The sequence below is a fragment of the Streptomyces sp. NPDC048650 genome (genome assembly GCF_043199095.1).
In the GTDB taxonomy this organism is placed as follows: domain Bacteria; phylum Actinomycetota; class Actinomycetes; order Streptomycetales; family Streptomycetaceae; genus Streptomyces.
Window position 1 is genome coordinate 1 of the sequence record NZ_JBICVM010000003.1, and the last position, 57,671, is coordinate 57,671.

General features: G+C 73.0%; 43 protein-coding genes, 1 other RNA gene and 1 pseudogene (1 of these 45 running past the window's edge). 28 read left to right on the plus strand and 17 right to left on the minus strand.

Annotated features, from left to right (window positions below):
• Together ACGFML_RS09335 and ACGFML_RS09340 are read right to left on the minus strand one after the other, a co-directional pair.
• Positions 1–262: pseudogene (locus ACGFML_RS09335) on the minus strand (ABC transporter ATP-binding protein); the annotation flags it as partial.
• Complete coding sequence (locus tag ACGFML_RS09340; protein ID WP_393541697.1) at positions 255–1,202, minus strand: ABC transporter permease; 948 nt, start codon at positions 1,200–1,202, stop codon at positions 255–257. The gene ACGFML_RS09340 and the pseudogene ACGFML_RS09335, both read right to left, overlap by 8 nt.
• A gap of 140 nt (positions 1,203–1,342) precedes the next feature.
• Here ACGFML_RS09340 and ACGFML_RS09345 point away from each other — a divergent pair, with 140 nt between their 5' ends.
• The gene (locus ACGFML_RS09345; RefSeq protein WP_393541699.1) at positions 1,343–1,966 is read left to right on the plus strand and encodes a TetR/AcrR family transcriptional regulator; all 624 of its coding nucleotides are present in this window, start codon (positions 1,343–1,345) and stop codon (positions 1,964–1,966) included.
• A 107-nt stretch (positions 1,967–2,073) separates the two neighbouring features.
• On the opposite strand, the gene ACGFML_RS09350 is transcribed toward ACGFML_RS09345, so the two are convergent.
• Positions 2,074–4,425, minus strand: coding sequence for a CDP-glycerol glycerophosphotransferase family protein (locus ACGFML_RS09350; protein ID WP_393541701.1), 2,352 nt, complete (start codon positions 4,423–4,425; stop codon positions 2,074–2,076).
• A 543-nt stretch (positions 4,426–4,968) separates the two neighbouring features.
• Between ACGFML_RS09350 and ACGFML_RS09355 the strand changes: the two genes are divergently transcribed.
• A complete protein-coding gene (locus ACGFML_RS09355; RefSeq protein ID WP_393541703.1) occupies positions 4,969–6,855 on the plus strand; it encodes a glycosyltransferase family 2 protein in 1,887 nt (628 codons plus the stop codon).
• Between the two features lie 84 nt (positions 6,856–6,939).
• On the opposite strand, the gene galE is transcribed toward ACGFML_RS09355, so the two are convergent.
• The 3 genes from galE to ACGFML_RS09370 form a co-directional block, all read right to left on the minus strand.
• Positions 6,940–7,911 carry a UDP-glucose 4-epimerase GalE gene (gene galE / locus ACGFML_RS09360; protein WP_393541705.1) on the minus strand — a complete coding sequence of 324 codons (972 nt, stop codon included), beginning with the start codon at positions 7,909–7,911 and terminating at the stop codon, positions 6,940–6,942.
• 37 nt (positions 7,912–7,948) lie between these two features.
• The gene (locus ACGFML_RS09365; protein ID WP_393541707.1) at positions 7,949–9,601 is read right to left on the minus strand and encodes a glycosyltransferase; all 1,653 of its coding nucleotides are present in this window, start codon (positions 9,599–9,601) and stop codon (positions 7,949–7,951) included.
• Positions 9,602–9,866: 265 nt separating this feature from the next.
• Complete coding sequence (locus tag ACGFML_RS09370) at positions 9,867–13,397, minus strand: CDP-glycerol glycerophosphotransferase family protein (protein WP_393541709.1); 3,531 nt, start codon at positions 13,395–13,397, stop codon at positions 9,867–9,869.
• Between the two features lie 222 nt (positions 13,398–13,619).
• Here ACGFML_RS09370 and ACGFML_RS09375 point away from each other — a divergent pair, with 222 nt between their 5' ends.
• Entirely contained in the window at positions 13,620–14,300 is a 681-nt protein-coding gene (locus ACGFML_RS09375; RefSeq protein ID WP_393541710.1) for a class I SAM-dependent methyltransferase, read from the plus strand.
• A 48-nt stretch (positions 14,301–14,348) separates the two neighbouring features.
• On the opposite strand, the gene ACGFML_RS09380 is transcribed toward ACGFML_RS09375, so the two are convergent.
• The 5 genes from ACGFML_RS09380 to ACGFML_RS09400 all read right to left on the minus strand — a co-directional run bounded on the left by ACGFML_RS09380 (position 14,349) and on the right by ACGFML_RS09400 (position 22,866).
• A complete protein-coding gene (locus tag ACGFML_RS09380) occupies positions 14,349–15,305 on the minus strand; it encodes a class I SAM-dependent methyltransferase (RefSeq protein ID WP_393541712.1) in 957 nt (318 codons plus the stop codon).
• A 424-nt stretch (positions 15,306–15,729) separates the two neighbouring features.
• Positions 15,730–16,632, minus strand: coding sequence for a carbohydrate ABC transporter permease (locus tag ACGFML_RS09385; protein WP_393541714.1), 903 nt, complete (start codon positions 16,630–16,632; stop codon positions 15,730–15,732).
• Positions 16,629–17,960 carry a carbohydrate ABC transporter permease gene (locus ACGFML_RS09390; protein WP_393541716.1) on the minus strand — a complete coding sequence of 444 codons (1,332 nt, stop codon included), beginning with the start codon at positions 17,958–17,960 and terminating at the stop codon, positions 16,629–16,631. The genes ACGFML_RS09385 and ACGFML_RS09390 overlap by 4 nt, the downstream gene beginning before the upstream one ends.
• 37 nt (positions 17,961–17,997) lie before the next feature.
• Positions 17,998–19,362: an ABC transporter substrate-binding protein gene (locus tag ACGFML_RS09395; RefSeq protein WP_393541718.1), complete on the minus strand. Its 1,365-nt coding sequence runs from the start codon at positions 19,360–19,362 to the stop codon at positions 17,998–18,000.
• Positions 19,363–19,656: 294 nt separating this feature from the next.
• Positions 19,657–22,866 carry an FtsK/SpoIIIE domain-containing protein gene (locus ACGFML_RS09400; protein ID WP_393542708.1) on the minus strand — a complete coding sequence of 1,070 codons (3,210 nt, stop codon included), beginning with the start codon at positions 22,864–22,866 and terminating at the stop codon, positions 19,657–19,659.
• A gap of 480 nt (positions 22,867–23,346) precedes the next feature.
• On the opposite strand from ACGFML_RS09400, the gene ACGFML_RS09405 reads away from it, so the two are divergent.
• From ACGFML_RS09405 to ACGFML_RS09420, 4 genes are all read left to right on the plus strand, one after another.
• Positions 23,347–24,987, plus strand: coding sequence for a serine/threonine-protein kinase (locus ACGFML_RS09405; protein ID WP_393541720.1), 1,641 nt, complete (start codon positions 23,347–23,349; stop codon positions 24,985–24,987).
• A gap of 174 nt (positions 24,988–25,161) precedes the next feature.
• The gene (locus ACGFML_RS09410) at positions 25,162–26,469 is read left to right on the plus strand and encodes a serine/threonine-protein kinase (protein WP_393541722.1); all 1,308 of its coding nucleotides are present in this window, start codon (positions 25,162–25,164) and stop codon (positions 26,467–26,469) included.
• Between the two features lie 92 nt (positions 26,470–26,561).
• Positions 26,562–27,668 carry a peptide chain release factor 2 gene (gene prfB, locus ACGFML_RS09415; RefSeq protein ID WP_393541724.1) on the plus strand — a complete coding sequence of 369 codons (1,107 nt, stop codon included), beginning with the start codon at positions 26,562–26,564 and terminating at the stop codon, positions 27,666–27,668.
• Positions 27,669–27,986: 318 nt separating this feature from the next.
• Complete coding sequence (locus ACGFML_RS09420; protein WP_393541726.1) at positions 27,987–28,832, plus strand: hypothetical protein; 846 nt, start codon at positions 27,987–27,989, stop codon at positions 28,830–28,832.
• Positions 28,833–29,033: 201 nt separating this feature from the next.
• Here ACGFML_RS09420 and ACGFML_RS09425 read toward each other — a convergent pair whose 3' ends face one another.
• Positions 29,034–29,225 (minus strand): hypothetical protein, encoded by a 192-nt coding sequence (locus ACGFML_RS09425; protein ID WP_393541727.1) that lies wholly within the window; start codon positions 29,223–29,225, stop codon positions 29,034–29,036.
• Between the two features lie 272 nt (positions 29,226–29,497).
• On the opposite strand from ACGFML_RS09425, the gene ftsE reads away from it, so the two are divergent.
• The 5 genes from ftsE to ssrA all read left to right on the plus strand — a co-directional run bounded on the left by ftsE (position 29,498) and on the right by ssrA (position 33,464).
• Positions 29,498–30,187 (plus strand): cell division ATP-binding protein FtsE, encoded by a 690-nt coding sequence (gene ftsE / locus ACGFML_RS09430; RefSeq protein WP_030069385.1) that lies wholly within the window; start codon positions 29,498–29,500, stop codon positions 30,185–30,187.
• Between the two features lie 9 nt (positions 30,188–30,196).
• Positions 30,197–31,111, plus strand: a complete 915-nt coding sequence (ftsX, locus tag ACGFML_RS09435) for a permease-like cell division protein FtsX (protein WP_393541729.1) — start codon at positions 30,197–30,199, stop codon at positions 31,109–31,111.
• 68 nt (positions 31,112–31,179) lie between these two features.
• Positions 31,180–32,379, plus strand: a complete 1,200-nt coding sequence (locus ACGFML_RS09440; protein ID WP_393541731.1) for a S41 family peptidase — start codon at positions 31,180–31,182, stop codon at positions 32,377–32,379.
• A gap of 18 nt (positions 32,380–32,397) precedes the next feature.
• The gene (gene smpB, locus ACGFML_RS09445; protein ID WP_393541733.1) at positions 32,398–32,904 is read left to right on the plus strand and encodes an SsrA-binding protein SmpB; all 507 of its coding nucleotides are present in this window, start codon (positions 32,398–32,400) and stop codon (positions 32,902–32,904) included.
• A 190-nt stretch (positions 32,905–33,094) separates the two neighbouring features.
• Positions 33,095–33,464, plus strand: a transfer-messenger RNA (tmRNA) gene (gene ssrA, locus ACGFML_RS09450).
• 114 nt (positions 33,465–33,578) lie between these two features.
• Here the strand turns inward: ssrA and ACGFML_RS09455 are convergent.
• Entirely contained in the window at positions 33,579–34,913 is a 1,335-nt protein-coding gene (locus ACGFML_RS09455) for an MFS transporter (protein WP_393541735.1), read from the minus strand.
• Positions 34,914–35,017: 104 nt separating this feature from the next.
• On the opposite strand from ACGFML_RS09455, the gene ACGFML_RS09460 reads away from it, so the two are divergent.
• The 4 genes from ACGFML_RS09460 (at position 35,018) to ACGFML_RS09475 (ending at position 39,707) form a co-directional block, all read left to right on the plus strand.
• Positions 35,018–36,007 carry a LysR family transcriptional regulator gene (locus ACGFML_RS09460; protein WP_393541736.1) on the plus strand — a complete coding sequence of 330 codons (990 nt, stop codon included), beginning with the start codon at positions 35,018–35,020 and terminating at the stop codon, positions 36,005–36,007.
• Between the two features lie 175 nt (positions 36,008–36,182).
• On the plus strand, positions 36,183–36,719 hold the full coding sequence (locus ACGFML_RS09465; protein ID WP_393541738.1) for a DUF4232 domain-containing protein: 537 nt from the start codon (positions 36,183–36,185) through the stop codon (positions 36,717–36,719).
• A 197-nt stretch (positions 36,720–36,916) separates the two neighbouring features.
• A complete protein-coding gene (locus ACGFML_RS09470) occupies positions 36,917–38,335 on the plus strand; it encodes a nitrate/nitrite transporter (protein ID WP_393541740.1) in 1,419 nt (472 codons plus the stop codon).
• Between the two features lie 205 nt (positions 38,336–38,540).
• Entirely contained in the window at positions 38,541–39,707 is a 1,167-nt protein-coding gene (locus tag ACGFML_RS09475; protein ID WP_393541741.1) for a uroporphyrinogen-III synthase, read from the plus strand.
• Between the two features lie 36 nt (positions 39,708–39,743).
• Here ACGFML_RS09475 and ACGFML_RS09480 read toward each other — a convergent pair whose 3' ends face one another.
• Positions 39,744–40,520, minus strand: a complete 777-nt coding sequence (locus ACGFML_RS09480) for a class I SAM-dependent methyltransferase (RefSeq protein ID WP_393541743.1) — start codon at positions 40,518–40,520, stop codon at positions 39,744–39,746.
• A gap of 305 nt (positions 40,521–40,825) precedes the next feature.
• Here ACGFML_RS09480 and ACGFML_RS09485 point away from each other — a divergent pair, with 305 nt between their 5' ends.
• From ACGFML_RS09485 to ACGFML_RS09510, 6 genes are all read left to right on the plus strand, one after another.
• The gene (locus tag ACGFML_RS09485; protein WP_393541745.1) at positions 40,826–41,413 is read left to right on the plus strand and encodes a CGNR zinc finger domain-containing protein; all 588 of its coding nucleotides are present in this window, start codon (positions 40,826–40,828) and stop codon (positions 41,411–41,413) included.
• Positions 41,414–41,585: 172 nt separating this feature from the next.
• Complete coding sequence (locus ACGFML_RS09490) at positions 41,586–42,125, plus strand: sigma-70 family RNA polymerase sigma factor (protein WP_393541747.1); 540 nt, start codon at positions 41,586–41,588, stop codon at positions 42,123–42,125.
• Entirely contained in the window at positions 42,122–42,868 is a 747-nt protein-coding gene (locus ACGFML_RS09495; RefSeq protein WP_393541749.1) for a zf-HC2 domain-containing protein, read from the plus strand. Before ACGFML_RS09490 ends, ACGFML_RS09495 begins: the two co-directional genes overlap by 4 nt.
• Before the next feature lie 220 nt (positions 42,869–43,088).
• A complete protein-coding gene (locus ACGFML_RS09500) occupies positions 43,089–45,494 on the plus strand; it encodes a HelD family protein (RefSeq protein WP_393541750.1) in 2,406 nt (801 codons plus the stop codon).
• 504 nt (positions 45,495–45,998) lie between these two features.
• Positions 45,999–47,432: an NAD-dependent malic enzyme gene (locus ACGFML_RS09505; RefSeq protein WP_393541752.1), complete on the plus strand. Its 1,434-nt coding sequence runs from the start codon at positions 45,999–46,001 to the stop codon at positions 47,430–47,432.
• Between the two features lie 304 nt (positions 47,433–47,736).
• The gene (locus ACGFML_RS09510; protein ID WP_030069353.1) at positions 47,737–48,018 is read left to right on the plus strand and encodes an HU family DNA-binding protein; all 282 of its coding nucleotides are present in this window, start codon (positions 47,737–47,739) and stop codon (positions 48,016–48,018) included.
• Between the two features lie 194 nt (positions 48,019–48,212).
• On the opposite strand, the gene ACGFML_RS09515 is transcribed toward ACGFML_RS09510, so the two are convergent.
• On the minus strand, positions 48,213–48,911 hold the full coding sequence (locus tag ACGFML_RS09515; RefSeq protein ID WP_393541754.1) for an HAD family hydrolase: 699 nt from the start codon (positions 48,909–48,911) through the stop codon (positions 48,213–48,215).
• A gap of 377 nt (positions 48,912–49,288) precedes the next feature.
• Positions 49,289–50,029 carry a GntR family transcriptional regulator gene (locus tag ACGFML_RS09520; protein ID WP_393541756.1) on the minus strand — a complete coding sequence of 247 codons (741 nt, stop codon included), beginning with the start codon at positions 50,027–50,029 and terminating at the stop codon, positions 49,289–49,291.
• A gap of 290 nt (positions 50,030–50,319) precedes the next feature.
• On the opposite strand from ACGFML_RS09520, the gene ACGFML_RS09525 reads away from it, so the two are divergent.
• From ACGFML_RS09525 to ACGFML_RS09540, 4 genes are read left to right on the plus strand one after another with little or no spacing between them, the layout of a single operon-like run.
• Positions 50,320–51,468, plus strand: a complete 1,149-nt coding sequence (locus ACGFML_RS09525; protein WP_393541758.1) for an extracellular solute-binding protein — start codon at positions 50,320–50,322, stop codon at positions 51,466–51,468.
• Between the two features lie 40 nt (positions 51,469–51,508).
• Positions 51,509–52,387, plus strand: a complete 879-nt coding sequence (locus ACGFML_RS09530; RefSeq protein WP_393541760.1) for an ABC transporter permease — start codon at positions 51,509–51,511, stop codon at positions 52,385–52,387.
• Positions 52,384–53,274 carry an ABC transporter permease gene (locus tag ACGFML_RS09535; RefSeq protein ID WP_393541761.1) on the plus strand — a complete coding sequence of 297 codons (891 nt, stop codon included), beginning with the start codon at positions 52,384–52,386 and terminating at the stop codon, positions 53,272–53,274. Before ACGFML_RS09530 ends, ACGFML_RS09535 begins: the two co-directional genes overlap by 4 nt.
• Positions 53,271–54,356: an ABC transporter ATP-binding protein gene (locus ACGFML_RS09540; RefSeq protein WP_393541763.1), complete on the plus strand. Its 1,086-nt coding sequence runs from the start codon at positions 53,271–53,273 to the stop codon at positions 54,354–54,356. Before ACGFML_RS09535 ends, ACGFML_RS09540 begins: the two co-directional genes overlap by 4 nt.
• Before the next feature lie 168 nt (positions 54,357–54,524).
• Here ACGFML_RS09540 and murA read toward each other — a convergent pair whose 3' ends face one another.
• The gene (murA, locus tag ACGFML_RS09545) at positions 54,525–55,892 is read right to left on the minus strand and encodes a UDP-N-acetylglucosamine 1-carboxyvinyltransferase (protein ID WP_393541765.1); all 1,368 of its coding nucleotides are present in this window, start codon (positions 55,890–55,892) and stop codon (positions 54,525–54,527) included.
• Positions 55,893–56,188: 296 nt separating this feature from the next.
• On the opposite strand from murA, the gene ACGFML_RS09550 reads away from it, so the two are divergent.
• Positions 56,189–56,857, plus strand: coding sequence for a YqgE/AlgH family protein (locus tag ACGFML_RS09550; RefSeq protein ID WP_393541767.1), 669 nt, complete (start codon positions 56,189–56,191; stop codon positions 56,855–56,857).
• A gap of 151 nt (positions 56,858–57,008) precedes the next feature.
• Positions 57,009–57,671: the 5' portion of a hypothetical protein gene (locus ACGFML_RS09555; RefSeq protein ID WP_393541768.1), read on the plus strand. It continues 18 nt past the right edge of the window; only the first 663 of its 681 coding nucleotides appear in the window; it begins with the start codon at positions 57,009–57,011; the stop codon falls past the right edge of the window.

Here is a 57,671-nt window from a genome sequence, read left to right on the forward strand (position 1 = left end):
AACCGTTGGAGCCGATCAGGCCGATCGACTCGCCGCGGTAGGCGGTGAAGGAGACGCCCTTGACCGCGTGCACCTCGCGCACACCCGCCGAGGGCTTGCGCCGGACGATGCGGTTGAGCGCCGCGGTGGCCCCGCCCTTGCCCGCGCCGGTGCCGTACACCCGGTAGACGATGTGCAGATCGTCCGCGATCACCGTCGGCACGCGCTCCAGCGCGGCCTCCGTCGGCTGGATGCCGTTCTTGTCCTCAGCGATGTCAGCCACGTCCGTACCGCTCCTCGGCCTTCCAGAAGTACACGAAGCCCACGACGCCCATCACCAGCGCCCAGCCGACGGCGCAGGCCCACACATGGTGCGGCAACTGCTGGTGGGTGAAGCTGTCGATCAGCGCGAACCGCATCAGGTCGATGTAGACGGCGGCCGGGTTGACGTCCAGGAGGAACTGGACGACGGCGGGCACCTGCTTGCCCGCGGTGACGACGCTCATGCTGTACATGACGCCGGAGGCGTACATCCACGTCCGGATGATGAACGGCATCAGCTGCGCGAGGTCCGGGGTCCTGGAGCCCAGCCGCGCCATGACCATCGCCAGGCCGGTGTTGAACACGAACTGCAGCGCCAGCGCCGGCAGGGCCAGCAGCCACGACGGGTGGGGCATCTGCCCGGATGCCATCAGGATGACGACGAGTACGCCCATCGACATCAGCAGCTGCTGGAGCTGCATCAGGCAGAAGGAGATCGGCAGGGCAGCCCGCGGGAAGTGCAGGGCCCGGACCAGGCCGAGATTGCCGGAGATCGCCCGGGTGCCGGCCAGCACCGAGTTCTGCGTGAAGGTGAAGATGAACACGCCGGTGACCAGAAACGGGATGTAGTCGTCGACGTGGCGGTTGGTGCCCATCAGCAGGCCGAAGATCAAGTAGTAGACCAGCGCATTGAGCAGCGGGGTCACCACCTGCCACAACTGGCCCAGCTTCGCCTGGCTGTACTGAGCGGTCAGCTTGGCGCCGGCGAACGAGGTGATGAAGTGCCGCCGGTGCCACAGCTGCCGGGTGTAGTCGGACAGCGACGGACGGGCGCCGCTCACCGTGAGGCCGTGGTGCTCGGCCAGGGCGCGCAGCTCGGTGTCCGGGGCGGTGTCCGGGGCAGTGCCAGGGGTGGAGGCGCCGGTGGGGTCGGGGGCCGGGGGAGCGAGGGTCTGGGGCATGGGGCCGCTTTCGTTGCGTACGGGGGCCGCAGAACGGGATCACCAACGATGGGACGGGTCCGTATCGTCGCGACGCAGTCGACAGTAAAGGGAGTCCACGTCGAGACGCAACCGTAGCGTCGTGACGCTATGCTCAAGCCATGGCAAAAGAGGGCAGCGCGACAGACTCCGCGACGGCGCGCCGGGCACCGGCCGGCGCCGCCGTACTGCGGGAGGACAAGACCGCCGCGATCCGCGCCGCGGTCTTCGAGGAGCTGGCCGCCGTCGGGTTCGCCCGGATGTCCATCGAGGGCATCGCGCGGCGCGCCGGCGTCGGCAAGACCGCGGTCTACCGGCGGTGGCGCTCCAAACTGCACCTCGTTCTGGACGTGGTCTCCGCGGTGGCCGCCGCGGGCCTGCCGTCTCCGGACACCGGGTCGCTGCGCGGCGACGTACGGATGCTCCTCGAGGTCGCGGCCCGCGGTCTGCAGCACCCCATGGCCTCGCAGATCCTCCCGGACCTGCTGGCCGAGGCGGCGCGCAGCCCCGAGCTCGCCGAGGCGCTCAGGGCGGCCCTGCACGACAGCCAGCAGGGCGTGGCCGCGGCGATGGTGGCGCGGGCCGTCGAGCGCGGGGAGATCCCGGCCGGCGCCGACGGCGGACTGGCGCTGGATCTGCTGACCGGACCGCTCTACTGGCGGCTGGTGGTCGTCCGTGCGGACCTGCCCGCGGGCTATCTCGACGCGCTGGCGGGCTCGGTCGCGGCGGCGCTCGGGGCGGAGTGAGCCGGCCGCCTCGCGGCCGGCCGGGCCGCCGCCTGGGCCCGTAAGCGCAGCCGCCCCCGGTCGGCACCTGACCGGGGGCGGCCGGGCAGCTGGTCCGGCGTCTGCGGTCAGCCGGCCAGGCCGACGCCGGGGTCGTTCGCGGTGCCCGTCACCCGGTTGTCCGCCGCCTTGCGGGGCGCCGGCAGTTTGACCAGTCCCGCCGCGGCCGCGGCCGCCCGGGGCCGCGGCGCCACGGACCGTCCGTCCGTCGGCTCCGGCTCCGGGCCCGCCTCCTGGCCGAGGAAGACCTGGCGCACCACGCGCTCGGCGGCGTGCCCGTCGTCCCACTGGCAGAACCGCTCCCGGAACGCGGCCCGCAGCTCGCCGGCCCGCTCGTCGTCCCACCGGCCGCTGCGGAACGCCTCGATCAGCTCGTCCTCGGTGGTGGCGACGACACCGGGGGTGTCGCCCGGCCGGCCGGAGAGCAGGTCGAAGGTGACGCCGCGGGAGCGGACGTAGGTGTCCCAGTCGTCGGCGTAGTTGATGATCGGCCGGTCCAGGTTGGCGTAGTCGAACATGATCGACGAGTAGTCCGTGATCAGCGCGTCCGCGGCCAGGCACAGCTCCTCGACGACCGGGTGGCCCGAGACGTCGATGAGCGCGCCGCGTTCCTGGAGCCCCTGCAGACCGGGGTCCTGGTCGTAGAAGTAGTGGGTGCGTACCAGCAGGACGAAGTCCTCGCCCAGCTCGCGGGTGAGCTTCTCCAGGTCGAGGCGGGGGACATAGCCGACCTGATAGTCGCGCATGGTCGGCGCGTAGAGGACGGCGGTCTTGTCGGGGGCGATGCCCAACCGCTCGCGGATGGCGAGGACGTCTTCGGCGGTGGCCCGGTAGTAGACGTCGTTGCGGGGGTAACCGGCGTCCAGCGACGTGAAGTTGCAGGGGTAGACGCGTTCCCACTGCTCGGTGGTGTGCTGGTTGGCGGAGAGCGAGAAGTCCCAGCGGTCGGCGCGCGCCAGCAGCTTGCGAAAGCTCATGCCCTTGGCGGCGGCCGGGTAGCGCTTCTGGTCGACGCCCATCGACTTCAGCGGGGTGCCGTGGTGGGTCTGGAGGTGGACCTGGCCCTCTCGCTTGACCACGCCGTCCGCGAAGTTGACGTTGTTGACCAGGTATTTGGCGCGCGCCACGACCTCCCAGTAGCGGGGCGAGTTCAGCACGACGTGGTCGACGCCGGCCGGGAGCTGGTCGACGAGGTTCTGCTTGACGACCCACACGCCGTGCACGCCGGGGGCCAGCTCCTTGGCCTTCTCGTAGATCGCGAGCGGGTTGCAGGCGGGCAGGCGGTTCCAGTACGCGGAGTAGACCGCGAGGTTCTCGTCCAGCGGCTGCCGCAGCAGCGCCTGGTAGCGCAGGTCCATGGCCTTCTTCTTGGCCTGCTTGACCCGCTTGTTCGCGTGTTTGCGGACCGTGCGCTGTACCTTTCCGGCGACCTTGAGGCCGGCCAGCGCCGGGTAGGCGTCCTTGGCGAGCAGCGCGTACTTGCCGCCGGCGACGCCGGCGGGGCGGACGAAGCCGGCCGGTATCCGGATGCGGTAGTCGCGGGCGGCGCGGTGGAAGAACTCGGCCGTGGCGCTCTGCGGCAGCCGGCCGGGCTTGTCCAGAATGGTCAGGTAGTGGTCGACCATCTTGCGGAACATCTGCGGACGCCAGCGGGCGAGTTCGGGGTGCGCGTCGAGGTAGGCGAAGACCCGGCCGTACTGGTCGAAGACGTCGAAGTGCTTACGGCTGGTGGTGCGCAGGATGTTGCCGCCCTGGCGGCGCTGGCGGTAGTGCAGGCAGACCCGGTCGAGAACGGCGATCGTCCGGGCGGTGATCAGCGTGCAGAACGTCCAGGGGGCGTCCTCGTAATAACCGACCGGGAATGCGAAACCGTGCTCTTCTATGAAGTCGCGGCGGTAGGCCTTGTTCCAGACGATCTGCAGCAGATCGAGGAGCTCGGGGCGGTCGGCGAGTGAGAAGGAAGGCGTGCCGGATTCGTCGAGCAGTTCCGCGAGTGCATTGCGCCGGGCGGAGCCGTCCCAGTAGGTCCGGGCGTAATCGAAGATCAGGATTTCCGGGTCCTCGGTGGCGGTCAGCCGCTCGGCCAGGGAAGTCAGCGCACCGGGCACGAGGGTGTCGTCGCTGTCGAGGAAGAGGACGTAGTCGCCGGTGACCTTCTCCAGTCCGGCGTTACGGGCCAGGCCCAGGCCCACGTTCTGGGGGAGGTGCAGGACTCGGACGCGGTCGTCGAGGGCGGCGTACTCGTCCAGGATGGCGCCGCTGGCATCGGGCGAGCAGTCGTCGACGGCGATCAGTTCGAAGTCCGGGAAGTCCTGTGCCAGCACCGAGTCCAGGCACTCTCGCAGATACCCCTGGACTCTGAAGCACGGGACGATGACGCTGAAGCGGGGTGCGGCGGCGTCGCGGACCATCTCGGACATGCGGTACTACTCCTCGTGACGAGCTGAGTACAGAACGCAAAAGAGCCCTAAAGGGCTGCGTGTTCCATTGTCAGCCTTCTGACTCCTGTTCACCCTAAAAGGTTGGTCTTCGTAACCTGAAAGTTCTGTAGGACACATCCGGCCGGAGGAAAGTGGCGACTTTCCGGACCGGCGAGTTTTTGCAGGCAACCAAATGCGGGTGGAGCGCCTCTTCCCATAAAGGGCACCCGAACAGAGGCTCCGATTGCCCGGCCGTCCGTCGGGAATATGTCGCCGGTGGCGCATCGGCGTGCTCGGCTGCGACGGCCGGCGTGGCCGGGGCGGTTCGTCCGGGTCGGCCCGGTGCGGCCGGACGCCTGACGGGTCCTCTCGCCGTGGCTGTGGCCTCCCGGTTCATGTCCGGGCCCCCGGAAGTCGGCCCTTATGGATATGTCTTGATTGCGCGTTATACTCTGCCGCCGCACGGGGTAGTTTCCCCTGGTTCCCGGTGGGGCGGCAGTTCCCGGGGCACGGGGCAGAATCCGGCCGACGAGCGGAGGGCAGGTGACGGTCACGGACACGTCCCCGCCCGGCCCCGCGGCCCGCCCGCTCGTCTCCGTGGTCGTCCCCGTGCACAACACCCGCCGCTACCTCGGTCGGAGCCTGGGTTCCGTCTTCGCCCAGACCCTGGCCCAGGACCGCATCGAGGTGATCGCGGTCGACGACGGCTCCAGCGACGGCAGCGACGCATGGCTGGCGGACGCGGCCCGCGCCCACCCCAACCTGACGGTCCTCAGCGGCCCCGCCTCGGGCGGCGCCGGCCGGCCCCGCAACACCGGCCTGGCCCGCGCCACCGGCGACTACGTCTTCTTCCTCGACTCCGACGACCACCTCGGCCCCGAAGCGCTCGCCCGCCTGGTCCGGATGGCCCAGGCCCACAGCTCGGACATCGTCTACGGCCGCATAGTCGGCGCCGACGGCCGCGCCGCCCCCGTCGACCTGCGCACCACCAGCGGCCGCGTCTCCCTCTTCGACTCCCCGGTCTACTGGACCCTGGCCGCCTACAAGCTGTTCCGCCGCGCCTTCCTCGACCGCCACCGCCTCCGCTTCGTCGAAGGCCGCCTGCTGGCCGAGGACCTTCCCTTCGGCATCGCGGCGCTGCTGCGCGCCGAGGTCGTCTCCGTGCTCGCCGACTACGACTGCTACTACCTGCACGGCCGCGACGACGACAGCAACGCCAGCCGCCAGGACGTCGACTGGCCCGAGTACCTCACCTACATCGGCCGCGTCCTCGCCGCCGTGGCCGACGCCGTTCCGGCCGGCCCGGACCGCGACAAGTGGATGGTCCGGCACTTCCACGGCGAGATCCTCATGCCCTTCGCAGAGCCCTACCTCTCCAGCGACCCGGCCGGCCGCCGCGCCATGGCGGACGCCGCCCGCCCCCTGGTCGCGCGCTATCTCACCGATCGCGTCCTGGCCGCCCTGCCACCCCGCCTGCGCCTTCGCGCCCACTGCCTGCAGCACGGCCTCGACGACGACCTGACCGCCATCGTCCGCGCGGACACCGCCCACCGCCCCGGCCCGCCCCACGTCGACCCGGACGGCCGCGTCTACGCCTCCTACCCGGGCTTCCGCGACCCCGCCCGCCCGCTCCCCGACACGCTCTACGACCTCACCCACCGCCTCGCCCTGCGCCAGCGCCTGACCGGCCACCGGTGGACCGACGGCGTACTCCACCTTCACGGCACCGCCGAACTCCCCGGCCTGGCCGCCCGCTCCGTCGAGCTGGTACTCCGCGGCCGGGGCGGCGAACACCGCCTGCCCGCCCACTACGCCGACGGGGTCTGGCGCGCCGTCCTCGACCCGGCGACCGCCGCGGACGGCGAGCCGCCGGCCGACGGCATCTGGGGCCTGAAGGTCGCGGTCACCGCGTGCGGCGCGGGCGGCGCACCGGTACGCCGCGCCGCCTGGCTGTGCCCCGAGCGCGCGGACCCCGCCGCGGCGGCACCGCGCATCATCACCCGCCCCGCCGGCCCGGCCGTCGCCGCCCTCTTCCTGTCCCACCCGCACGGCCACCTCCACCTCGACCTCGACGGCCGCGGCGCCCGCCGGCCGCTGGGCGCGGACCTGCACGGCGACGTCGCCCGCAACACCCTCACCGCCCGCCTCACCCTCCCCGGCTGCCCCGCGGACGCCCAGCTTCAGGTGCTGCTCGTCGACGCCACGGGCATGGCGGCGCTGCGCACGACGACCGAGCGCAGGGCGGGCGACCGCTTCACGGTGCGGGCCCGGCTGCGGGGCGCGCCCACGGGACGGTGGCGGGTGGCGGTACAGCTCACCGCCGGATCGCTGCGCTGCCGTCTGCCGGTGCGGTGCGGCGACGGCGGGGAGCCGTTGACGGTGACGGTGACGGGGCGGGCGGCGGCCCTGCTGCTGCGCCGGTGGGGCTGACGGCGCCGCAGGGCGCCGGCGGGCCGACCGGCGCGAGGAGGCCGGCGGCGCGGGGCGTTCCCCCGCGCGCCCGGCCCGTGCGGCTCACGCCTGCCGCAGCCCCCACCCGGCCCAGGCCGAGCTGATCATGTCGCGCACGTCGTGGTGCGCCTTCCAGCCCAGCTCCGCGGTGATCCGGTCGGCCGCGGCGACCACCCGGGCCGGGTCGCCGGGGCGGCGCGGGGTGACCTCGGGGGTGACGCCCCGGTGGCCGGTGATCTCACAGATCAGCTCGATCAGCTCGCGGACCGAAACTCCTTCACCGCGGCCGATGTTGAGCGTCAGATCGCGCACCGGGCCCGGCTCGGCGAGCTTGCGGGCGGCGGCCACATGGGCGTCGGCGAGGTCGGCGACGTGGATGTAGTCGCGGATGCAGGTGCCGTCCGGGGTGTCGTAGTCGTCGCCGAAGATACGGGGAGCGGCGCCCTCGGTGAGCTTTTCGAAGACCATCGGGACGATGTTGAAGACGCCGGTGTCGGCGAGCTCGGGGGCGGCCGCCCCGGCGACGTTGAAGTAGCGCAGGCAGGCCGTGCTGATGCCGTGCGCCCGGCCGGCCGCGCGGGCCAGCCACTCACCGGCGAGCTTCGTCTCGCCGTACGGGTTGATCGGCACGCACGGGGTGTCCTCGGTGACCAGGTCGACGTCCGGCATGCCGTACACGGCGGCCGAGGAGGAGAAGACGAATCGGCCCACGCCCGCGGAGGCCATCGCCTCCAGCAGGGTCTGCAGACCGTGGATGTTCTCGCGGTAGTAGTGCAGGGGCATCTCCACGGACTCGCCGACCTGCTTCTTGGCGGCCAGGTGCACCACATCGGTGATCTCGTGCGCGGCGAACGTACGGTCCAGCAGCGCGCGGTCGAGGGTCGAGCCGACGACCAGGGGCACGTCCTCGGGGATCCGGTCGGCGATGCCCGTCGTCAGGTTGTCCAGCACCACGACCGGCTCGCCCGCCTGGCGCAGGGCCCGTACGACATGGGCGCCGATGTAGCCGGCACCACCCGTGATCAAGTAAGACATAGCGCCAATCCTAGGTCGGGGACGGGAGAGGAGCGGCTCAGCGGCCGAGTCTGCGAGCCGTGATCCGCCACACGCTGCGCAGCCCGGCGGCCACCCGGAGCGAGAGGGCGCCGCCGGTCGTCGCGTACGGCTGGGCCAGCAGCAGGAGGTGACGCCGGCTGGGCAGTACGCGACGGCGCAGGCCGGGGCCGGTGGCGCGCAGCGAGGCCCGGAAGCCGGAACCGTCCGCGCACCGGACCTCGGCCATCAGGTCCCAGGGCTCGGGGTCGGCCGCGTGCTCGCTGCCGCGCTCGATCAGCGCGGCCAGGTCCAGCACCACCTCGGCCGTCCAGCAGCCCTCGGTGCCGGTGGCGGCCGGGTCCGCGGTGAGCTGGGCGGTGTGCACGGGGCCGCGCCGGTCGTCCCGGCGGCGGCGCAGCTCGACATCGATGCCGGCCGGGCCCGCCGCGGCCAGTCGCCCGTAGAGGTCGTGGACGCGCAGCCGCAGCGTGCTGCGGGGGCCGACCAGGGGCTCGGCGTCGATGGTCACCGGGAGGCGGTGCATCGGCTTGGTGCCGAGCGCGTCCAGCTCGACCTCGGGAAGGTCGGCGGACCACACGGCGCGGCCGTCGGCCTCCGCGTACGGCGGGATCAGGCGGCCCGGCCGGGCCGCGAGCTGGGTGAGGCGGTCCAGGTCGCGCGGGGCGGGGGAGGCCAGCACGACGCGGGCCAGCCAGCGGGCCGGCGCCCGGGCGGCGCGCAGATCGGCCTCGTCGAAACCGGCCAGGTAGTCACGGGTCAGCCGCCACCACTCGGTGCGGTAGTCGGCGCCGCGGGTGTGCAGCTCGCGGACGTACATCCGCAGGTCGTGATCGAGGAACTTGGTGCTCGCGGCGTGCGCGAGCGCCTTGTGCCCGGCGTCCAGGAAGATCCGCACGCTGGTGTGGTGGGCGTCGATCCGGGCCTGCCAGTTGGCGACGTCGTTGCGGGCCAGGGAGATCGACTGCTGGGCGGCGGAACGCCGCACGTGCCAGATGTAGACGGGGTCGGGGACGGTGGCGACGCGCGGTGCGGCGGCCAGCACCCGGGCGGTGAAGACGAAGTCCTCGTACGTGTAGCGGCCCTCGGGGAAGACGATGCCGTGCTCGGCCAGGAAGCCGCGCGCGTAGAGCTTGTTGACGCACAGCGTGTCGCGGACCAGCTGCGGCCCGGCATCGGCGGAGTCGTACACCGCCGCCTCCCGGTAGAGCGCGGGCTGCCAGGGCACATCGCGGCGCGCGGGAAGCTCGCGGCGCACGCAGGCGCCCGCCGCCACCGGGGCGTCGTGCCGCAGCGCGGCGGCCAGCAGCGCCCCGACCGCGCCCTCCGGCAGCACGTCGTCGCTGTCGAGGAACATCACGAAGCGGCCGGTGGCGGCGCGCAGCCCGTCGTTGCGGGGGGTGCCGCAGCCGCCGCTGTTCTCGGCCCGGTGGAGGACCCGCAGCCGCGGCTCCGTACGGGCGAGGTCGTCCAGGGTGGCGCCGGTGCCGTCGGTGGAGGCGTCGTTCACGGCGATCACCTCGGCGACCGTCCCTTCCGGGACGACCTGCGCCAGTGCGGAGCGCACGGCATCGCCGACGTGGACGGCATCGTTGAAGGCGATGACGACGATGCTCACCTGCGCGGACGGCGTGATGGTGGGCCCCGGCAGTGGCTCGAGGGCTTCTTTCACAGTCACTGAATCTACATTTCGTGTCGACAGCATCTCTTGGCACGAGCAGCGGGTCCGAACCCATTTCCGATGGGTCAGAGGACGAAATCCGCCGCGCGGTTGCACCCGCCGCCTCCTGCATTCCCGCCTCTTGCCGTCTTCTTACCGAGCGGGAGCCGGGGCCCGGGTGTGCAGAGCCCCGTGAGGACGCCCGCACATGCTGTAACGACGCGACCGCCGCACGATGCCGATCCGCGCGCCACGACCTTGCCGCGGACCGGCCGCCTCACCGCTCGATCAGGTCGGCCACCCGCCCCGCCGCCCCGCCGTCGTCCCGGTGGCAGAAGGTCTCCCGGAAGTCCGCGTAGGCGTCCGCACCGGCCGCCGCGATGGCGTCCAGATCGCCCAGCGCGTCGATCAGCTCACCGGTGGAAGCCAGCAGCGGCCCCGGGACCCGGGCCTCGAAGTCCAGCGTGAAGCCGCGCAGGGTGTCGCGGTAGTCCGCCAGATCGGGGGTCAGGAAGAGCATCGGGCGGCCGGTGTTGGCGAAGTCGGCGGCCAGCGACGAGTAGTCGGTCACCAGCACGTCGGCGGCCAGCAGCAGCTCGGTCGCGTCGGGGTGCGCGGAGACGTCGACGGCGAAGGGCGCGTGGTGGGCCGGGAGCCGGTCGGCGACCAGCGGGTGGCTGCGGACCAGGAGGACATGGTCCTCGGACAGGGCCCGGCGGGCCAGATCGAGGTCGAGCGCCAGATGCATGCGGTGGTGTGCCGCGTCGTAGGCCAGATGATCGCGGGGAGTGGGGGCGTAGAGCACGGCCGTGCGGCCCGGGGCGATGCCCAGACGCTCGCGCACGGCCGCGGCCGCCCGGTCCCGGCCGGCCGCCACCAGCGCGTCCGTACGCGGCAGCCCGCACTCCAGGAGCTCGCCCGGATAGCCGAGGGCGGAGCGCAGTACGGGGGTGCTGTGCGCGTTCGGGGACAGCAGCACACTCCATTGGCGGCCCAGGCGCGGGCGGGGCGCCAGATGGGCCAGCCCCGCACACAGGGTCCCGGCCAGCCCCGCACCGATCTGCTTGAGCGGGGTGCCGTGCCAGGTCTGGACGACGGTCTGCCCGTCGCGGCGCAGAAACCAGGCAGGCAGATGGGTGTTGGTGACGATCCAACGGCTGTGGGCCAGCGCACCGTGCCATTCGGCGCTGCCCACGACCACGGCGCGGGCGCCGTCGGGCACCGCCACCTGGGCGTCGCGGACCGCCCACAGATGCGTGACGTCCGTTCCCCGGCGCACCAACTCCTCGTGCACCGCACGCGGCGAGTCCCCGTACGCCCGGCCGCCGAAACTGCTGTAGAGCACGGTCTCGCGCAGCGGGCGGCCCCGGTGCAGCGGGTAGTGCAGCTCGCGCAGCACCCGCCGGCGGTAGGGCCCGTGATCGGTGGCGGGCAGCGCCGGGCCCGCCGTCACCAGGGCCTCGTCGTAGCGGTGCCGATCGAGGGTGAGCGGCTTGCCGCGGACCGTACGGGAGGTGGGCAGCCCGTCGAACACGGCGGGCAGGAAGCGGACCGGGGCGTCCAGGGGCGAGCCCGCCGCGCCCCGCTCGCGCAGGTGCAGCGTCCAGCGGCCCTCGCGCAGCGGCAGCTCGCCCGCGAGGGACGGCAGCGTGCCCAGCGGCAGCGCGCAGTGGAAGCGGCCGCCCTCATGGGTGGCGGGGAACGCCGCCTCGGCCGCATGCGCACCGTGCCGGAGGACGACCTCGGTGGCGTGCGGCGCGGCGTCCGGCAGCCGGCCCGCCACCAGGAGCGTGCCGTCCGCCCGCCAGATGACACGGTCCGCGTACGGCTGCGGCGTGCGGTCGTGGAGGACGAGGCGCCCGGCGGGGGACGCCGCCACGACCAGCTCGCGCCCGTGGGGCAGCGGATGGCCCGAGGGGCACAGTCCGGGCGGGCAGGCGATGGCGTCCGTCCCGCCGTCGGGCAGCACCAGCTCCGGCGTCCACGACTCGGTGTGCACGGGCGCGATCGCCCGCGGTGCGCCGTCCCGGGTGGGCCGGGCGGCCGCCAGCGCATCCAGCCGGATGCGGACGGTGAGACGGGGATCCGGGCCCTGCGCCGCCTGCCCCGCCTCCACCGGGAAGGACACCACGGTGCCGGTCCCCTGGTGGGTCAGCCGCAGCGCGACCGGGAGCGGCCCGGGCGACGTCACCGTCAGGTCCAGGGCGTCGGCCGCCGCCAGGTGCTGCCCGGCCAGCCGGCGGGTACGGCGTTCGACGGTCAGCCGCAGCCGCCCGCCGTCGTACCCGGGCACGATGCGCAGCCCGTCGTCATCGACCTCGTGCGCCGACGGCGCCGAGCCCGAGCCGATGTCCGCCGGGCGCAGCGCCGCCGTCCGCACCACGCCCGCCGACGCGACGATCACCCCGGCCGCCCAGTCGCCCTCCTCCCAGCGGCCACCCCGGCGCAGCCGGGCCGGATCGAGCGTGACCTCGAAGCCCGCCCAGTCGTAGCAGTGCCGCTCCTGACCGGATTCGACGGTCGCCTGCGGCATCGCCACCGGCCGCATCGGCAGCAGGATGCGGCGCCGGCCCCGGGTGAGCACCACCGTCCTCAGATAGCTGTGGCGGGTGGCGGCGTCCAGGTTGCGCAGGTAGGCCCAGCCGCGCAGCACCAGCGACCCGTCCCGCCACACGGCCTCCAGGACCTGTGCCCGTACCGGGAAGTCCGTACGGTCCAGCCGGGTCACGCCCGGCGGAAGCTGGAGCGGGGGCACGAAGGGAAGCACCGCGCGCTTGCGCAGCGGCGGGCCGGCGACCTCGAAGCCGGCCGGGTCACGGACCTCGTGGGCGAGGAGGGTGAGCAGATCCGCGAGCCGTCCGGCGCGGATCAGGTACCAGCGCATCCGCAGCTCCACCGGAAGGGTGGGGAACAGCTGCGGGTCGACGTCGGCGAGGATGCCGCGGACGCCCTCCAGGAACGCGGTGCGGCACTCGGGCGTGGCCGCGGGCAGCGCCTCGACCAGGTCGAGCAGCCCGTCGGTGAGCAGCCACCGGTCCAGGTCCTGCCGGTGGGCGCGGCGGCCGGGGTGGGCCGGGTCGGCGAGGAAGCGGCGGATGCCGGCCACCGACGCGAGGCGGCCCGCCACGCCCGCCGCATCCGGGCTCCGGTGCCGCTCGGCACCCTCCGGCAGACGGTGGTAGACGACGTGCTCGGCGAGTACGTCCACCGCCCGTGCCAGGAAGTGCGCGGGCAGCGTCACCGCCGCGTCGTCGCACAGCGTCCCCTCGGGAAAGGCGAGTCGATGGTGGTCCCAGAAGGCGCGCCGGAAGACCTTGTTGCGGGCGAAGTGGTCGGTCAGCAGCGTGCGGTCCTCGGAGATGTGGCTGCGCAGCGCGGTGTCCCGGGCGGCCGGATGGTGCCGGGACTGGCTGCGGCCGCCCGCGCCGAGCCGGTAGACGTTGCCGGTCGCCAGGTCCGACCCGGACCGGTCCAGCACGCCGGTCAGATCCTGGTAGGCGCGCGGCAGCAGCACATCGCCGGGGTCCAGGAACGCCAGGTGGCCGGTGTCCGGATAGGCGTGCCGGGCACCGGTGTTGCGGGCTGCGCCGAGGGTGGGCACGCCGCTTCCCGGATAGCGCACGATCCGGAACCTCGGGTCCCGGTCGGCGACTTCACGGGCGAGGGGGAGGGGCTCGTCGCCCTCCACCAGCACCACGTCCAGTTCGGTCAGCGTCTGGGCCGCCACCGACTCCAGGCACTCCTGCACATTCCGCTCCGGGCCCTCGAAGCGATGGACCGGGACGACCACGGTGAGTCGAGGCTTCATACGCGCGGACCTGCCTTTCCGAACAGGCGAATCACGGGATTGCGGCGTTCAACTCGCCCGTCGGCGGCGCGGTCACCGGATCTGCGCTGAAAGGGTGAGAGGACCGGGGCCCGCAGCGGGGCGGCGTGCCGCGCCGCCGCGCTCCCCCTCGATGCCGTAGACCGTTGGGCAGCGTCATGGCGCCCGAGCGCCGTGTTCCCAGGGAAAGGTGACCGCGACCCGATGCCCGGCCGAACCGACAGCCCCGCCCCCACCGACAGGCCCGACGCATCCGCGCCGGAGGCGGTCGGCACCCGGCCCGCAGGGGGCGCCGGCACCGCCCCGCACGCCTCCACCGCGCGCTTCCCGGCCGGCGAACACGCCGGCGTCGTACGGCCCTTGCCGGCCCGGCCCCGCTACCACCGGCTGCTGCGGCGGATCGGCTCCGGCCGGGTGCTGGACATCGGCTGCGGGCCGGGCGACACGCTCGCCGACTGCGCGCCCGGCAGCGTCGGCATCGACCACGACCCGCGCTCCGTACGCACCTGCCGGGCGCGCGGGCTCACCGCCTACACGGCCGACGCTTTCCTCGCGAGCGCACACGCCCGTCCCGGCACCTTCGACGTGCTGCTGTGCGCGCACGTCCTGGAGCATCTGGACGACGAGCAGGTCGAGGGCCTGCTGCGGGCCTATCTCCCGTACGTACGGCCGGGCGGCGCCGTTCTGCTGATCACCCCGCAGGAGGCGGGCCACCGCGCCGAGGCGTCCCCGGTCCGCTTCACCGACTTCCCGCTGCTGCGTGCCTTCGCGGAGTCGGCGGGGCTGGTCGTCCGGCGCACGTACTCCTGCCCGCTGCCGCGCGCTGCGGGGAAGGCGCTGCGACGCAATGTGTTCGTCCTCGTGGGGCAGGTGCCGCCCCGGTAGGCGTACGGGCCGGGGCGCGGTACCCGCCCCGGCCCGTACGGCCGCCGGTCAGCGTCCCGCCGGGCGGGCCTTCTTGCGGGCGGCGACGATCGCGCGGGTGACGATCGGCGGCAGCACGTCCAGCGCGACCCGGCGCACCACGCTGCGCTGCAGGCGGGGCACGGGGCGGGCCGCCGAGGCCCGGGGTGCCTGGGCGGCCGACGGCTCGGCCGCGCGGGGGGCGGCCTCGGCCCGGTGCCGGGAGACCGGCTGCGCGGGCTCCTTGGCGCCCTTGGCGCTCAGCCGGATCAGCGGGGCGTCGTTGACGTACTGCACCTCGTGCCAGACGTCCTTGCGCGACTGCAGCCACTCCAGCAGCGCCTTCTGCATGGGTTCGGGGTCGCCCCACGTCCCGTAGAACTTGGTGCCGGTGATGCAGATGGGGCGCAGCCCCTCGTTCGCCACGGCCTGCCAGGTGGCGGCGGCCACCCCGGGGCAGTGCTCGGCACGATAGTCGTCCATCACCACGACGCCCTCGTCGGTGAGCAGCTCACGCACCGCGAGGATGTCGCCCTGCACATGCTCGAACAGGTGCGAGGCGTCGATGTGGGCGAAGCGCACCGAGTCGTCGGCGACGTGGTCGCGCACGATGGAGCTCAGGCCCTGCACGATGGTGGGCAGCTCCTCGTGGAACGAGAGGTAGTTGGCTTCGAAGGCGCGGCGGGTCAAGGTCGCGTAGGACGTCTTCATCTCCTTGGAGTTGGAGGCGTCCTCGGCGGGGGAGTCGAAGAGATCGCAGACCGTGAAGCGCTCGTCGGAGCGCATTCGCGCGCCCAGGAAGATGGCGCTCTTGCCCATGTACGCGCCCAGTTCGAGCAGGTCGCCCGTGACCGAGCGGTCCCGCTGGTGGGCGAGGAACCAGTCGAAGAGCAGCTGGTCGGCGGTGAAGAACCAGCCCTTGACGTCGGACAGCCGGGCGGGGTGGGGGAGTTGTTCGGCACTCTGGTCTGCGGTGAGGGCAGTCATGTGCGGTCCGTCTCCAGACGGTCGGGAATCGATGGCGATGTGCGCGACACGCGAGGGGATGCGCGGGGCGGTGTGCCGGCACGGTGTGTTGTGGCGGTGGAGCTGCGATGTGGAGGTGTCCGGTGTGACCGACGCTTCAGTCGTGACCGATGCGTCTGCTGTTGTAGATGCGGCCGGTGCCGCGACCGGTTCCGCGGGGGAGCGGCCCGCGCAGGGGCCGGGGCGCCACCGCCCGACACACGAAACGGTCGAACGTGTATTGCAGTCTCCCTGACACGCCCCCGTAGCACCATGCGTTTCACGGCACCGACCGGCATCGGCCGTCATCGTAGGGGGAGAGACATGAACGGAAGATGGCGTGGCGCACGCCGGACGCCGGCCCCTCGCGGGCCGGGCCCCGCGCCGCCCCCGCCCCCTGCCGCCCCTACTTCACCGCGCCGGCCATCACACCGGAGACGAACTGCCGCTGGAAGGCGAAGAAGACGATCAGCGGTACCACCATCGAGACGAACGCACCCGGCGCCAGCACATCGATGTTGTTCCCGAACTGCCGCACCTCCTGCTGGAGGGCGACCGTGACCGGCGGGTTCCCGCTGTCCGCGAAGATCAGCGCGATCAGCATGTCGTTCCACACCCACAGGAACTGGAAGATCCCCAGCGACGCGATCGCCGGCCCGCCCAGGGGCATCACGACCCGGGTGAACAGCCGCAGCTCGCCCGCCCCGTCCAGCCGGGCCGCCTCCAGCAGCTCGCGCGGGATCTCCGCGAAGAAGTTCCGCAGCAGGAACACCGCGAACGGCAGCCCGAAGGCCGTATGGAAGAGGATCACCCCGGCCGTCGTCTCGAACAGCCCCACCGCGCCGAACAGCTTGGCCACCGGGATCAGCGCCACCTGCACGGGCACGACCAGCAGCCCGACGACGACCATGAACCAGGCGTCGCGCCCGGGAAAGTCCATCCAGGCGAAGGCGTAGCCGGCCAGCGACCCGATGACCACCACCAGCACCGTGGCCGGCACGGTGATCGCCGCCGTGGTCAGCAGCGAACCCATCACCTTCTCGTTGCCCAGCAGCCTGCTGTAGTTGTCGAACGTGATCTGGGCCGGCTCGCTGAAGACGTGCCACCAGCCCGACTCGGCCATCTGCTGCGGGCTGCGCAGCGAGGACAGCAGCAGCCCGACCGTCGGCATCAGCCAGAAGAGCGCCACCAGGACCAGAAAGATCCGCACCGCGCCGCCGCCCGTGCGGGCCGCGATCCGTGTGGTGAGCGGCCGGGCCGCCCCGCGGCCCGCCGCCCTCGCCCGAACGGCACCCCCGACGGTCGTCATCGCAGACGCTCCTTCCGGATGCGCCGGAGATTGACGTACATCACCGGCAGCACGAGCAGCAGCAGGAATACGGCGATCGCGCTGCCCAGGCCCTCGTCGACGTCCGTGCCGAACGACGACTGGAAGAGCTGGAGGGCGAGCACGTTGGCGGACCGGAGGCTGGATCCTGGCGCGATGATGTAGACCAGATCGAAGATCTTCAACACATTGATCATGAGCGTGACCAGGACGACCACCAGCACGGGAGCCAGCAGCGGCACCGTGATCCGGCGGAACACCTGCCACTCACCCGCGCCGTCCACCCGCGCCGCCTCCAGCAGCTCGCGCGGCACCGCCGCCAGCCCCGCGGCGATCAGCACCATCGCGAACCCGGCCCACATCCACACATAGGAACCGATGATGGCCGGGGTGACCAGCGCCGGGCCGAGCCAGTCCACGCCGCGGTAGGGCTCCGCGAAGTTCGCCGCGGGCAGCCGCAGCCGGGCGCCGTCGGCCTTCCCCGCGGGCAGCGCGTACGTCCCGTCGGCCGCGGTCCGCGCCGAGGCGACCACCACGCCGCCCCGGACCGCCTCGACCGTCAGGCCCGCCAGCCCCTTCTCCCCGCCGTCGACGACGTCGGGCCGGCCACCGCCCCCACGGGTGAAGTCCAGCCAGACGGTGCCGGTGACCATGCCCGGCCGGGGCTTCGCGGCGGCCGCCGGCCGCGCGCCCCGCACGTCGTCCTGCTGCACCGCGACCAGCGGCAGATTCGCCGGGGACCCGGCCCGTACGGCCGCGGCCGTGGTGAAGGCGCCGCCGCCGGAGGGCCGCAGACCGGTGTGCGGCCGCGGCTTGGCACCCGGGAACGGCGCGGGCTCGGCGAAGGTGTCGTGCACACCCACCCAGACCGCGTTGGCGACGCCGCGCTGCGGGTCCTGGTCGTAGACCAGCCGGAAGATGATGCCCGCCGCCAGCATCGAGATCGCCATCGGCATGAAGACGACCAGTTTGAACGCGGTGCCCCAGCGGATCCGCTCGGTGAGCACCGCGAAGATCAGGCCCAGCGCGGTGGCGACCGCCGGCGCCACCACCACCCAGACGACGTTGTTCCTCAGCGCCGTGCGGATCCCCTCGTCGGAGAACATCTCGCCGTAGTTGCCCAGCCCCACGAAGCCGTCACCGGACGCGTCGAACAGGCTCCGGTAGACGGAGAAGACGATGGGGTAGACCACCAGCGCCCCCAGCAGCACCAGCGCGGGCAGCAGGAAGACGGCCGCGATCCAGGGGCGGGTGCCCAGGACGCCCCGCCGCTTGCGGCCCGCGGCAGCGGTGGCTGATACGTCGCTCATCGTGACGGTCCCCCCGGTCCGGTCGAGGCGGTCGGCGTCAGTGCCCGAACGCCTTCGCGGCGTCCTTCTCCAGCTGCGCCTGCGTCCCCGCGATGTCCTTGGGGTTCTTGAGGAAGTCCTGCAGGTCCTTCCACTCGCCCTGGCCCGGCTTGCCGCCGAAGGAGGCGGGCGCCTGGTCGGACATGTCGAAGCGGAAGTCGTCGCCCGCCGCGATCAGCGCCCCGGCGATCTCGCGCATCACCTTGCTGGTGTACGCCGCCTGGTCCAGCTCCTTGTTCGGGGAGACGAACCCGCCCGCCTGCGCCCAGATCCTGGCCGCGTCCGTCGAGGCCAGGAACGTCAGCAGCGCCTGCGCGGCCTTGCCGTCCTTGAGCGCCACCGCCACATCGCCACCGGTCACCACCGGGGACTCGGCGCCCACCGCGGGGAACGGGAAGACCTTGGCGTCCGTGCCGAGGCGGGCCTTGGTCTGGGTGATGTTGGCCGCGGCGAAGTCGGCCGAGGAGACCATCGCGGCCTTGGGGGTGTCACCGCCGCTGAACGTCTGCGTCACCGACGTCGGGAAGTCCGTCTGCAGCGCACCGGAGTTGCCGCCGGAGAGCAGATCCTTGCGGCCGAAGAGCCGGCCCAGCGTGGTCAGCGCCTGTGTGACGGACGCATCGGTCCACTTGATCCGGTGCTGTGCCAACTGGTCGTACTTCCGCGGCCCCGCCTGCGAGAGGTAGACGTTCTCGAACCAGTCGGTCAGCGTCCAGCCGTCCGCCCCGCCCACCGACACCGGCTCGGTGCCCGACTCGGAGACCGTCTGCGCGGCCTTGAGGAAGTCCGGCCAGGTCCTGGGCTCCTTGACGCCCGCGTTGTCGAACGCCTTGGTGTTGTACCAGACCAGCGACTTGTTGCTGGCCTTGAAGTAGACGCCGTACGGCGTGCCCTTGTGGGCGCCCAGATCCTGCCAGCCCTTGGCGTAGTTCTTCGCCAACTGCGCCTTCGCGGCGACGCCGAGCGGCTTGAGCCAGCCCTTCTGGGCGAACTCGTTGAGCACGCCCACCTGCTGGAGCATCGCGACGTCCGGCGGACCGCCGCCGGCGATCTTCGACCCGATGAACCCCGCCATGTCGTCGCCGCTGGGGACGAAGTCCACCCGGGCACCGGTGCGCTTTTCGAACTCGTCCAGCACCTTGCCGAAGTTCTCCCGCTCCGGGCCCGTCCAGACCGCGGTGACCTGGAGCCGTTGGCCGTCGAGCTTCGGGAGCCGGACGGTGGGGGCGGTGCTGCCGCCCTTGCCGCCGCCGCCCGCGTCGTCCTTGGTGCCGCCGCAGCCGGCCAGCGCGAGGGCGAGCGCCGCGGCCGCCGCCAGAGCGGTCGTCGTGCGTGAAGCCGTCCGGTCGAATCGTCTGCGCATCCCCGTAGCCCCTTGTCGCTGCGCCTGTGGTGCGTGCGGTGGTGCTCCTCGCGGTGCTGTGCGGTCGTGCCGTCGCGCGGTTCCTCTGTGCCGGCCGGGGGGGGCCGGCCGGGCTGTCGGCCCGGCGGGCGTGCCGTCTGCCCGGCGGGCTCTGCGGCGTGCTCTGCGGTGTGCGACAGGTCTACGCCCCGATCCCCGGTGCCGCAATACCGCATCCGGCCCCAACTGACCTTTTGTGATGGGGCTGTTACGGACGGTGGGGCGCCCGGCGCCGGCCGGACCGCCGCCCCCGGCTCACACCAGGGGCGGTGCGGTGGCCGCCGCCAGCGACTGGGCGGCCCGCTGCAACGCGCTGGCCAGCAGCGCCAGATCCGTCGGGCCGTTGCCCAGCTCACGCAGCGGACGCCGGGCCGGCGGGTCCCCCATCCGCTGCCACTCCAGCGGCACGACCGTCGGCCGCAGGGTGGACGTACGGGGTATCCGGCCGGTCACCCGGCCCGCCTGGAACGGCGTCGAGGAGCCGTCCTCCGCCCGGTCCAACCGTCCGCGGCCCGGCGGCGCCGACTCGGACGGGTCGCCGGCCACACCGAGCCGGATGCGCAGCCCGGCCCGCTCACCGGTCGCGGTCGCAGCCGTGCGATCCGGATGGCCGGTCGCCGCTATCAGATGGACACCCAGCTCCGCGCCCTCCCGGGCGACCGCCTCCAGGGCCCGCACCACCGAACCGGCGGCCGGCCGCCCCGTACTGCCCAGCGCCGGGGCCACCAGCGCATCGAAGTCGTCGACCAGCACGAACAGCCGGGCCATCGGCGGCGCCTGGCTCTCGGCGGCCGCCGCGCCGCTGCGCGCCCGCAGCCGCAGCGTCCCGGTGGCCGACGGATCCGCCTCGCCGGCCGCGGCGCCGCTGGTCCCCTCGGTCGTCCGGCGCGGCGCGATGATCCGCGGCGCCGGCAGATGCTTGGCGCGCCACTCGGCGAACGGCGTCCCCGCCAGTATCTCCGCCCGCCGCTTCAGCTCGGACGACAGCGCCTGCGCGAACTCCCGCATCCGCACCGGGTCCGAGGCGGCCAGATACGTCGTGACGTGCGGCAGGTCCGTACAGGCCCGCAGGCCCTCGCCGCGCTCGCTGCCGCCACCGTCCACCAGGACCAGCGACAGCAGGTCGGGGCGGTCCGCGGCGGCCAGCGAAGCGGCCAGCGAACGCATCAGCTCGGTCTTGCCGGTGGCCGCCGCACCCTCCAGGAGGAGGTGTGTGCCGTCGGCGGCGAGATCGGCCGCCAGCGGGCCGTGCGGACCGGCGCCCAACACCGCGGGGGCGCTGGGCCGGTCGGTGTCCAGCGCCGCGGCCCAGCGCGCCAGCAGGGACGCGGGAGTGGCACGGGCCAGGCCCAGCTCGTCCAGCAACCGGGCGGCGTCGGGCAGCGGAACGACCGCGCGGTGCACCTGCCGCCCGCCGGCCGTGGCCGTCGCCTCGGCCTCGCGCAGCGGCGCCAGCGCGCGGGCGAACCGCTCCGCCCAGGCACCGGAGACCGCATCCACGGCCGCGACCGTGCCGTTCGGACCGGACCCGGGTTGGACCACGCGCAGCGCCGTGGCCACATCACCACTGAGCACCGCCACCGCCCCGCACTCGCCGAACGCGGGCGACGCCGTCCGGGCCGCCTCGTAGGTCGCGGCCAGCGGGAAGACGGGGGACGCGGCGGGTGTCTCCGCCAGGCAGAGCAGATGGATGCCGGCCGCCGGGCCGCCCGCGGCGAGCCGGGCCGTCCGCTCGCGCAGCTCCGACGAGCCGAGGTCGCCGTCCACGATCACAACGGTGTACGGGCCGCGGTGGCGGGCCGCGGCGGCGGCCACCTCGGCGCGGTCGGCACTGGCCCAGTCGGGGCCGAGCGGGCCGTCGTCCAGCCGGCGCATCAGCTCGGCCGTGCGGGCCGCGGCCTGTTCCTTGTCGTAGGCGAGCAGCAGCCGGCAGTCCTGGCCATGGGCCGGGCGGACGTGCGGCAGCCAGCCCAGCCAGGACCAGTCGGCCACCCGCTCGCCGTCGGGGCGCGTCCGGTCCGTCGCGATCAGCACGATCTCGGCGGTGTCGGGGGAGTGCAGCGCGGCGAGCTGGGCCACCGCGGCGCGGGCCAGCCCGGCCAGCCGCGCCCGCGGCCCGGCCAGCCCCAGCGAGCCCGCCCGGCGCAGGTCGACGGTGACCGGCACCGCGATCCGGCCGGCGCCGCCGCTGGTCGTCCCCAGCCGCACGGTCAGCGCGTCGACGTGCCCGACCCCGCGCTCCCACAGGCGGGGCCCCGGGCCGAGCGCCGTCAAGAGGACGGCGGCGGCATCCGGCCAGCGCTCGTGCGCCGCCGCCTCCGCGCCCTCGGCGACCGCCGCGGACACCTCCTGCGCCGTCTCGTCCGCCGCTTCCGGCAGCGCCGCCCCGGCGTCGTCCGGCCGCTCCACGGCGGACCGTCCGGCGGCCAGCCGCCGCGCCCAGGCGCCGATGCCGCCGCGGCGGGCCGCCCTGGGCCCGGCCGGGTCGCCGGCGTCGGCGGGTGCCAACTGGTGCGTGCCCGCGTGCGTGCCGTCCTGGTGGCCGGCGGCGTACTCCTCACGGGTGTACGCCCCGGGTGCCGTCCCGGCGGCCGGGTCGCCGGCGTCGTCCGTCGCCGTGCCGCGCAACGGGGTGTCCCGGCGGCCGCCGCCCTGCGCGGGGCGGGCGGCGGGTGGCGGCGGGAAGGCGGGCACGGCCGGGCCCGGGGCCGCGGTCGCCGCCCCTCGAACCTCCCCGGGTGCCGCGTCGGACCGGCGGTCCGGGGAGAGCCGCGCGGCGTCGGCCCCTTCCCCGCCCAGCGCTCCCGGCGCGACCCGCAGATACCCCTCGCCGTCGGGTGCGGCGGGCAGCGCCGGGTCCGGGGCGGGCGGGGAGGACTGGAGCCGCAGCGCCGACTCACCGATCCGCAGCAGTGCGCCGGGTCGTAGCGGGGCGGGCGCTTCGCCCAGATCGACACCGTCGACCGAGGTGCCGTTGGTCGACCGCAGATCGGCGACGTGCACCGAGCCGTCCGGCTCGACCGTCACCGCGCAGTGCAGCCGGGAGACGTCCGGATCGTCCAGCGGAACATCGGCGTCGGCCGAGCGGCCGATACGGATCTGGCCGCCGTGCAGCAGATGGACGCCGCCGGCATCGGGCCCGGAGACGACGCGCAGCCGGGCCGGACCGTGCGGCAGACCGTGCGCCGGGGCGGGGCCGGGGCCCTGGAGGGCGAGCACCGCACCGTCGATCAGCGGTGGCTCGCCGATCGCCGCCCGCTGCGGATCGAGTCGTTCGCCGCCCGCGTACAGGACCACCGGGCCGCCGCTCGCACCGCCCACATCCGCGCCCGAACCGGCCACGGAGGCCGCCAGCGAACCCGCCACCGACGCCAGGGCGGTCCCGGCAGGGGCCGTCACGAGCACGTCGCAGGCCCGCGTGGGGTGGCCGCTGCGCGGCCCGAGGACGGTCAGCCGGATCTGCATCGCCGTCAACGGTCCCTTCTGCCGGGAGCCCGGCAGGGGAGCCGCTCACCCCCCCCACCGCGTCCGAGCACGTCGGCACGTACAAGTCCCAAGTGCACGTCGCGACGGAGACCACGCGCCCCCACCACTGCGTGCTGGGGTGCATCCTCGCACCTGCCACTGACAACACGCCCGTCGACCGTCAATTGGTGATCTTGATTGGTCTTCTAAGGGCGAAAAAGTGCCGGCTTGCGCGCGGGGAACGGCCGGATTTCGATCGCCGTGACCCGGAGTCGGTGCCGAAGCAGCCGGGTGGCGCCGCCGCCACCACCGGTCGGCCGCCGGTGGCAACCATCCGCCTCCAACGTGCGTCTTTCCCACAAGCCCGCCCGGCAGCCCGACCGCGGATTTCGCCCGACGGCCTACAGTGGGTCGGACGGGCCGCGAGCTGACCCAGCGGGCCGGGCAAGAAACCCCCCATACGACCAGGGAGCGCATGACGTGCGGCCGGTAGGCAGCAAGTACCTGCTCGAGGAGCCGCTGGGACGCGGCGCCACGGGCACCGTCTGGCGTGCCCGCCAGCGGGAGACGGCCGGAGCCGAGGCGGCCGTGGCCGGCGAGCCCGGCGAGACCGTCGCGATCAAGGTCCTCAAGGAGGAGCTCGCGAACGACGCGGACGTGGTGATGCGCTTCCTGCGTGAGCGCTCCGTCCTGCTGCGGCTCACCCACCCCAACATCGTCCGCACCCGCGACCTGGTCGTCGAGGGCGATCTGCTCGCCCTGGTCATGGACCTGGTCGACGGCCCCGACCTGCACCGCCACCTCCGCGACAACGGACCCTTCAGCCCGGTGGCCGCCGCCCTGCTCACCGCGCAGATCGCCGACGCCCTGGCGGCCAGCCACGCCGACGGCGTCGTCCACCGCGACCTCAAGCCCGCCAACGTCCTGCTCGCCGGCTCCGACAGCAGCGACCTGATGCACCCGATGCTGACCGACTTCGGCATCGCCCGCCTCGCCGACTCCCCGGGTCTGACCCGCACCCACGAGTTCGTCGGTACCCCCGCCTATGTGGCGCCCGAGTCCGCCGAGGGTCGCCCGCAGACCTCCGCCGTCGACATCTACGGCGCCGGAATCCTGCTGTACGAACTGGTCACCGGCCGCCCGCCGTTCGCCGGCTCGACCGCCCTGGAGGTGCTGCACCGCCACCTGAGCGAGGAGCCGCGCCGCCCGAGCACGCTGCCCGAACCGCTGTGGACGGTCATCGAGCGCTGTCTGCGCAAGCGCCCCGAGGAGCGGCCCAGCGCCGAGAACCTCGCCCGGGCACTGCGCACCGTCGCCGGCGGCATCGGCGTGCACGCCACCCCGGCCGCGGCCGACGCCGCGCTCGGCGTCGCCGCACTGCTCGCCCCCGACCCGGCGCCCGCCACGGTCCCCGGCACGGGCATCGGCGGCGGCCAGGGGGCCGGCGACGCCGACCCCACCCAGGTCCTCCCCTCCCACGGCGGCGCATACGACCCCGCCGCGGCCACCAGCGTGCTGCCCGCCACCGGGGCACCGGGCGGCCCGGGAGGCGGCGACCCCACGCGCACCATGCCGCCGGTTCCCATGGGCAACCCCGCGGGCGGGCCGCAGGAGCCCGACGGGCCGCACCCCTGGGAATCCCAGCTGCGCGCCGCCCGCGACCGCAACGACCAGACCCAGGTCCAGTACCTCGACCCGGGCGAGGACCCGCTGCGCCGCCGCCCCCAGCGGCGTCCGGCGGCCCCGCAGCAGCCCCCGCCGCCGCAGTACGCCCAGCAGCAGCCGGAGCCCTACGCCCAGCAGCAGCGCCAGGCGCCGCGGCGCCGGCAGGAGCCCCCGCCGCAGCGCTACGAGCCGCAGCGGCCGCCCGCCGAGGAGCCCCGGCCCCGCCGCGAGCCCCGCCCGCGCAGCGCCAACCCGATGAAGATCCCGGGCCTGGGCTGCCTCAAGGGCTGCCTGTTCACCGTGCTCATACTGTTCATCGCGAGCTGGCTGATCTGGGAGCTGACCCCGCTCCAGCAGTGGATCGGCACCACCAGGGGCTTCTTCGCCCAGATCGGGGACGTCATCACCACGGTGAAGGACTTCGTCGAGGGGCTGAGCAACAGCAAGGGGCCCTGACCCGGACCTCGGTCACCGCCCGCCGTATGGATTTGTCGACTTCTTCCGGGCAATTTCGCGCACAGAAGTGAAGGATGCGTCCGTCGCGGGCACGGAACCCCTCGGCACCCGCGTAGCTTTGACGCCAACTTCAGCCCCCAAGGACGCTCGGGGGCCCGACACGTCGGAGCAGTCTTGGCACGGAAGATCGGCAGCCGGTACACCGCCCACCAGATCCTGGGGCGCGGCAGTGCCGGCACGGTATGGCTGGGCGAGGGTCCCGAAGGGGCCGTGGCCATCAAGCTGTTGCGTGAGGATCTCGCCTCCGACCAGGAGCTCGTCGGCCGCTTCGTGCAGGAGCGTACGGCGCTGCTGAGCCTGGAGCACCCGCATGTCGTCGGCGTCCGCGACCTCGTCGTCGACGGCAACGACCTGGCACTGGTCATGGACCTCGTACGGGGCACCGACCTGCGCACCCGTCTGGAGCGCGAGCGCCGGCTGGCCCCGGAGGCCGCCGTCGCCATCGCCGCCGACGTCGCCGACGGCCTCGCCGCCGCGCACGCCGCCCGGATCGTGCACCGCGACGTCAAGCCCGAGAACGTCCTGCTGAACATGCAGGGCGAGCTCGGCCCCGGTGGCGCGCACCCCGCGCTGCTCACCGACTTCGGTATCGCGCGCCTGGTGGACCTGCCGCGCAGAACCCTCCCCCAGCCGCCGGCCGGGGGGACCCCCGTCTCGCTTCGCTCGACCAAGGTCATCGGTACCCCCGACTACCTCGCCCCCGAGATCATCGAGGGCCTCCCGCCCCGCGCCTCCGTGGACGTCTACGCGCTGGCGACCGTCCTGTACGAACTGCTCGCGGGCTTCACCCCCTTCGGCGGCGGGCACCCCGGGGCGGTCCTGCGCCGCCACGTCACCGAGAGCGTCGCCCCGCTGCCCGGCATCCCCGACGAGCTGTGGCAGCTGCTCCTCCAGTGCCTGGCCAAGGCGCCCGCCTCCCGGCTGCGCGCCCCCGAGCTCGCCGCCCGGCTGCGCGAGATGCTCCCGGGACTGGCGGGCATTCCGCCGCTGGACATCGATGAGCCCGACGGCGAGCAGCCCGAGGACGACACCGAGGCCGCCGCCCCCACCGGGACCCGCGACTATCCGCCGCCCGCCGGGACCGAGGACACCCCGCCGCGTGGCTCCGTCCCACTCGTCCCGGGCGCCGCACCGGACTCCAACCGGGACACCCACACCAGCATGCGGGTCCCCGGTCCCGACGAACTCGCCGGCGGCGCGCACGGCACCGCCCGCACCCCCCGGGTGGCCGGCGAACGGCGGGCCGGCTCCGCCCGCCACCGCTCCGCCCCGGAGGCGCTGCGCCGCCGCCGGGCCAAGCTCGCGGCGGGCGCCGCCGCGGTGCTGGTGGCGGCCGGCCTCGGCGGCTGGCTGGCCGCCGGTGACGACGAGCCCGGCGACGCCCGACCGGGCGTCCACCAGCCCGCCCCCGACACCCCGTGACGCCGGCCGGACCCGCACGGCCTCCGGACGCCGTGCGGGCCCGGTCGCCCCGGCCGGGACACACTCCCGGCAGTAGCCGTTAGGCTGGGTGCGTGGCAGTCGTCGATGTATCCGAAGAGCTGAAGTCCCTCTCCTCGACCATGGGGTCGATCGAGGCCGTCCTGGACCTCGACAGGATGAGGGCCGATGTCGCCGTGCTCGAGGAGCAGGCCGCGGCCCCGTCCCTGTGGGACGACGTGGAGAACGCACAGAAGATCACCAGCCAGCTGTCCTACCTCCAGGGCCAGCTGCGCCGGGCCGAGGAGCTGCGCGCCCGCGTCGACGACGTCGAGGTGCTGTTCGAGCTCGCCGAGGCCGAGGACGACGAGGACGCGCGCGGCGAGGCCGAGGCGGAGCTGGCGGCCGTTCGCAAGGCGGTCGACGAGCTCGAGGTCCGCACGCTCCTGTCGGGCGAGTACGACGCCCGCGAGGCGCTGGTCAACATCCGCGCCGAGGCGGGTGGCGTGGACGCCGCCGACTTCGCCGAGAAGCTCCAGCGGATGTACCTGCGCTGGGCCGAGCGCCACGGCTACAAGACCGAGCTCTACGAGACCTCGTACGCCGAAGAGGCCGGCATCAAGTCGACCACCTTCGCCGTCCAGATTCCGTACGCCTACGGCACCCTCTCCGTCGAGCAGGGCACGCACCGCCTGGTGCGCATCTCGCCGTTCGACAACCAGGGCCGCCGCCAGACCTCCTTCGCGGGCGTCGAGGTGCTGCCGGTCGTCGAGAAGACCGACCACGTCGAGATCGACGAGTCGGACCTGCGGGTGGACGTCTACCGCTCCTCCGGCCCCGGCGGCCAGGGCGTCAACACCACGGACTCCGCGGTCCGTCTGACGCACCTCCCCACCGGCATCGTCGTCTCCTGCCAGAACGAACGCTCGCAGATCCAGAACAAGGCCTCGGCGATGAACGTCCTCCAGGCCAAGCTGCTGGAGCGCCGCCGCCAGGAGGAGCAGGCCAAGATGGACGCCCTCAAGGGCGACGGCGGCAACTCCTGGGGCAACCAGATGCGTTCGTACGTCCTGCACCCGTACCAGATGGTCAAGGACCTGCGTACCGAGTTCGAGGTCGGCAACCCCACCGCCGTTCTGGACGGCGACATCGACGGCTTCCTCGAGGCCGGCATCCGCTGGCGCAAGCAGCAGGAGAAGTAGCCGCCAGGGCGCCGCGCGACCGGACAACTGTCTCCCTGGGGGAGGCAGTTGTTTTTGTTTCAGCGGTTTGGTCACAGTCGTATGTCCATGTACCGCCCAATTATGATCAATCCGGGCACCGCGACTTTATTCGACCTTGACGATGTTGACCGAACTGGGAAGGCTGGGCGCGACACGCGTATGTCTGGGGCGTGCGTGTGAACGGGGAAATGAGTGGCCTGGCCGCTGTACAGGGTCGAGGCTCGGACACCCCCACCGGCTCGACGCCCCGTACAGCGGTGCACCCATGACGAGTTCAGCTACTGGGGGTAGCAGTACATGACGAAGAAGACGCGGCTGCGCGTAGCGCGCATTGCGGCCGGTGCGGTGATTGCGGCGGGTGCGTCGCTCACCGCGGCCGGCGCCGCCTCTGCGGCCGAGACGGGCCAGAACCAGAGCGCCGGTGAGAACTGCAGCCCGCTCGACCCGCTGCACTGGTTCTGCGACGACACCGGCGGCGGCGACTCCTCCGGTGGCGGCGACTCCACCGGCGGCGACGACGGCGGCGCGATCGCCGGCACCGACAGCGGTGGCAGCGACGACGGTGGCGCGATCGCCGGTACCGACAGCGGTGGCAGCGACGACGGTGGTGCGATCGCCGGTACCGACAACGGCGGCACCGACAACGGTGGTACCGACGACGGCGGCACCGACATCGGCGGCACTGACGACGGCGGCACCGACAACGGTGGCACTGACGACGGCGGCACCGACAACGGTGGTACCGACGACGGCGGCACCGACAACGGTGGTACCGACGACGGCGGCACCGACAACGGTGGTACCGACGACGGCGGCACCGACAACGGCGGCGCCGACAACGGTGGCGCCAACGGCGGCCACGAGAACGGTGGCGGCAACGCCACCGGTGGTGACGGCTCCGGCACCGGTACCGACAACGAGGGCTCCAAGCCGATCGAGCAGCCCGGCCAGGGCAAGGAGGGGATGTCCGACACCCCCGGCCAGGCCAAGCAGCAGCCGAAGGGCGGGGAGCTGGCCGAGACCGGTTCCTCCGGTACGACCTTCCTGCTGATCGGCGCGGCGACCATGATCGCGGGCGGTGTCGGCTTCCGCCTGCTGCCCCGTCTGGTCAACAAGAACGGTGGCGGCGCGGCCGCGGCCTGACGCTGACACGACACACAACGAAGGGCCCGCGGTGCAACCAGCACCGCGGGCCCTTCCGCGTTCCCTGTTCCCTCCGGCGCATCACCGCTTCGGCGCGCACACGGGTGATCGCGCTCGGTGACGAAATCCCATCCGTCCGGTCGGCCTACGGCGCCCCGTCCTCGCTGCCGGACCGCAGCCGCCCGCCGGGGCCCGTACGGCTCAGACGGCCTGGTGGAGCAGAAGCGCGACCGCGATCAGCGCCACCAGCAGCGCCACCAGCGCCACCGGGCTGATCTGGCCGAACATGCCCTCTTGCTGCTGGAGCCGCTCCCGGCTCGCCCGGCACACGGGGCAGCGGCCCTCGCTCACAGGGGCCGCGCAGTTGGCGCACACCAATCGGTCGTACGTCATGCGACCTCCTTCTCCACTGCGCCAACGCACCGGAAGGCGCATTGGTTCCCCCTACCACTGTGCCAGCTTCCCGGCGGAACGGCGCGCCCCGCGGAATTGTCCTCCGCCTGCCCGCCCAGATGCCGAGAATGTCCGGCTAGATGCCGTGAATAAACGCACCAACCCCCCACGGCGACTGCGCCGCATCACGAGGTTCGCGTATGGTCACGCACACCGACGGGAGCCGCAACTCGGCAACCCGTGCCGCTACCCAGGTCGACCGTGGTGCATCAGTGATCCGATTCGACAACGTCTCCAAGACCTACCCGAAGCAGAACCGCCCCGCCCTCAGGGATGTCTCCCTGGAGATCGAGCGCGGCGAGTTCGTCTTCCTGGTGGGTTCCTCGGGCTCCGGTAAGTCCACCTTCCTGCGCCTTCTCCTGCGCGAGGAGCGCGCCAGCCATGGCGCCGTGCACGTACTGGGCAAAGACCTCGCGAAGCTGTCCAACTGGAAGGTCCCGCAGATGCGGCGCCAGGTGGGCACCGTCTTCCAGGACTTCCGACTGCTCCCCAACAAGACGGTGGGCCAGAACGTCGCCTTCGCGCTCGAGGTCATCGGCAAGCCGCGCGGGCAGATCCGCAAGACGGTGCCCGAGGTCCTCGAACTCGTCGGCCTCGGTGGCAAAGAGGACCGGATGCCCGGCGAGCTCTCCGGCGGTGAGCAGCAGCGCGTCGCCATCGCCCGGGCCTTCGTCAACCGCCCGATGCTGCTCATCGCGGACGAGCCCACCGGCAATCTCGACCCGCAGACCTCGGTCGGCATCATGAAGCTGCTGGACCGGATCAACCGGACCGGTACGACGGTGGTCATGGCCACCCACGACCAGCAGATCGTCGACCAGATGCGCAAGCGGGTCATGGAACTCGAAAAGGGCCGGCTCGTACGCGACCAGTCGCGCGGCGTGTACGGCTACCAGCACTGAAAGGACGCCATGCGCGCCCAGTTCGTCCTGTCGGAGATCGGCGTCGGTCTCCGCCGTAACCTCACGATGACCTTCGCCGTCATCGTCTCCGTGGCCCTTTCGCTGGGCCTGTTCGGCGCCTCGCTCCTGATGCGCGACCAGGTCAGCACCATGAAGGGCTACTGGTACGACAAGGTCAACGTCTCCATCTTCTTCTGCAACAAGAACGACGCCGACACGGGTGCCAACTGCGCCAAGGGCGCCGCCACCCAGCAGCAGAAGAACGACATAATGGCGGAATTGAACCGGCTGCCGCTGGTGCAGAAGCCGGTGGTGTACGAGTCCAGCGACCAGGCGTACAAGCACTACAAGGAGCAGTTCGGCGACACGCCCGTCGCGGGACTGGTGACGCCCGACCAGCTGCCGGAGTCCTACCGGGTCAAGCTCAAGGACCCCACGAAGTACGACGTCATCAAGTCGGCGTTCTCCGAGCGGCCCGGTGTCCAGGAGGTGCAGGACCAACGCGACACCGTTGAGCCGCTGTTCAACCTCCTCAACGGCATGAACATCGCCGCACTGTGTGTGATGGGGCTGATGCTCGTCGTTGCCCTGATGCTGATCGTCAACACCGTCCGGGTGTCGGCGTTCAGCAGGCGGCGCGAGACCGGGATCATGCGCCTGGTGGGAGCGTCCAGCTTCTACATCCAGATGCCGTTCATCCTGGAGGCCGCCATCGCGGGGCTGCTGGGCGCCGTGTTCGCCTGTGTGCTCATCGTCGGTGGCAAGGCCGTCCTCATCAACAACTGGCTGGCCCCGAAGATCCAGGTGATCAACTTCATCGGCTGGGACTCGGTGGCACAGGTGCTGCCGCTGGTCCTGCTGATCGGGCTGCTGATGCCCGCGCTCGCCGCGTTCTTCGCGCTGCGCAAGTACCTCAAGGTGTGACGTTTGCCAAGGGGCGCCGTACGGTCAACTCCCCGTACGGCGCCCCTTTGTCCCCTAGACTCACCGGCATGTCGGGCCCGTGTTCGTACGCCCCGCCCCGCCGCATTCGCCGCGGGGCAGCCCTGACGTTGATCTTCGCCGGGGTGCTCGCCACCGGGGTGGCCACCGGCACGTGGGGCGAGCGCGCGGAGGGCGCCGTGGAGCGCCCCGACTCCGCCCGCACGTTCGCCGCCGCATCCTCGCCCAAGAGCCGCACCGCCGACCGCGCGGCCGTCGAGCGCGCCGCCGCCCAGGCGATGGAGGACGGCAAGTCCGGTTCACAGGCGGCCGCCGACGTCGTCAGCCGCAGTGGGGACCGCTGGTCGACGATCTACACGCCCGGCGAGTTCAAGGACTTCGAGCGGCAGTTGGGCGGCTCGTACATCGGCGTCGGCCTGTGGGTACGACAGTCCGGCGGCGGCCGGACCGAGGTGTCCCGGATCCAGCCCGGCAGCCCGGCCGCGCGCGCCGGGATCGCCATCGGTGACGGGCTGCGCGCCATTGACGGCCGACCCGTCCGCGGGAGACCCGTCACCGAGATCGTCGCCCGGCTGCGCGGGGCGCCCGCCGAAGGCGCCGGCAGCCCCGTGGAGCTGGAGCTCCGGCGCGGCACCCGCCACTGGGCCGCGACCCTGCACCGCACCCGGCTGAGAACGCAGAGCGTCACCGTCGGCCATCCGGCCGGCCCGCACGGCCCCACCCGCATCAAGGTCGCCGCGTTCACCCAGGGCACCGGCGAAGCGGTCCGCCGGGCGGTGCGCCACGCCTCTCCGCGCGGCGGCCTGCTCCTCGACCTGCGCGGCAACACCGGCGGTCTGGTCACCGAGGCCGTCTCCGCCGCCTCCGCCTTCCTCGACGGCGGGCTGGTCGCCACCTACGACGTCCGCGGCAGTCAGCGCGCCCTGTACGCCGACCACGGGCGCAACACCCGCATCCCGCTCGTCGTCCTCGTCGACGGCGGCACGATGAGCGCCGGTGAACTGCTGGCCGGGGCCCTCCAGGACCGCGGCCGGGCGATCGTCATCGGCTCCCCCACCTTCGGCAAGGGTTCGGTCCAGATGCCCAGCCGGCTTCCGGACGGCTCGGTCGCCGAGTTGACCGTCGGCCACTACCGCACCCCGTCGGGCCGGACCGTCGACGGGCGGGGGATCAGCCCCGACCTGATCGCCGCCGATCACGCCGAGAAACGGGCCCGCACAGTATTGAGTGGCCTCGGCCCCGGTGCGTAGTGCGAAAATGGCGGCACCATGACTAAGCAGACCAAGCAAAAGGGCAAGGACAAGGACCCCGGGCGCAAGCTCGTGGCGCAGCACAAGAAGGCGCGGCACGATTACCACATTCTGGACACCTTTGAGTGCGGGATCGTGCTGACCGGCACCGAGGTGAAGTCGCTGCGGCAGGGCCGGGCGTCGCTGGTGGACGGTTTCGTCCAGATCGACCGGAATGAGGCGTGGCTGCACAACGTCCACATCCCCGAATACGCGCAGGGGACGTGGACCAACCACAGTGCCCGCCGCAAGCGGAAGCTGCTGTTGCACCGGGTCGAGATCGACAAGCTGGAATCCAAGACCCAGGAGTCCGGCAACACCATCGTGCCGCTGGCCCTCTACTTCAAGGACGGCCGGGCCAAGGTCGAGATCGCCCTGGCCAAGGGCAAGAAGGAGTACGACAAGCGCCAGACACTCCGTGAGCAGCAGGACCGCCGCGAGACGGACCGCGCCGTCTCCGCCGCCCGGCGTCGCGAGCGGTCCTGACCGCCGCCCCTCGGCCGATCTGCCGCGGCGGCGGCCCTGCCGGGGAATACGCTGGCAAGGTCGTGCGTTGTTCACGTACGATGGCTCAGCACCCCGCGAGGGTGCGGCACCATCCGGCAGCACCCGGAATCGTCAGATACGCGGATCGCGTATCCCGATACCGTGCGTTGCCACCTTGATAAAACAACATGGGGATGATCGGTTTCGACAGCGGATGTCGAAGCAGGGGAAGCGAGTCGAGGAAGCGGCAATGATCTCGTTAACCATATGTCGCAACCAATAATCGCCAATACCAAGCGCGATTCCTTCGCCCTCGCTGCCTAAGTAGCGACTTGCGAAGTGTCAGCCCGGGGGTGTTCCCGACCCGGATCCTGGCATCAGCTAGGGAACTAAACTTCTAGGCCCGGTCACGGGGTCTGGAAGGAAATCAAACAGTGACTGGGCCCGTCGGAGACTTGTTCGCGTGATCTCCGGGGCCGAGAAAATCGCAGCGAACTGCACTCGGAGAAGCCCTGATTCCGCACCGTTGGACGCGGGTTCGATTCCCGCCATCTCCACTCATCCCATGTAAGCCGCTGCCCCGCGAGATTCTCGCGGGGCAGCGGCTTTTTGTGTGCCGTGCGACGTCCGCACCGCGGTGCCACCCACCGCCGGTCCCTGGCCGACATCCCAGGTCAGACGGGTTCGGCCGGGCCGGTGGGCCGCCGGCGGGCGGTGAGCAGGGCGGTGAGGAAGGCCAGGGCGGCGGCCGTGGCCGGGACCGCGTAGCCCAGCCCCGGACCGAGCGCGGCGCCGTGAGGCCGGCCCGCTCCGGACAGGTGCTCCACCGCCCAGCCGCCCGCCGCCGAACCGGCCGCGATGCCGCTCAGCAGGGCGGTCACGGCCAGGGTCATGCCCTCGTTCAGCCGGGCTGCCGGGGTGCGGGTCTGGATCAGGCCCATGCCGGTGACCATCGTCGGCGCGGTCGCCATGCCCGCGGCCAGTAGGGCGCAGGCCAACGCCACCAGGCTTCCCGTCGAGGCGGCGAGGAGAGGCAACAGCATCAGCGCGGCCATCGCGCCGACACAGCGGGGGAGGCGCCGCTCGGGCCCGCCGGCCGGCCGGAGCAGACCGTGGAGCAGGCCGGCCGCGCAGGAACCGGCGGCCTGGAGGGCGAGCATGCCGCCCGCGGCGGGCCGTGCGCCGTGGACGTCGGCCCAGGCGATGGTCACGACCTCCAGGGAGCCGAACACCGCGCCGGTGGCGAGGAAGGCCCCGAGCAACGGCGGCATACCGGGCAGCCGGAGCGGCGCGCGGGAGCCGGGGCGGCCCGGGGGGCGGGCCGCGATCGGGGGTTCGGTGCGACGCTGGGCGGCGAAGAGCACGACGCCCGCCAGGAAGCACGCCGCGCCCACCGCGGTGCCGGCCTCCGGGAAGAGGGTGGTGCAGAGCAGGGTGGCGAGGACCGGGCCCAGCATGAAGCAGAGCTCGTCCGCGGACTGTTCGAAGGAGTTGGCGGCGTGCAGGGCGGCCGGGTCGTCGCGGAAGAGGTGTGCCCAGCGGGCGCGGGACATGCCGCCGGTGTGGGGAGTGGTGGCGGTGGCCGCGTAGGAGGCGAAGAGAGTCCAGGTGGGGGCCCCGCCGTGGACGCAGAGGAGGAGGGAGAGCGAGCCGAGGGCGGCGAGGGCGGCGGCCGGGACGGCCACCCTGGCCTGGCCGTAGCGGTCGATCAGTCGGGCGGTCAGCGGACCGACCAGTGCCGTCGCCGCCAGGCCGGTCGCGGTGACGGCCCCGGCCAGCGCGTAGGAGCCACGTGATCCGGCGATCATCAGGACGGCGCTGACGCTGAACATGCCCATCGGGAGACGGGCGAGCAGGTTGGCCGCGGTGAAGGCGCGGGTGCCGGGGAGGGCGAAGATCCTTCGGTACGGCGCGAGGAGGCCGGGGCGGGCCGGGGCGGCGCGCCGCACCCGGGTGGCGGGACGTACCGGCGGCGCGGTCACCGGGCGGGAGGCGAGGAAGAGGATCATGTCCCTACCGTCGCGGGTGGGTTGGAGCTCCGTCCAACACCTGACGGGCGGCCATTCACGCGGCTGAGTTGTGAATCGCGTGGTGGGGCTGGGAGGCTGGCGCGATGCCGTACGACATCGACCCCCGGCTGTTGCGGGCCTTCGTCGCCGCCGCCGAAGAGCTCCACTTCACCCGGGCCGCCGCCCGCCTCTTCGTCGCCCAGCAGGCGCTGAGTCGCGACATCCGGCGCCTGGAGCGGGAGTTGGGCGCCGCGCTGTTCGTGCGGACGACGCGACAGGTGGCGCTGACGCCGGACGGCGAGCGGCTGCTCCCCGCCGCGCGGCGGGTCCTGAGCGCGCAGGACGACCTGGTCGCCGCGTTCCGCGGTGGCGCCGAGCGGCCGCTGCTGGTGGACGTGGCGGCGCGGGTGGGGACGGCGTACCGGGTGCTGGAGGAGGCACGGGAGCGGGTACCCGACAGCTGTGAACTGGTGGCCCGCTTCCACAGCGGACTGGCGGGGGCGGCGGGCGAGTTGGCCGCGGGACGGCTGGACGTGTCGTTCGGCCGGTTCGCCGGGCTGCCGTCGGGCGTGCGGGCCGGGCTCGCGCATCAGCCGGTACGGCTGGAGCCGATGACGGTGCTGCTGCGCGAGGACCATCCGCTGGCCGCGCGCCCCGCCGTACCGCTCGCGGCGCTGGCCGGCGAGACGCTCTACGCGGGCGCGGGCAACGCCCAGACCGCCGAGTGGACGGACCTGGCCGAGCGGCTGTTCGCGGGGTGGGGCATCGCGATGGCCCCGCCGTTCCCGGAGATCGAGGGGCCGGAGGAGTTCGTGCGGGTGATCCGCAAGCGGGGGTGGTCGGTGCTGGCGAGTGTGGAGTTCATCGAGGTGCCGGGGATGGTGCTGAGGCCGCTGGTCGAACCGGTCCCGCTCTCGCCCGTGTCGATGGTGTGGCGGCGGGGGCTGCGTCATCGTGGACTGGCGGCGCTGCGGACCGCGGCGCGGGAACTGGGCGAGCGCAGCGGATGGTTGGCACCGCCGGGGGAGGGGCGCTGGCTCCCGCAGGCGGATGCCGGGGTGATGGGGTGGCCGGCAGCCGCACCCCCGGGCTGACGGGACCGGGAGGGGTCGGCGGCGCCGGCCGGTTCGCGGCCCGGGCCGCGCAGGCAACCACGGGCGCGTGAAACGCTTCCTTAGAGGTGAGGGCGCTCCCGTATTCCTGGCGGGCGCACCAGGCAGTGCGGGACCGCCCTCAGGGAACCGTGTCCGAAACGAATCAGGGGGAGTCGTGCGGCGACGCTCACTTCTCGCGGCGACGACGGCCGCGCTCACATTGACCGCCACCCTGGGCCTGGCCCTGGTCGGCTGCGGCTCCGCCCGGATGGCGGCCCTGCATGCCAACTGCACGACGAAGAGCCTGCGGTGGAAGCTCACCGTGCTGAAGAAGGTGCCGCGCACCGCGCACCGCGAGGCGCGGCTGTCGGTGGTCAACGACGGCACACAGCCCTGTGTCTTTCGTGGGTTCCCGGTCGTCAAGGTCCACGTCGGCAAGGGGCCGGAGTCCGACGGCAAGGGGAACGGCCAGGCCCTGCCGATCGATCTCCAACGCGGCGGCACGGTGACGACCGGCCTGCGCTACCGGGACTCCTACCAGGGCAGGCCGTCGGAGGAATGCCTGGTCAGCAATGGCGAGGCGGTGGTCGCCGCGCCGCGTGACCGGGCCGGGCGGGCGATAGCGGTACACGACGAGCGGGGCCGGCGGTCGCGGATGAACGTCTGCGAGGACACGATCTGGATGAGCCCGCCCCGGCAGGTCGCCGAGTAGCCGCGGCCCGGCCCCTCACCCCCCCCCCGCACCGCCTCGCACGGTCCCCTCACCACCCGCCGCCCCGCACGGTCCCCTCACCACCCGCCGCCCCGCCCCGTGAGTGCAAGGTTTCGTCGGTGTCACCGGGCGGCACCGGGTGGAAACCCGCCGTCCCTAGCTTCGGGAGCAGCATCCGAAGAGCTTTGGGAGGCGGGATGACGGTCGAGGCGGGTACGGGCGCGGCGGACGGCGCCGGCGGGGTGAACCGTCCGCGAAGGGGCGGGCGGTGGATCGAGCGGTGGGATCCGGAGGACGCGGAGTTCTGGGCACGGTCCGGGGAGCGGATCGCCCGGCGGAATCTGGTCCTCTCCGTGTTCTCCGAGCACATCGGCTTCTCCATCTGGAGCCTGTGGTCGGTGATGGTGCTGTTCATGGGCCCGGAATACGGCGTGGATCCGGCCGGGAAATTCTTCCTGGTGGCGATGCCGACGCTGGTGGGCGCCGTGCTGCGGGTGCCGTACACCTTCGCGGTGGCGCGGTTCGGGGGGCGCAACTGGACGATTCTCAGCGCGCTGCTGCTGCTGGTGCCCACGGCCGCGGCGGCGGTGGTGATGACGCCGGGGACGTCGTACACCACCTTTCTCGTGGTGGCGGCGCTGACGGGGGTGGGCGGCGGCAATTTCGCGTCGTCCATGACCAACATCAACTCCTTCTATCCGCTGCGGAAGAAGGGCTGGGCGCTCGGGCTGAACGCCGGCGGCGGGAACATCGGGGTGCCGGTGATCCAGTTGCTGGGGCTCCTGGTGATCGGGACGGCGGGCGCCACGCAGCCGCGGATCGTGCTGGCGGTGTATGTGCCGCTGATCGTCGCCGCCGCGGTGCTGGCGGCGCTGTTCATGGACAACCTCGGGCCGGTGGCGAACGACACCGGGGCGGCCGTGGACGCGGCCAAGGAGCGGCACACCTGGGTGATGGCGCTGCTGTACGTCGGCACCTTCGGGTCGTTCATCGGCTACAGCTTCGCGTTCGGCCTCGTCCTGCAGAACCAGTTCGCACAGACGCCTCTCCAGGCGGCGTCGCTCACCTTCGTCGGTCCGCTGCTCGGCTCGCTGGCGCGGCCGGTCGGCGGGCGGCTGGCGGACCGGTTCGGGGGCGCGCGGATCACGTTGGGGAACTTCGTGGCGATGGGCGCGGCGACGGGTGTGGTGATCTACGCCTCGGCGGACCGGTCGCTGCCGGTGTTTCTCGTGGGTTTCATGGCGCTGTTCGTGCTGACCGGGCTGGGCAATGGCGCCACGTACAAGATGATTCCGGGGATCTTCCACGCCCAGGCGCTGCGGCGCGGGCTGGCGGGCGAGGCGGCCGCGGCGTACGGGCGGCGGCTGTCGGGGGCCGCGATGGGGCTGATCGGGGCGGTGGGTGCGCTCGGCGGGCTGGGCATCAACCTCGCCTTCCGGCAGGCGTTCCTGGCGACCGGGTCGGGGACGCCCGCCTTTGTGGCGTTCCTGGTCTGCTACGCGGTGTGCGGCGCGGTGACCTGGGCCGTATACGTCCGGCCGGCGACGCGCGAGCGGGCCGTGCGGGAGCCGGAAGCCGGTGAGACGGCGGGCCGACCGCTGTACGCGGAGGTCTGACCCCTTCCGCCGGCTCCCGGGGCCGCCGTGGGCCCCGGCCGGCGGCGGGGCGGTGGGGTCGTCCTGTAACAGGCGGGAAATACTGGGGGACCGGGCCTGTCACCTGGTGTTGGCAGGCTGGGCGCCCCGGGCACGGCGTGCCCGGGCCACGGCGGTACGCCGGTACGACGCAGCACACCTCTCTGGGCGGAGCGGGACGGACAGCATGCACGAGCAGCAGCAGGACCACGAGGGCCCGGCCACGGTGCGGCCGCTGGACGGGTTCACCGTCGGTGTGACCGCCGCGCGCCGGGCGGCGGAGCTGGGCACGCTGCTGGAGCGGCGCGGCGCCCAGGTCGTGCACGCGCCCGCGCTGCGCATCGTGCCGCTGCCGGACGACACCGAACTGCTTGCCGCGACGCAGGACCTGATCGCGAACGCGCCGGACGTGGTCGTGGCCACCACCGCCATCGGGTTCCGCGGCTGGGTGGAGGCCGCCGAGGGCTGGGGGCTGGGCGAGGCCCTGCTGGGGCGGCTGGCCGAGGTGGAGCTGCTGGCGCGCGGCCCGAAGGTGCGCGGCGCCATCCGCGCCGCCGGGCTGAACGAGAAGTGGTCGCCGGCCTCCGAATCGATGGCCGAGGTCCTCGACCGGCTCCTGGCGGAGGGGGTCAGTGGGCGCCGGGTGGCCATCCAGCTGCACGGGGAGCTGCTGCCGGGCTTCGTGGAGGCGCTGCGGGCCGACGGGGCGGAGGTGGTCGGGGTCCCCGTCTACCGCTGGATGCCGCCGGAGGACATCGGCCCGGTGGACCGGCTGCTGGACGCGCTCGTCGGCCGCAACCTGGACGCGGTGACCTTCACCAGCGCCCCGGCCGCGGCGTCGCTGCTGCGTCGCGCCGGGGAGCGCGGCATCCAGGAGGAGGTGGTGGCGGCGCTGCGGCAGGAGGTTCTGGCGGTGTGCGTGGGGCCGGTCACCGCGCTGCCGCTACAGGCTCATGACGTGCCCACGCTCCAGCCCGAACGGTTCCGGCTGGGGCCTATGGTGCAGCTGCTGTGCCGTGAACTCCCGTGCCGGGTCCGCCCGTTGCCGGTGGCCGGGCACCGCGTCGAGATCCGCGGGCACGCCGTCGTGGTCGACGGCGAGCTGCGCCCGGTGCCGCCCGCGGGGATGGCGCTGCTGCGCGCGCTGGCCCGCCGCCCCGGCTGGGTGGTCTCCCGCGCGGATCTGCTGCGGGCGCTGCCGGGGGCGGGCCGGGACGAGCATGCGGTGGAGACGGCCATGGCCCGGCTGCGGGTGGCGCTGGGGGCACCCAAGCTGATCCAGACGGTGGTCAAGCGCGGCTACCGGCTGTCGCTCGATCCGCATGCGGAGACCGAGAAGTGCGGCGGGGGCTGACGGGGCGCCCGGGGCGTGGGCCCCGGGCCGGGCTCCTCAGGCGGGGTGGGTGACGCGGATCTTGGACTGGCCGTGCCTGCGGGTCTCCCAGTCGGCCATGAAGCGCGCTTCGAGGCCGTGCTTGCGGGCGAGCCGGAGCAGCGTTTCGGTGCGGTAGTAGAAGTCCTCGCGCAGCACCTGGTGTTCGGCGCCCTCGGTGCGGTCGAAGGTGAAGTCGAAGAAGCCGCCGGGGGCGAGGATCCGGCCGACGTGCGCCAGGGCCTCGTCGATGACGCCGATCGGTGAGTGCGAGAAGACGCTGTGCGCGTGGACGATGTCGAAGTGGGCCGCGGGGAGGAAGTCCAGGGTGAGGTCCTGCGTGATCGTCAGATGCGGCAGCTTGTCCTGGAGCTCGTACGTTGTCAGGGTCTGCTTCGCGTATATCAGGATGTCCGGCGAGATGTCGATGCCGTAGTAGTTGCCCGCGTCGAGGTGGGCGATGAAGCGCCAGCCGGCCCGCAGGTTGCCGCAGCCGATGTCCAGCATCCGGTGGCCGGGCCGCAGGCCGTGCTCGATCAGGTAGCCGAACTGCATCTCGCCCAGCGCCAGCCAGCGTTCATGGGAGCGGCTGCCGACCGCGGCCTCCGGGTTCCGGCCGGTGTCCGAGGCCATCACCGCGCGGTAGTAGTCCACATGGTCGGGGTGCTTGAGGCGCAGCCAGGTGTCGCGGGCGGTGCGCTTGACGTAGGGGGCGATGCGGGACGGGTTGCGTACCGCGTAGCCGACCTTGTGCGCCAGGCCGGCACGGTTCTTCTGCAGTGAGGTGGGCGACATGCCGACGGACTATACATCAGATGTATACGCGAAGTGTCTACTGAGGGTGTCTACTTGGCGCGCCTCCTGGATGCGCCTCCTGAATGCACCTCCTGGGCGCACCCCCTGGGCGCGTCCACCGGGCGCGCCCCTTTGCGGCGTCCGCTCGCCTCGTCCCCGCACGTGCCGTGCCCCCCGGCGATGGCGCGCCGGGGCGGCGGAGGGGAAGCATCGCGCCACCGCAGGGTTCCGGCCCGGCCCCGCACCGGGCACTCTGGGGGGACACGCGTGTGTTCCGCTTCGGTTCGCAAAGGAGTGACAGGCACATGGCGGCGCCTCACGGCCTGCGGTTCGACTGCGGGCGTATCTGCCTGGACCTGGTGGCCACCGCCGGCGGCCCCGTCGAACGGCTCACCGCCCCCGAGCACCTGACGGCCTGGCTGACCGGTGCGGGCGTGGTGCCCCCGGGCGTCCCGCTGGACGGGCTCGACGGGCAGTGGGTCGTCCGCTTCCGGGCGCTGCGCGAACTGCTGCGCCGTGTGGTGCTCGACGAGCTGCAAGGCCGGGCGGCCGACGCGGACCTGGAACTCCTCAACGCCGCGGTCGGGGCCGCGCAGCCGCCCGCCGTCCGCATCGTGCGCGCCGCGGACGGCACCCTCTCCCGGACGTTGCCCGCGCCGCCGGACTGCGCCGCGCTGCTGGCCGCGGTGGCCCGGGACGCCGTCGGGCTGCTCACCGACGACGTCGTGCGCGGGCAGCTGCGGCAGTGTGCCGGGGAGAGCTGCCCGCTGGTCTATCTGGATACCTCCCGCGGGCGTCGCCGCCGCTGGTGTTCCAGCGAGGTGTGCGGCAACCGGGAGCGGGTGGCCCGCCACCGCCGGCGGACGCTGGCCCGCGACGGCGCCCGGCCCTGAACCGCCGCGCGGACCGGCCCGGCGCCCCGCCCCCCCGCCTTCGCGGCAAATCTTTTTTCGCCGGTAGCTGAGTACACCCGCCCGTCCCGTCCGTATCCCTCCCCACAAGGCCGATTCACGGCATGGTCCCGGGCCCCCTCCCGCGATCCGCGCTATCGACCCGGGAGTTGGAGTGCGCAAGGATGCCGCCGTGGCAGACCGGACGACACCTGACGAGGAGCTCATGCGAGCCCTCTACGACGAGCATGCGGGACCGCTCCTCGCCTTCGTCCTGCGCTTGGTGGCGGGGGACCGACACCGCGCGGAGGACGTCGTGCAGGAGACGCTGGTGCGGGCCTGGCGCAACGCCGACCAGTTGCAGCGCGCCACCGGCTCCATCCGGCCATGGCTGGTGACCGTCGCCCGGCGGATCGTCATCGACGGCCACCGCAGCCGCCGGGCCCGGCCCCAGGAGGTCGACGCGACCCCCCTGGAGACGATGCCGGCCGCCGACGTGATCGACCGGGCGCTGCGCATGATGACGATCTCCGAGGCGCTGAGCGACCTGAGCCAGGCGCACCGGGAAGCCCTGGTCGAGACGTACTTCAAGGAGCGTACGGTCAGCGAGGCAGCGGAGGTGCTGCGCGTACCCGCGGGGACCGTGCGGTCCCGGGTCTTCTACGCGCTGCGCTCCCTGAAGCTCTCGCTGCAGGAACGAGGAGTGACGGAGTGACCCCGCCCACGCAGCCGGACCGGCACACCGACGTCGGCGCCTATGCGCTGGGCGTCCTGGACCCCGCCGACGCGGACCGGTTCGAGCGGCATCTGGCCGGTTGCGACCGGTGCGCGGCCGAACTCGAGGACCTGATGGGGCTGGCCCCGCTGGTGGCCGAGTTCAAGCAGACCGCGCCCACCGTGGAGACGGTCACCGCCGTACCGGGGCCCGGCCTCCTGGACGGGCTGCTCGACGAGGTGGCCGTCACCCGGCGCCGCCGCGGCCGGCGCCGGCTGTATCTCGTCGCCGCGGTCGCCGCACTGATCATCGGCGGGCCGCTCGCCACCCTCGCGGTGACCGGCGGGACGCCCGCGAAGGAGCCGGCGGCGCCACCCCTCGCGAGCGCCGTCCGCGCGCAGTACGCCGCCGGCGAGAAGGCGACCGCCGTCGACCCCGACACCAAGGTCTCCGCGGGCGTCTCCATGGCCGCCAAACCCTGGGGCACCCAGGTCGTCCTCCAGCTGGCGGGCGTCAAGGGGCCGCTCAGCTGCGACCTGGTCGCCGTCGGCAAGGACGGCCGCCGCCAGACCGTCACCACCTGGGCGGTGCCCCGGGGCGGCTACGGCATCAAGGGCGGCGGCGCGAAGTGGAACAGCGAACCGCTGTACGCCGCGGGCGGGGCGGCCTTCGGCCGCGGCGACATCGACCACTTCGAGATCCGGACGCTCACCGGCGAACGGCTGGCCAGCGTGCACGTCTGAGACCGCCCGGCGCCCGCCGGACCGGTGCCCCGCGCACCGGCCCGGCGCGCCGCGCACGGTTCCGGAACGTTCGGGACCGTGACGCGGACTTCTGCTGAAGTTAAGGACTAGGTCAACATCCGATCGGACACGCCCGGATTTGTCCGTATGGCCAGGTGCGCGCGGTGCCCCGTTCGCGTACGGTTGACGGCTGCCCTACGCACAGCAGAAGGGGGCCTGGGTGGCCGCGCAGAACGCCACGCACGCACCGGATCACCTCTCGGATTCCGTTCGCGACCGTGAGATCGAAGCCGAGCAGACGCATCTGGACAGCGTCTACCGGCGCCTCGAGGAGAAGATCCACGAGGCAGAGTTCCTGATGGACGACGCCGCCAAGCTCGGCCAGGTCGGCACGCCCGGTGCATTCGCCGAACGCGACGCCCAGGTCTTCCAGGCCGGCGTCCATCTCCACCGTCTCAACTCCGAGTACGAAGACTTCCTCTTCGGCCGGATCGACCTGCTCCCCGGCAAGGACGGCAAGAAGGGCCCGGACGGCGCCTTCACCTCCGTCGAACCCGCCGACGGGGCGATCGACAACAACCGGGCGGTGATCGCCGAAACGCTCCACATCGGCCGCCTCGGCGTCCTCGACGCCGACTACGCGCCGCTGGTCATCGACTGGCGGGCGCCGGCCGCCGCGCCCTTCTACCGCGCCACCCCGGTCGCCCCCGGCCGGGTCGTACGCCGCCGCGTCATCCGCTCCAAGGGCCGCCGGGTCCTCGGCGTCGAGGACGACCTGATGCGCCCGGAGGTCACCGCCACCCTGGACGGCGAGGAACTGCCGGCGGTCGGCGACGGCGCACTGATGGCCGCCCTCGGCCGGGCTCGAAGCCACGCCATGCGCGACATCGTCGCCTCCATCCAGGCCGAGCAGGACATGGTGATCCGGGCCCCCGCCGCCTCCGTCACCGAGGTCGAGGGCGGACCGGGCACCGGCAAGACCGCCGTCGCCCTGCACCGCGCCGCCTACCTCCTCTACCAGGACCGCCGCCGCTACGCCGGCGGCATCCTCATCGTCTCCCCGACCCTCCTGCTGGTCGCCTACACCGAGGGCGTCCTGCCCTCCCTGGGCGAGGAGGGCCAGGTCGCCATCCGGGCGCTCGGCTCCCTGGTGGACGGCGCCGAGGCGTCGGGCGGGGGCGGCCCGCAGGGCCCCGACGGGGGACGGGGGGCGGGCGACGGGGGAGCCTACGACCCGCCGGCGGTCTCCCGCGTCAAGGGCTCCGCCCGCATGCAGAAGGTGCTGCGCAAGGCCGCCCGCGGCGCCCTGGACCTGCCGCAGCGCGGAGCGCGGGCGGTCGACACCACCCGTCTGCGCGTCGTCGCGTTCGGCGGCCGCCTCGAGCTGGACGCCGACGAACTGCGCGGCATCCGGCTGGCCGCGCTCGGCGGCACCGCACCGGTCAACCTGCTGCGCCCGCGCGCCGGACGGCTGATCCTCGACGCCCTGTGGGCCAAGTCGGGCGCCGCCCGCCGCTACACCGACCCCGAACTCGCCGCCGAGGTCCGCCAGGGCTTCGACGAGGACCTCCGCACCGAGACGGACTTCCAGGAGTTCCTGGACGCCTGGTGGCCGGAGCTCACCCCTCGCGAGGTACTGGCCGCGATGGCCGACGAGCGCCTGCTGAGCCGCTGGGCCCGCCGGGTCCTCAACCCGCGCGAGGTCCGCCAGCTGGCCCGGTCGCTGCGGCGGCTGGACCCCACGGGCCACGGCCCGCTGTCGGTGCACGACGTCGCGCTCCTGGACGAGCTCCAGCAGATCCTCGGCGCCCCGATGCGCCCGGCCCGCCCGCGCGAGGCCGACCCGCTCGACCATCTGACCGGTCTGGAGGAGCTCACGACCTTTGCCGACCGCAATGCCTCCGGCCGCAGCCGCCGCGAACGGCTGGAGGAGGAGCGCACCGACTACGCCCATGTGATCGTCGACGAGGCGCAGGACCTGACGCCGATGCAGTGGCGGATGGTCGGCCGCCGCGGCCGGCACGCCACCTGGACGGTGGTCGGCGATCCGGCGCAGTCCTCCTGGTCCGACCCGGACGAGGCCGCCCTCGCCCGCGACGAGGCGCTCGGCACCCGCCCGCGCCGCCACTTCACGCTCACCGTGAACTACCGCAACCCGGCGGAGATCGCCGAGCTGGCCGCCAGGGTGCTCACGCTGGCGATGCCCGGCATGCGGTCGCCCGACGCGGTGCGCTCCACGGGGCTTCAGCCGCGGTTCGCCGTGGTCCCGGAGGGCGGCGCGGGCGACGAGGAGCTGGCCCGGGCCACCACGGCGGAGGCCGCGCGGCTGCTGGACGAGGTGGACGGCACGGTCGGCGTCGTGGTGGCCATGGACCGCCGCGAACAGGCCCGCCGCTGGCTGGCCGGCCTCGGCGACCGGGTGGTGGCACTGGGCTCACTGGAGGCCAAGGGGCTGGAGTACGACGCCACGCTGGTGGTCTCGCCGGCCGAGATCGCCGACGAGTCCCCGGCCGGGCTGCGGGTCCTCTACGTCGCACTGACCCGCGCCACCCAGCAGTTGACGGTGCTCTCCACCGGACGCGACGAGCCGGACGCGGCGGGGGTGCCCGACCTGCTGCGCGACTGACCCGTCGCCGCGGCGGCCCGCCCGGCGTACGCCGGGCGGGCCGCCGCACGCCGCCGTACGAGGGGTCTTGAAATCGGCCCCCCGCGACGGGATTCGCTTCGGTGGATGGTTTGTTAGCCTGGGTGACGGCACCGGCTCGATCCAAGCCCCCGGGCCCAACCATCGTCGCTACGAGCGACCACTTGCCGCGAGGCGAGCATGGCGGGCCGGTGTCGTGAACCACCGCAGCGGGCGTCCCTCCTTCGGGAGGGGCGCCCGTTGTCGTTGCCCGGCGATGCGCCGGATTTCGCCTGGTCCTTGCCGAAAAACGTCTTGCCGTGACCGGGGGGAGGGGTTTCGCTCACCCCGCCTTCTCTCGTATGGTGGAAATGTCTTTCCGAATTTTGTCGCTGGTTACCGTATACCGGCTGGTAGGTGGGACGATCGGACAACGCGCTCCGCCCCCGGCACCACCGGGCCACGGAGCCGCTTTGAGAGAACCAGGGAAAGCAGAGGAAGTCGGCCATGGCAACGGCGCCTAGCGTCTCGTATTCGATGACGGTGCGACTGGAAGTTCCCGCTAGCGGCACCGCCGTCAGCCAGCTCACCACGGCCGTGGAGTCCTCCGGCGGGTCGGTCACCGGCCTCGACGTGACCGCATCCGGCCACGAAAAACTCCGGATCGACGTCACCATCGCCGCGACGTCCACCGCACACGCGGACGAAATCGTCTCCAAGCTGCGGGGCATCGAAGGCGTCACACTCGGCAAGGTCTCCGACCGTACGTTCCTGATGCACCTCGGCGGCAAGATCGAGATGTCGTCGAAGCACCCCATCCGCAACCGCGACGACCTGTCGATGATCTACACCCCCGGTGTGGCCCGGGTCTGCCAGGCGATCGCCGACAACCCCGAGGACGCCCGCAGCCTCACCATCAAGCGCAACAGCGTCGCGGTCGTCACCGACGGCTCCGCGGTCCTGGGCCTCGGCAACATCGGCCCCAAGGCCGCCCTGCCGGTCATGGAGGGCAAGGCGGCCCTCTTCAAGCGCTTCGCGGGCATCGACGCCTGGCCGCTGTGCCTGGACACCCAGGACACCGACGCCATCGTCGAGATCGTCAAGGCCATCGCCCCCGGCTTCGCCGGCATCAACCTCGAGGACATCTCCGCCCCCCGCTGCTTCGAGATCGAGGCCCGGCTGCGCGAGGCCCTGGACATCCCCGTCTTCCACGACGACCAGCACGGCACTGCCATCGTCGTGCTCGCCGCGCTCACCAACGCGCTGCGCGTCGTCGGCAAGAAGATCGAGGACGTGCGGGTCGTGATGTCCGGCGCCGGGGCCGCCGGTACCGCCATCCTCAAGCTGCTGATCGCCGCCGGCGTCCGGCACGCCGTCGTCGCCGACATCCACGGCGTCGTGCACGCGGGCCGCGCCGACCTGGTCGACGCCGACCCCGACTCGCCGCTGCGCTGGATCGCCGACAACACCAATCCGGAGGGCGTCACGGGCACCCTCAAGGAGTCCGTCGTCGACGCGGAAGTCTTCATCGGCGTCTCCGCGCCCAACGTCCTGGACGGCGACGACGTCGCGAAGATGGCCGAGGGCGCGATCGTGTTCGCACTCGCCAACCCCGACCCGGAGGTCGACCCGGCCATCGCCCGGCAGACCGCCGCCGTCGTGGCGACCGGCCGCTCCGACTTCCCCAACCAGATCAACAACGTTCTGGTCTTCCCCGGCGTCTTCCGCGGCCTGCTGGACGCGCAGTCCCGTACGGTGAACACCGAGATGATGCTGGCCGCGGCCGGCGCCCTCGCCGAAGTCGTCCTCGACGACGAGGTCAACCCGAACTACATCATCCCCAGCGTCTTCAACGACAAGGTCGCGGGCGCGGTGGCCGGTGCGGTCCGGGAAGCGGCGAAGGCCGCCGCCCCTGATGTGACTGCTGCCACGGCGCTCTGAGTACGGCGCGTCGCGGGACACGCCCTCCGCAAGGCCCCCATAGGCTGGTTTCCGGCAAACGACCGCCGGCCTGTGGGGCCGGCCCGGAGCGGCGTGGTACGGAACGTCGCCACTACGAGGCAGTGGGGCTTTCGTGTGACCCTCCAGGGTTCCGGATTGGCTTTAGCCCCGCAGGTAGGGGCAGGATGCGTAATCGGGCGCGAGGGTCTGGCAGCAGACCCGGGTCCGGGGACTGTCCGAGGGCCCTGGCAGCATCGGCTTCGATCTCACGCCTCATTGGCAAGAAGAACACGGGAGTACAAACATGAACCGCAGTGAGCTGGTGGCCGCTCTGGCCGATCGCGCCGAGGTGACCCGCAAGGACGCCGACGCCGTTCTGGCCGCCCTCGCCGAGGTGACCGGCGAGATCGTCGCCAAGGGCGACGAGAAGGTCACCATCCCCGGCTTCCTCACCTTCGAGCGCACCCACCGTGCCGCTCGCACCGCGCGCAACCCGCAGACCGGCGACCCGATCCAGATCCCGGCCGGCTACAGCGTGAAGGTCTCCGCAGGCTCGAAGCTCAAGGAAGCCGCCAAGGGTAAGTAACACCCTCAGCAGCACGGCGCGATGCCTAGCGGCAACACGTCGCAAAGGGCGGCCATCCCTCCGGGGGTGGCCGCCCTTTCTGCTGCGTCACCGGTGTCGACGGCACCGCCGGCGCCCCGGCGACACCGGAGCGGCCCGGCCGGGCCGCCGAGCGGCCGCCGTACGGGCCCTGCGGCCGGTTGTGCGGGCCTGCCTCAGGCGGGCGCGGCGAACGGGAAGTCCGTCAGGTCGATGTCCTCCAGAGAGGCGATCACGGCCGTCCGGGGGCCGGGCACGATGCCCGGCACGGTCGGCACGGCCAGCAGCCGGCAGCCGGCGGCCAGCGCGGCGGCGGCGCCGGTGGGGGTGTCCTCGACGGCCAGGCAGTCGGCCGGGTCGACGCCGAGCCCGGCCGCGGCGGTCAGGTAGGGGTCCGGGTGGGGCTTGCCGCGCGGTGCCTCGCCGGAGGTCACCGACAGGGCGAAGCGGTGCGTGCCGAGGGTGCGCAGCACCAGATCGGCCACATGCCGCTCGGAGGCGGTGACCAGCGCGGCCGGTATCCCCAGCGCCTGCGCCCGGTCCAGCAGCCGCAGGGCGCCGGGCTGGACGGTGACCCCGGCCGCGACGCGGGCGGTGAAGTCCCGGTCCAGGCGGGCGGCGACGTCGCGGACGGCGAGGGCGATGCCGTGCTCACGCACCAGGCGTTCGGCGGCGTCGTCCACCGGGGCCCCGGCGAATGCGGCCAGCACCTCGTCGTCGGCCGGTGCGCGGTGTTCCCCGAGGAAATCGGCCACGGCTGCCAGCCACTGGTGCTCGGTGTCGACGAGGGTGCCGTCCATGTCGCACAGCAGGGCGGCGGGCAGCCGGGCGCCCGTCGGGCGCGGAGGGGGCGGGGGAGGAAGCGGAGGAGGCATACGGGCTCACTGTTCGGTGCGTGGGTGCGTGGGTGCGTGTGCGTGGGTGGGGCGGGTGCGTCGGGCGGGTTGGTCCGGGCGGGGCGGTGGGGTGACGGTACGAGGCGGGGTGGCGCGGGTTCCGCGGCGGCCGCGGCGGCTGCGGTGGCCGCGGCGGGATGCCTCGTCGCCTCGCCGCGGGAATACCCTCCCGACCCTCCCGGGTTGTGGCCCCGAGGGGGCTCTCGCGCCCCCTACGGGATCCGTTCGCCCGCCCCCTAAGGCCCCGGCAGGCCCCCGACGGGCCCCCTAAGGCCCCCGGCAGGGCTTCGGTCGGCGCCTGGCGGGGGCCCGTCCGGCGTCCCGCGCATGGGCCTGATCGGGTGTCAGGCCGGGCGTCAGTCAACGGGCTTGCGTGCCAGCGGGTTGGCCTGGGTGGAGTTGCGTACGGTGAAGACGACCGCGCCCGGGCGGTAGCGGTCGTCGGAGGTCTCGACCGGGCGGCCCTCGGGGGTGGTCGTGGTCCGGCGTACGCGCAGCAGCGGGCTGCCGCGCCGCACGTGCAGCTCCCGGGCGTCCACGGTGCCGGCGGCCAGCGCGTCGAGGTGGTGCTCGCCGTGTGCGAAGACCAGGCCGCGGGAGTCCAGCAGCGCCTGGGTGACCGACTCGCAGTCCACCGGGAGCTCCGCCACGGCGTCGGCGGTCCAGCCCGCGTAGACCGTGCGCTCCAGCAGGACGGGGTCGCCGTCCAGGGTCCGCAGCCGCAGTACCCGCAGCACCTCGGCGCCCGGGGCCAGTTGCAGCATGGCCGCCTCCTCGGCGTCGGCGCCGCCCCGGGCGCTGTGCAGCACCCGGCCGCCGGGGGTGTGGCCGCCGGAGCGTGCCCACTGGGCGAAGCTGCGCAGCTCGGTGAAGCTCTGGCTCGGTGCGGTGCTGAGCACGAGGTGCCGGGCGCCCTGGCGGGAGCCGATCAGGCCCTCGGCGGCCAGCGCGGCCAGTGCCTGGCGGACCGTGCCGCGCGAGACGCCGTGGGTGGCGGCCAGTTCGGTCTCCGACGGCAGGGCGCTGCCCACCGGCCGGGTTCCGTCGGCGATGGCGCGGCGCAGATCCTCGGCGATCTGCTGGTGACGTCGGGTCAACACGGCTCCTTGCGGCGATACGCCAGTCAACTGTGCGCAGGTATTGGCAGTCACGCAGATACGGGGGATGCGTCTAACCGCTCCGCGCAACTCTAAACCTCTTCCATGATAACGCTTATGACCTGCAACTTTATTGCCGTCAAGGGTTTGTCTGGGATCCATCTTGCGGCTAGTTTGACGGGGCTTACTGACGGCGGCTTGTTCATACAGGTTGTTCATGGCGCGTGGTCCACGCGGCCCCTGAACGGGTTGTTCATGACGGTGGACGGCCGGAGAACCAGGAGTACTTAGTGAAGCCATCCCGACCGGCCCGCGCGCGCCGGGCGTTCACCGGCTGCGCGGCGGCGCTCGCCGTCGCGGCGGCGGCCGGCGGCTGCGGCTACGCCCCGGCCGCCGTCACCGGCAAGGCGGCCACCGCCCGGTCGGCCGCCGACCTCGGCGGTATGCCCGGGCTCGTCGGGGCCGCCAAGAAGGAGGGGCGGCTCAACGTCTACGCGCTCGCCCCCGACTGGGCGAACTACGGCGAGATGATCAAGACCTTCGAGCGGAAGTACGGCATCGAGGTCAACAACGAGAACCCCGGCGGCACCAGCCAGCTCGCCCTCGGCGCCGCCGACAAGCGCCGCGGCCAGGACCGCGCCGTCGACGCCCTCGACCTCGGCACGGCCTTCATGCGCAACGCCCACGGCAAGCGGCTGCTCGCCCCGTACAAGGTGACGGGCTGGCGGCACATCCCGCGCGCACAGAAGCAGGCCGACGGCTCGTACCTCAACAACTACGGCGGCTACGTCTCCATCGGCTGCGACGCCATGGCAGTCAAGAAGTGCCCCAGGACCTTCGCCGAACTGCTGCGCCCGGAGTACCGCAACAAGATCGCGCTCAACGGCAACCCGTCGGAGTCGTCGTCCGCGTTCTCCGCCGTCCTCGCCGCCGCCCTCGCCAACGGCGGCTCCTTCGGCGACGTGCAGCCCGGCCTGGACTTCTTCCAGAAGCTCAAGCAGCGCGGCAACTTCGTGCCCGTCGAGTCCTCACCGGCCACCATCCGCAAGGGCGAGACCCCCATCTCCATCGACTGGGACTACCTCAACCTCGGCTACAGCAAGGAACTCCGGGCCAAGGGCGTCGACTGGAAGGTCGCCGTGCCCGCCGACGGCCAGTACTCGCAGTACTACAACCAGGGCGTCAACGCCTACGCCCCGCACCCCGCGGCCGCCCGGCTGTGGCTGGAGTTCCTCTACAGCCCCGAGGGCCAGAACATCTGGCTGCGCGGCTGGTCGCGGCCCGCGCTCCTCGACCGGATGACGAAGGACGGCACCGCCGACAAGCGGGCCGCCGCCCGCCTCCCCGCCGTCCACGGCACCCCCCGCTTCCCCACACCGGAGCAGGAGGACGCCGCCAAGGTGGCCATCAACGAGGGCTGGGGCAAGGCCATCGGCTGACCCCGCCCCGCCCCTTCCCGTCCCTGGAGACCCCCCGCGTATGACTGACCGACCCGCAGCGGCCGCCCCGCCCGGCCGGCCCCGACGCCGCCACTGGCCCGCCGTCGTCCCGTTCTTCGTCTTCCTCGCCCTCTGCTTCGGCCTGCCCGCCGGTGCCCTGGTGTACGGCGCGTTCACCGCCGCCGACCCGGCCACCGGAGCGAGTCACGCCACCCTCGACAACGTCCGCCAGTCCCTCAAGGGCAGTTACGCGACCGGCCTCGGCGGCAGCGTCCAGCTCTCGCTGATCTGCGCCCTGCTGGCCACCCTCTTCGGCACCCTCGTCGCGCAGGCCGTGGTCTCCTCCCGGCGCCCCGCGCTGCGCCGCGCCGTGGTCGCCGCCTCCGGCGTGCTCGCCAACTTCTCCGGCGCCCCGCTCGCCTTCGCCTTCGTCGCGACGCTCGGCACCACCGGCACCCTCACCCGGCTGCTGTCGCTCGGCGACACCGGGTTCACCCTCTACAGCACCGCCGGACTGGTGCTGGCCTACCTCTACTTCATGATCCCGCTGATGGTGGTGACCGTCCTGCCCGCGCTCGACGGACTGCGCACCCAGTGGCAGGAGGCCGCCGCCTCCTGCGGCGCCACCCGCGGCCAGTTCTGGCGGCACATCGGCCTCCCGGTGCTGCTGCCCTCGCTGCTCGGCGGCGCGGTCCTGCTCTTCGGCACCGCCTTCGCCTCGCACGCCACCGCCGCCGTCATGGTCGGCAGCTCCGTCCCGCTGATCACCGTCCAGATCTCCAACGCGCTGGCCGGCAACGTCCTGGTCGGCCAGGAGAACCTCGCCCTCGCCATGAGCCTCAACATGGTCGTCATCGCGCTGCTGGTGATGGCCGTGCAGATACCGCTGCAGCGCCGGAGCGCCCGATGGCTGGGATGACCACCACCGCACAGCGGCCCGCCCTGCGGCCCCAGGGGAGCGAAGCCGCCACCCGGCGCCGCCGCCCCCACGGCCGCCTCGCCGTCCTCCTCCTCGCCCTCCTCTACTTCGCCCTCCCCGTCGCCGCCTCCCTCTGGTTCACCGTCGACGACCCCGTCAAGGGCCTCACCCTCGACGTCTACACCGACCACCTGGTCTCCGACGACATGCTGGGCAGCCTGCTGCTCTCGGTCGAACTCGGCCTGGCCACCGTCGCGTTGGGGCTGTGCCTGATCGTCCCCACCATGGTCGTGACGCACCTGCGGCTGCCGCGGCTGCGCCCGGTCGTCGAGATCCTGTGCATGACGCCGCTGGTCGTCCCGCCGATCGCGCTGGTCGCCGGCGTCAACACGGTGCTGTCCTGGGCGCCCGACCTGGCCGAAACGCCGTTCTACCAGACCCTGATGGTCGTCCAGGACGAGCACTTCCCGCTCGTCCTGGTCCTGCTCTACACCGTCATGTCGCTGCCGTTCCTCCACCGCTCCCTGGACGCCGGACTGCGCGCCGTCGACCTGAAGACGCTGGTCGAGGCATCCCGCAGCCTGGGCGCCGGGCGGTCGGCCACGCTCTGGCGGGTGGTCGTGCCCAACCTGCGCCCCGCCGTCGTCAGCGGCGCGGTCCTCAGCCTGGCGATGGTGCTCGGCGAGTACACCGTCGCCTCCGTGCTCGGCTACCGGCCGTTCGCCGTCTGGATGGTGGAGGTCGGCAACGCGGACGCCGAACTCGCCGGCGCCGCGGCCATGCTGAGCCTCTTCATCACCTGGGGGCTGCTGCTCCTGCTCACCACCCTGGCGGGAGGCCGTACGCGCCGGGCCCGCCGTACGCGTTCGCCGAGGGAGACGTCATGACCGTGCCCGTACGACTCAAGGGGCTGCACCGACGGTTCGGCGCCACCACCGCGCTGGACGGCCTCGACCTGGACATCGCGGCCGGCGAAATGGTCGCCCTGCTCGGCCCGTCCGGCTGCGGCAAGACCACCGCGCTGCGCATCATCGCGGGCTTCGAGACCGCCGACAGCGGCGAGCTGACCATGGGCGGCCAGGACGTCACCCACGTCCCCGCCCACCGCCGCGACATCGGCATGGTCTTCCAGTCCTACAGCCTCTTCCCCAACATGACCGCCGCCCAGAACGTCGGCTACGGCCTGCGGGTCCGCAGGGCGTCCGCCGCCGAGCGGGCCGCGCGGGCGGCGGAGCTGCTGGAACTGGTCGGCCTGCCGGGCCGTGAGGACCACTACCCCCACCAGCTCTCCGGCGGCCAGCAGCAGCGCGTCGCACTGGCCCGCGCGCTCGCCGTCCGTCCGCGCGTCCTCCTCCTCGACGAGCCGCTGTCCGCCCTCGACGCCAAGGTGCGGCTCACACTCCGCGAGGAGATCCGCCGCATCCAGCTCGAACTCGGCATCACCACCGTCTTCGTCACCCACGACCAGGAGGAGGCGCTGTCCATGGCCGACCGCGTCGCGGTGATGCAGGGCGGCCGGCTGGAGCAGTGCGCCGCGCCCTCGGAGCTCTACGAGCGCCCGTCGACGCCGTTCGTGGCGGAGTTCGTCGGCACCATGAACCGGCTGCCCGGCACGGTCCGTCCGGACGGCGTGGTGGAGCTCTTCGGCCGCCGGCTCCCGATCCACGGCGCGGCACCCGGCGCGGGGGCCGAGGTGGACGTCCTGGTGCGGCCCGAGGGGCTCGCCGTACGCCGCACCGGGGCGGACGGCACCACGGACCCGACAGACGCGGTCGCGGGCGCGGAGGGGGCGCTCGCGACCGTCCAGGTGGCCACCTTCCTGGGGGCCACCACCCGCCTGCACCTGGCCACCGACGCGGGGGTCCGGCTCAAGGCCGATGTGCCCAGCTGGGAGGCGGGGGAGCTGGCGGCGGGGGCGCGGTGCCTGGTGGCGCCGCACGAGAATCCGGTGCTGGTGGCGGAGGGGTAGCCGGCGGCGGCCTGCCGGGTGTCCGGGGCCCACGCGCCACCGCGCCCTCCCCCGTGCAGGGGGAGGGCGCGGTGGGACGGGTGCGGGCGGGGGAGCGGAAGCCGTGCCCGGCCTCCCGGGACCCGGCCGCCGGGCCCCGCGCTCTCAGCCCTCCGCGTGTGCGCGCTCTCAGCCTTCCGCGTGTGCGGGCTCCGCGTGCCGGACGCCGTTCGGGAGCTCCACATGGGCGCCCAGTTCCACGAGCTTCTCCATGAAGTTCTCGTAGCCGCGGTTGATCAGGTCGATGCCGTGCACCCGGGAGGTGCCCTGGGCCGCCAGCGCCGCGATCAGGTACGAGAAGCCGCCGCGCAGGTCGGGGATGACCAGGTCCGAGCCCTGCAGCTTGGTGGGCCCGGAGACGACCGCGGAGTGCAGGAAGTTGCGCTGTCCGAAGCGGCAGGCCGAGCCGCCCAGGCACTCGCGGTAGAGCTGGATGTGCGCGCCCATCTGGTTGAGCGCGGAGGTGAAGCCGAGCCGGGACTCGTACACCGTCTCGTGCACGATCGACAGGCCCGCGGCCTGGGTCAGCGCGACGACCAGCGGCTGCTGCCAGTCCGTCTGGAAGCCGGGGTGGACGTCGGTCTCCAGGGCGATGGCGTTGAGCGAGCCGCCCGGGTGCCAGAAGCGGATGCCCTCGTCCTCGATCGCGAAGGCGCCGCCGACCCGGCGGAAGGTGTTGAGGAACGTCATCATCGACCGCTGCTGCGCGCCGCGGACGTAGACGTTGCCCTCGGTCGCCAGCGCCGCGGACGCCCAGGAGGCGGCCTCCAGCCGGTCCGGCAGGGCCCGGTGGGTGTAGCCGTCGAGCGTGTCGACACCGGTGATCCGGATGGTCCGGTCGGTGTCCATGGAGATGATCGCGCCCATCTTCTGCAGTACGCAGATGAGGTCCTCGATCTCCGGCTCCACGGCGGCGTTCGACAGCTCGGTGACGCCCTCGGCCAGTACGGCGGTCAGCAGCACCTGCTCGGTCGAGCCGACCGACGGGTAGGGCAGCCGGATCTTGGTGCCGCGCAGCCGCTGCGGGGCCTCCAGGTACTGCCCGTCCGCGCGCTTCTCGATCGTCGCGCCGAACTGGCGCAGCACGTCGAAGTGGAAGTCCACCGGCCGGCCGCCGATGTCGCAGCCGCCCAGCCCCGGGATGAAGGCGTGGCCGAGGCGGTGCAGCAGCGGGCCGCAGAACAGGATCGGGATCCGGGAGGAGCCGGCGTGGGCGTCGATGTCCGCGACGTTGGCGCTCTCCACGTGCGACGGATCGAGCACCAGCTCGCCCGCCTCGTCACCCGGGCGCACCGTCACGCCGTGCAGCTGCAGCAGGCCGCGCACGACGCGGACGTCGCGGATGTCGGGCACGTTGCGCAGCCGGCTGGGACCACTGCCCAGCAGGGCGGCGACCATGGCCTTCGGCACGAGGTTCTTCGCACCACGAACCCGGATCTCGCCCTCGAGCGGGGTGCCGCCGTGGACAAGCAGTACGTCGTCAGTAGAGACGGTCATGGATCTCGCGTTCCTGGAGACGGGCAGGGCCAAGCTGAAATGGTAAGGGCGCGGGAGGGCGTGTCCGTAGGGCCGTGCGCCTTTCGGGCATGTAATGGCTTTGCCACAACACGCTCCGCTACGAACCTCCTTTGATCTGTAATCGCCTTTTGGCCGAAAACGCCACGAATGTCTTGAATGGGTCATCTGTCGTTTTGCCCCGTGCGCCGGTGCTGCCGCCGTACGCCCTGCCCTGCTCTGGCGCGGGTCGGGCCGTTGACTCCCCGCTCCGGGCCGAAGTGCGGGATCATGTGCCCATGACCGAGGTGTCCTCGCTCACAGGGCGGCTGCTCGTCGCCACACCCGCGCTCGCCGACCCCAACTTCGACCGCGCGGTCGTGCTCCTCCTCGACCACGACGAGGAGGGCTCCCTCGGCGTGGTCCTGAACCGCCCCACGCCGGTCGGCGTGGCGGACATCCTCGCCCCCTGGGCCGCCCTCGCCGGCGAGCCCGGGGTGGTCTTCCAGGGCGGCCCGGTGTCGCTGGACTCGGCACTCGGGGTGGCGGTGGTTCCCGGTGGGCCGTCCGGCGAGAGCGGCGTCGCCTCCCCGCAGAGCGGGGCGTTGGCCGGTGGCGCCGGCGGGACCGCGGAGGACACGGCGCCGGACACCGACCAGGCGCCGCCCGGCGACGAGCCGCTGGGCTGGCGCCGGGTGCACGGCGCGATCGGCCTGGTCGACCTGGAGGCCCCGCCGGAGTTGCTCGCGGCGGTCCTCGGCAGCCTGCGGATCTTCGCCGGATATGCCGGCTGGGGTCCCGGCCAGCTGGAGGACGAGCTCGTCGAGGGCGCCTGGTACGTCGTCGAGTCCGAGCCGGGCGACGTCTCCTCGCCCGACCCGGAGCAGCTGTGGCGGGCGGTCCTGCGGCGTCAGCGCAACGAACTGGCGATGGTCGCCACGTACCCGGACGACCCCTCGCTGAACTGAGCCCGGCCCCGGCCCGCAGGGGCCCGCCCCGGCCGCGTTGTTACGTCTTCGTCATGGGGAATTGTCGGGCCCCGTCGCTATGGTTCGGGGTGCAGGCGACGGTGCGCGGGCGCGACGGCGCGACCGCGCAGGAGACGAACGGGGGAGCGCCATGCACCAACCGAGCGTGCCCGAGGACCTGGACCATCCGGAGCGGCTGTGGGCACGCGCCGCGACGCTGTCCGTCGTGGCCGCGGCCATGGACGACTGGGACGACTTCTCCTTCGGCCCTCTGGGGCTGCAGTGCTGGAACGGCGGCGGTGCGTACTGGTGGCGGCTGAAGCTGTACGAGGACGGCCGGGCACTGCTGTGCGGCCAGGACTCGGACGGCAGCCACACGCACAGCGGAAAGCGGCAGATCGACTTCCTGGCCGGCGGCCCGGCCTGGCTCCCCTGGGAGCAGATGCGCTACGACGCCGAGGGTAATCTCTTCGGCTTCGTCTACTGGTGGCAGGACGGCGGCTGGGCCCGTGCGCCGTATCCCGAGACGATGCCGGACGACGGCCTGGACATGGCCCTCAGCTGGGCGGGGACCGGCGACGCCGCGATCGGGCGGATCGTCGAGGACCTGGTGGCGGTCACGGAGACCGAGGTCGACCCCGCGCGGGCGGTCCGCGCGTTCATCGCCGCGGCCGAGGCCCGTACGGTCGGGGCGGCGGACGTCGCCGCGCTGCTGGACGCCGTCTGCGACAAGGACTCCTGGTATGCCGTGCGCCCGGAGGCCGCGCTGGCGTTCGCGGTGGAGCTGGGCCTGACGTCGGGGGACCGCGGCGGG

What these genes read in the sequence shown, in the direction of transcription:
- ACGFML_RS09515 (WP_393541754.1), bottom strand. Translation starts at nt 48,911, where the DNA reads ATGCCTCCTCCGCTTCCTCCCCCGCCCCCTCCGCGCCCGACGGGCGCC.
- ACGFML_RS09440 (WP_393541731.1), top strand. Translation starts at nt 31,180, where the DNA reads ATGTCGGGCCCGTGTTCGTACGCCCCGCCCCGCCGCATTCGCCGCGGG.
- ACGFML_RS09345 (WP_393541699.1), top strand. Translation starts at nt 1,343, where the DNA reads ATGGCAAAAGAGGGCAGCGCGACAGACTCCGCGACGGCGCGCCGGGCA.
- ACGFML_RS09380 (WP_393541712.1), bottom strand. Translation starts at nt 15,305, where the DNA reads ATGACTGCCCTCACCGCAGACCAGAGTGCCGAACAACTCCCCCACCCC.
- ACGFML_RS09470 (WP_393541740.1), top strand. Translation starts at nt 36,917, where the DNA reads ATGACGGTCGAGGCGGGTACGGGCGCGGCGGACGGCGCCGGCGGGGTG.
- ACGFML_RS09375 (WP_393541710.1), top strand. Translation starts at nt 13,620, where the DNA reads ATGCCCGGCCGAACCGACAGCCCCGCCCCCACCGACAGGCCCGACGCA.
- murA (WP_393541765.1), bottom strand. Translation starts at nt 55,892, where the DNA reads ATGACCGTCTCTACTGACGACGTACTGCTTGTCCACGGCGGCACCCCG.
- ACGFML_RS09510 (WP_030069353.1), top strand. Translation starts at nt 47,737, where the DNA reads ATGAACCGCAGTGAGCTGGTGGCCGCTCTGGCCGATCGCGCCGAGGTG.
- ACGFML_RS09400 (WP_393542708.1), bottom strand. Translation starts at nt 22,866, where the DNA reads ATGCAGATCCGGCTGACCGTCCTCGGGCCGCGCAGCGGCCACCCCACG.
- galE (WP_393541705.1), bottom strand. Translation starts at nt 7,911, where the DNA reads ATGTCTTACTTGATCACGGGTGGTGCCGGCTACATCGGCGCCCATGTC.
- ACGFML_RS09395 (WP_393541718.1), bottom strand. Translation starts at nt 19,362, where the DNA reads ATGCGCAGACGATTCGACCGGACGGCTTCACGCACGACGACCGCTCTG.
- ACGFML_RS09550 (WP_393541767.1), top strand. Translation starts at nt 56,189, where the DNA reads ATGACCGAGGTGTCCTCGCTCACAGGGCGGCTGCTCGTCGCCACACCC.
- ACGFML_RS09460 (WP_393541736.1), top strand. Translation starts at nt 35,018, where the DNA reads ATGCCGTACGACATCGACCCCCGGCTGTTGCGGGCCTTCGTCGCCGCC.
- ACGFML_RS09455 (WP_393541735.1), bottom strand. Translation starts at nt 34,913, where the DNA reads ATGATCCTCTTCCTCGCCTCCCGCCCGGTGACCGCGCCGCCGGTACGT.
- ftsX (WP_393541729.1), top strand. Translation starts at nt 30,197, where the DNA reads ATGCGCGCCCAGTTCGTCCTGTCGGAGATCGGCGTCGGTCTCCGCCGT.
- ACGFML_RS09385 (WP_393541714.1), bottom strand. Translation starts at nt 16,632, where the DNA reads ATGACGACCGTCGGGGGTGCCGTTCGGGCGAGGGCGGCGGGCCGCGGG.
- ACGFML_RS09480 (WP_393541743.1), bottom strand. Translation starts at nt 40,520, where the DNA reads ATGTCGCCCACCTCACTGCAGAAGAACCGTGCCGGCCTGGCGCACAAG.
- smpB (WP_393541733.1), top strand. Translation starts at nt 32,398, where the DNA reads ATGACTAAGCAGACCAAGCAAAAGGGCAAGGACAAGGACCCCGGGCGC.
- ACGFML_RS09535 (WP_393541761.1), top strand. Translation starts at nt 52,384, where the DNA reads ATGACCACCACCGCACAGCGGCCCGCCCTGCGGCCCCAGGGGAGCGAA.
- ACGFML_RS09485 (WP_393541745.1), top strand. Translation starts at nt 40,826, where the DNA reads ATGGCGGCGCCTCACGGCCTGCGGTTCGACTGCGGGCGTATCTGCCTG.
- ACGFML_RS09425 (WP_393541727.1), bottom strand. Translation starts at nt 29,225, where the DNA reads ATGACGTACGACCGATTGGTGTGCGCCAACTGCGCGGCCCCTGTGAGC.
- ACGFML_RS09475 (WP_393541741.1), top strand. Translation starts at nt 38,541, where the DNA reads ATGCACGAGCAGCAGCAGGACCACGAGGGCCCGGCCACGGTGCGGCCG.
- ACGFML_RS09420 (WP_393541726.1), top strand. Translation starts at nt 27,987, where the DNA reads ATGACGAAGAAGACGCGGCTGCGCGTAGCGCGCATTGCGGCCGGTGCG.
- ACGFML_RS09350 (WP_393541701.1), bottom strand. Translation starts at nt 4,425, where the DNA reads ATGTCCGAGATGGTCCGCGACGCCGCCGCACCCCGCTTCAGCGTCATC.
- ACGFML_RS09390 (WP_393541716.1), bottom strand. Translation starts at nt 17,960, where the DNA reads ATGAGCGACGTATCAGCCACCGCTGCCGCGGGCCGCAAGCGGCGGGGC.
- ACGFML_RS09530 (WP_393541760.1), top strand. Translation starts at nt 51,509, where the DNA reads ATGACTGACCGACCCGCAGCGGCCGCCCCGCCCGGCCGGCCCCGACGC.
- ACGFML_RS09540 (WP_393541763.1), top strand. Translation starts at nt 53,271, where the DNA reads ATGACCGTGCCCGTACGACTCAAGGGGCTGCACCGACGGTTCGGCGCC.
- ACGFML_RS09505 (WP_393541752.1), top strand. Translation starts at nt 45,999, where the DNA reads ATGGCAACGGCGCCTAGCGTCTCGTATTCGATGACGGTGCGACTGGAA.
- ACGFML_RS09370 (WP_393541709.1), bottom strand. Translation starts at nt 13,397, where the DNA reads ATGAAGCCTCGACTCACCGTGGTCGTCCCGGTCCATCGCTTCGAGGGC.
- ACGFML_RS09340 (WP_393541697.1), bottom strand. Translation starts at nt 1,202, where the DNA reads ATGCCCCAGACCCTCGCTCCCCCGGCCCCCGACCCCACCGGCGCCTCC.